The sequence below is a fragment of the Acinetobacter sp. AHP123 genome (genome assembly GCF_023757925.1).
In the GTDB taxonomy this organism is placed as follows: Bacteria; Pseudomonadota; Gammaproteobacteria; order Pseudomonadales; family Moraxellaceae; genus Acinetobacter; species Acinetobacter oleivorans.
In genome coordinates this window covers 3,401,309-3,458,979 of the sequence record NZ_CP092454.1, presented here as the reverse complement: position 1 = coordinate 3,458,979, position 57,671 = coordinate 3,401,309, and the positions used below count along the sequence as shown (strand labels likewise).

The 57,671-nt window shown below is 36.5% G+C and carries 57 protein-coding genes and 1 tRNA gene (2 of these 58 running past the window's edge); 20 read left to right on the top strand and 38 right to left on the bottom strand.

What is annotated here, in order from left to right; all coding sequences use genetic code 11:
* The 6 genes in view from MJX77_RS16455 to MJX77_RS16430 are tightly spaced (at most 14 nt apart) and all read right to left on the bottom strand, a layout consistent with a single transcriptional unit that may run on beyond the window.
* A protein-coding gene (locus MJX77_RS16455; RefSeq protein ID WP_078225416.1) for a methionine ABC transporter ATP-binding protein crosses the window boundary here: on the bottom strand, positions 1-407 show its 5' end (the start). It extends 670 nt beyond the left edge of the window; the window shows 407 of its 1,077 coding nt (coding positions 1-407); it begins with the start codon at positions 405-407; its stop codon lies off the left edge, out of view.
* Positions 408-412: 5 nt separating this feature from the next.
* Positions 413-1,246, bottom strand: coding sequence for a MetQ/NlpA family ABC transporter substrate-binding protein (locus MJX77_RS16450; RefSeq protein ID WP_151822572.1), 834 nt, complete (start codon positions 1,244-1,246; stop codon positions 413-415).
* 13 nt (positions 1,247-1,259) lie between these two features.
* Positions 1,260-2,090, bottom strand: a complete 831-nt coding sequence (locus MJX77_RS16445; protein WP_005304526.1) for a MetQ/NlpA family ABC transporter substrate-binding protein — start codon at positions 2,088-2,090, stop codon at positions 1,260-1,262.
* A 14-nt stretch (positions 2,091-2,104) separates the two neighbouring features.
* On the bottom strand, positions 2,105-3,517 hold the full coding sequence (locus tag MJX77_RS16440) for an LLM class flavin-dependent oxidoreductase (RefSeq protein WP_252059696.1): 1,413 nt from the start codon (positions 3,515-3,517) through the stop codon (positions 2,105-2,107).
* Positions 3,517-4,740, bottom strand: coding sequence for an SfnB family sulfur acquisition oxidoreductase (locus MJX77_RS16435; RefSeq protein ID WP_252059694.1), 1,224 nt, complete (start codon positions 4,738-4,740; stop codon positions 3,517-3,519). The genes MJX77_RS16440 and MJX77_RS16435 overlap by 1 nt, the downstream gene beginning before the upstream one ends.
* A gap of 12 nt (positions 4,741-4,752) precedes the next feature.
* The gene (locus MJX77_RS16430) at positions 4,753-5,988 is read right to left on the bottom strand and encodes an SfnB family sulfur acquisition oxidoreductase (protein WP_199987320.1); all 1,236 of its coding nucleotides are present in this window, start codon (positions 5,986-5,988) and stop codon (positions 4,753-4,755) included.
* 344 nt (positions 5,989-6,332) lie between these two features.
* Here MJX77_RS16430 and MJX77_RS16425 point away from each other — a divergent pair, with 344 nt between their 5' ends.
* From MJX77_RS16425 to MJX77_RS16405, 5 genes are all read left to right on the top strand, one after another.
* Positions 6,333-7,097, top strand: a complete 765-nt coding sequence (locus MJX77_RS16425; protein ID WP_049836482.1) for a glutathione S-transferase family protein — start codon at positions 6,333-6,335, stop codon at positions 7,095-7,097.
* A gap of 537 nt (positions 7,098-7,634) precedes the next feature.
* Positions 7,635-8,528: an amino acid ABC transporter substrate-binding protein gene (locus MJX77_RS16420; protein ID WP_005304540.1), complete on the top strand. Its 894-nt coding sequence runs from the start codon at positions 7,635-7,637 to the stop codon at positions 8,526-8,528.
* 92 nt (positions 8,529-8,620) lie between these two features.
* Positions 8,621-9,463 (top strand): amino acid ABC transporter permease, encoded by an 843-nt coding sequence (locus MJX77_RS16415; RefSeq protein WP_252059692.1) that lies wholly within the window; start codon positions 8,621-8,623, stop codon positions 9,461-9,463.
* Between the two features lie 2 nt (positions 9,464-9,465).
* Entirely contained in the window at positions 9,466-10,143 is a 678-nt protein-coding gene (locus MJX77_RS16410; protein ID WP_005304545.1) for an amino acid ABC transporter permease, read from the top strand.
* A 13-nt stretch (positions 10,144-10,156) separates the two neighbouring features.
* The gene (locus MJX77_RS16405) at positions 10,157-10,900 is read left to right on the top strand and encodes an amino acid ABC transporter ATP-binding protein (RefSeq protein ID WP_004792844.1); all 744 of its coding nucleotides are present in this window, start codon (positions 10,157-10,159) and stop codon (positions 10,898-10,900) included.
* Between the two features lie 52 nt (positions 10,901-10,952).
* Here MJX77_RS16405 and MJX77_RS16400 read toward each other — a convergent pair whose 3' ends face one another.
* Positions 10,953-12,266, bottom strand: a complete 1,314-nt coding sequence (locus tag MJX77_RS16400; RefSeq protein WP_252059690.1) for a DcaP family trimeric outer membrane transporter — start codon at positions 12,264-12,266, stop codon at positions 10,953-10,955.
* A gap of 345 nt (positions 12,267-12,611) precedes the next feature.
* On the opposite strand from MJX77_RS16400, the gene MJX77_RS16395 reads away from it, so the two are divergent.
* Positions 12,612-13,082 (top strand): Lrp/AsnC family transcriptional regulator, encoded by a 471-nt coding sequence (locus MJX77_RS16395; RefSeq protein ID WP_004642558.1) that lies wholly within the window; start codon positions 12,612-12,614, stop codon positions 13,080-13,082.
* A gap of 43 nt (positions 13,083-13,125) precedes the next feature.
* Here MJX77_RS16395 and MJX77_RS16390 read toward each other — a convergent pair whose 3' ends face one another.
* The 3 genes from MJX77_RS16390 to MJX77_RS16380 form a co-directional block, all read right to left on the bottom strand.
* Positions 13,126-13,875, bottom strand: a complete 750-nt coding sequence (locus tag MJX77_RS16390) for a YebC/PmpR family DNA-binding transcriptional regulator (protein WP_005304550.1) — start codon at positions 13,873-13,875, stop codon at positions 13,126-13,128.
* 161 nt (positions 13,876-14,036) lie between these two features.
* Complete coding sequence (locus MJX77_RS16385) at positions 14,037-14,582, bottom strand: 1-acyl-sn-glycerol-3-phosphate acyltransferase (protein WP_151767964.1); 546 nt, start codon at positions 14,580-14,582, stop codon at positions 14,037-14,039.
* A 173-nt stretch (positions 14,583-14,755) separates the two neighbouring features.
* Positions 14,756-15,328: a TetR/AcrR family transcriptional regulator gene (locus tag MJX77_RS16380; protein WP_252059688.1), complete on the bottom strand. Its 573-nt coding sequence runs from the start codon at positions 15,326-15,328 to the stop codon at positions 14,756-14,758.
* Positions 15,329-15,605: 277 nt separating this feature from the next.
* Here MJX77_RS16380 and MJX77_RS16375 point away from each other — a divergent pair, with 277 nt between their 5' ends.
* Positions 15,606-16,469: a heme oxygenase-like domain-containing protein gene (locus MJX77_RS16375; RefSeq protein ID WP_252059686.1), complete on the top strand. Its 864-nt coding sequence runs from the start codon at positions 15,606-15,608 to the stop codon at positions 16,467-16,469.
* Between the two features lie 182 nt (positions 16,470-16,651).
* Here the strand turns inward: MJX77_RS16375 and MJX77_RS16370 are convergent.
* Positions 16,652-16,728 (bottom strand) — tRNA-Ile (locus MJX77_RS16370).
* 1,184 nt (positions 16,729-17,912) lie between these two features.
* Positions 17,913-18,797 (bottom strand): LysR family transcriptional regulator, encoded by an 885-nt coding sequence (locus tag MJX77_RS16365; protein WP_252059684.1) that lies wholly within the window; start codon positions 18,795-18,797, stop codon positions 17,913-17,915.
* An 89-nt stretch (positions 18,798-18,886) separates the two neighbouring features.
* Between MJX77_RS16365 and MJX77_RS16360 the strand changes: the two genes are divergently transcribed.
* Positions 18,887-19,324: a PACE efflux transporter gene (locus MJX77_RS16360; protein WP_151987916.1), complete on the top strand. Its 438-nt coding sequence runs from the start codon at positions 18,887-18,889 to the stop codon at positions 19,322-19,324.
* Between the two features lie 62 nt (positions 19,325-19,386).
* Here MJX77_RS16360 and MJX77_RS16355 read toward each other — a convergent pair whose 3' ends face one another.
* The 3 genes from MJX77_RS16355 to MJX77_RS16345 form a co-directional block, all read right to left on the bottom strand.
* Entirely contained in the window at positions 19,387-20,802 is a 1,416-nt protein-coding gene (locus tag MJX77_RS16355) for a purine-cytosine permease family protein (RefSeq protein WP_151768705.1), read from the bottom strand.
* Positions 20,803-21,047: 245 nt separating this feature from the next.
* Positions 21,048-21,512 carry a hypothetical protein gene (locus tag MJX77_RS16350; protein WP_005304574.1) on the bottom strand — a complete coding sequence of 155 codons (465 nt, stop codon included), beginning with the start codon at positions 21,510-21,512 and terminating at the stop codon, positions 21,048-21,050.
* Between the two features lie 243 nt (positions 21,513-21,755).
* Positions 21,756-22,685 (bottom strand): DMT family transporter, encoded by a 930-nt coding sequence (locus MJX77_RS16345; RefSeq protein WP_252059682.1) that lies wholly within the window; start codon positions 22,683-22,685, stop codon positions 21,756-21,758.
* A gap of 94 nt (positions 22,686-22,779) precedes the next feature.
* Here MJX77_RS16345 and MJX77_RS16340 point away from each other — a divergent pair, with 94 nt between their 5' ends.
* Positions 22,780-23,631, top strand: a complete 852-nt coding sequence (locus MJX77_RS16340; RefSeq protein ID WP_252059681.1) for a LysR family transcriptional regulator — start codon at positions 22,780-22,782, stop codon at positions 23,629-23,631.
* A 63-nt stretch (positions 23,632-23,694) separates the two neighbouring features.
* Here MJX77_RS16340 and MJX77_RS16335 read toward each other — a convergent pair whose 3' ends face one another.
* The 7 genes from MJX77_RS16335 to MJX77_RS16305 form a co-directional block, all read right to left on the bottom strand.
* Positions 23,695-24,321, bottom strand: a complete 627-nt coding sequence (locus MJX77_RS16335; RefSeq protein WP_252059679.1) for a sterol desaturase family protein — start codon at positions 24,319-24,321, stop codon at positions 23,695-23,697.
* A 99-nt stretch (positions 24,322-24,420) separates the two neighbouring features.
* Complete coding sequence (locus MJX77_RS16330; protein ID WP_192454209.1) at positions 24,421-25,419, bottom strand: AraC family transcriptional regulator; 999 nt, start codon at positions 25,417-25,419, stop codon at positions 24,421-24,423.
* Between the two features lie 88 nt (positions 25,420-25,507).
* Positions 25,508-25,687, bottom strand: a complete 180-nt coding sequence (locus MJX77_RS16325) for a hypothetical protein (protein WP_035331443.1) — start codon at positions 25,685-25,687, stop codon at positions 25,508-25,510.
* Between the two features lie 553 nt (positions 25,688-26,240).
* Positions 26,241-27,260 carry a fimbrial protein gene (locus MJX77_RS16320; protein WP_252059677.1) on the bottom strand — a complete coding sequence of 340 codons (1,020 nt, stop codon included), beginning with the start codon at positions 27,258-27,260 and terminating at the stop codon, positions 26,241-26,243.
* Positions 27,257-29,797 carry a fimbria/pilus outer membrane usher protein gene (locus MJX77_RS16315; RefSeq protein ID WP_502806536.1) on the bottom strand — a complete coding sequence of 847 codons (2,541 nt, stop codon included), beginning with the start codon at positions 29,795-29,797 and terminating at the stop codon, positions 27,257-27,259. Before MJX77_RS16315 ends, MJX77_RS16320 begins: the two co-directional genes overlap by 4 nt.
* A 56-nt stretch (positions 29,798-29,853) precedes the next feature.
* Complete coding sequence (locus MJX77_RS16310) at positions 29,854-30,597, bottom strand: fimbrial biogenesis chaperone (RefSeq protein WP_198308426.1); 744 nt, start codon at positions 30,595-30,597, stop codon at positions 29,854-29,856.
* A gap of 73 nt (positions 30,598-30,670) precedes the next feature.
* A complete protein-coding gene (locus tag MJX77_RS16305) occupies positions 30,671-31,207 on the bottom strand; it encodes a fimbrial protein (protein WP_502806535.1) in 537 nt (178 codons plus the stop codon).
* Between the two features lie 445 nt (positions 31,208-31,652).
* On the opposite strand from MJX77_RS16305, the gene MJX77_RS16300 reads away from it, so the two are divergent.
* Together MJX77_RS16300 and MJX77_RS16295 are read left to right on the top strand one after the other, a co-directional pair.
* On the top strand, positions 31,653-32,003 hold the full coding sequence (locus tag MJX77_RS16300; RefSeq protein ID WP_252059675.1) for a hypothetical protein: 351 nt from the start codon (positions 31,653-31,655) through the stop codon (positions 32,001-32,003).
* A 63-nt stretch (positions 32,004-32,066) separates the two neighbouring features.
* Positions 32,067-32,279, top strand: a complete 213-nt coding sequence (locus MJX77_RS16295; RefSeq protein ID WP_199965286.1) for a hypothetical protein — start codon at positions 32,067-32,069, stop codon at positions 32,277-32,279.
* A 47-nt stretch (positions 32,280-32,326) separates the two neighbouring features.
* Here MJX77_RS16295 and bioB read toward each other — a convergent pair whose 3' ends face one another.
* Positions 32,327-33,316, bottom strand: coding sequence for a biotin synthase BioB (bioB, locus tag MJX77_RS16290; RefSeq protein WP_004792815.1), 990 nt, complete (start codon positions 33,314-33,316; stop codon positions 32,327-32,329).
* A gap of 87 nt (positions 33,317-33,403) precedes the next feature.
* Complete coding sequence (queG, locus tag MJX77_RS16285; protein WP_252061351.1) at positions 33,404-34,504, bottom strand: tRNA epoxyqueuosine(34) reductase QueG; 1,101 nt, start codon at positions 34,502-34,504, stop codon at positions 33,404-33,406.
* 26 nt (positions 34,505-34,530) lie between these two features.
* Between queG and MJX77_RS16280 the strand changes: the two genes are divergently transcribed.
* Entirely contained in the window at positions 34,531-35,991 is a 1,461-nt protein-coding gene (locus tag MJX77_RS16280; protein WP_252059673.1) for an NAD(P)H-hydrate dehydratase, read from the top strand.
* 4 nt (positions 35,992-35,995) lie between these two features.
* On the opposite strand, the gene ruvC is transcribed toward MJX77_RS16280, so the two are convergent.
* A complete protein-coding gene (gene ruvC / locus MJX77_RS16275; protein WP_002121356.1) occupies positions 35,996-36,541 on the bottom strand; it encodes a crossover junction endodeoxyribonuclease RuvC in 546 nt (181 codons plus the stop codon).
* Between the two features lie 227 nt (positions 36,542-36,768).
* Here ruvC and MJX77_RS16270 point away from each other — a divergent pair, with 227 nt between their 5' ends.
* Both MJX77_RS16270 and MJX77_RS16265 read left to right on the top strand, forming a co-directional pair.
* Positions 36,769-37,362, top strand: a complete 594-nt coding sequence (locus tag MJX77_RS16270; protein ID WP_252059671.1) for a helix-turn-helix domain-containing protein — start codon at positions 36,769-36,771, stop codon at positions 37,360-37,362.
* Positions 37,359-37,904: a GNAT family N-acetyltransferase gene (locus MJX77_RS16265; RefSeq protein ID WP_252059669.1), complete on the top strand. Its 546-nt coding sequence runs from the start codon at positions 37,359-37,361 to the stop codon at positions 37,902-37,904. The genes MJX77_RS16270 and MJX77_RS16265 overlap by 4 nt, the downstream gene beginning before the upstream one ends.
* A gap of 77 nt (positions 37,905-37,981) precedes the next feature.
* Here MJX77_RS16265 and blaOXA read toward each other — a convergent pair whose 3' ends face one another.
* Positions 37,982-38,803, bottom strand: coding sequence for an OXA-213 family carbapenem-hydrolyzing class D beta-lactamase (blaOXA, locus tag MJX77_RS16260; protein WP_252059667.1), 822 nt, complete (start codon positions 38,801-38,803; stop codon positions 37,982-37,984).
* A gap of 497 nt (positions 38,804-39,300) precedes the next feature.
* On the opposite strand from blaOXA, the gene MJX77_RS16255 reads away from it, so the two are divergent.
* A complete protein-coding gene (locus MJX77_RS16255) occupies positions 39,301-39,864 on the top strand; it encodes an FxsA family protein (RefSeq protein ID WP_252059665.1) in 564 nt (187 codons plus the stop codon).
* A gap of 65 nt (positions 39,865-39,929) precedes the next feature.
* On the opposite strand, the gene MJX77_RS16250 is transcribed toward MJX77_RS16255, so the two are convergent.
* A complete protein-coding gene (locus MJX77_RS16250; protein WP_252059663.1) occupies positions 39,930-40,124 on the bottom strand; it encodes a hypothetical protein in 195 nt (64 codons plus the stop codon).
* A gap of 258 nt (positions 40,125-40,382) precedes the next feature.
* Here MJX77_RS16250 and MJX77_RS16245 point away from each other — a divergent pair, with 258 nt between their 5' ends.
* Positions 40,383-40,631 (top strand): hypothetical protein, encoded by a 249-nt coding sequence (locus MJX77_RS16245; protein WP_005304620.1) that lies wholly within the window; start codon positions 40,383-40,385, stop codon positions 40,629-40,631.
* Between the two features lie 124 nt (positions 40,632-40,755).
* Here the strand turns inward: MJX77_RS16245 and metK are convergent, their stop codons facing one another.
* Positions 40,756-41,922, bottom strand: a complete 1,167-nt coding sequence (metK, locus tag MJX77_RS16240) for a methionine adenosyltransferase (protein WP_004792802.1) — start codon at positions 41,920-41,922, stop codon at positions 40,756-40,758.
* Positions 41,923-42,460: 538 nt separating this feature from the next.
* Here metK and tkt point away from each other — a divergent pair.
* Positions 42,461-44,449: a transketolase gene (tkt, locus tag MJX77_RS16235; protein WP_151768096.1), complete on the top strand. Its 1,989-nt coding sequence runs from the start codon at positions 42,461-42,463 to the stop codon at positions 44,447-44,449.
* Positions 44,450-44,509: 60 nt separating this feature from the next.
* Here the strand turns inward: tkt and MJX77_RS16230 are convergent, their stop codons facing one another.
* A complete protein-coding gene (locus MJX77_RS16230) occupies positions 44,510-44,917 on the bottom strand; it encodes an OsmC family protein (RefSeq protein ID WP_252059661.1) in 408 nt (135 codons plus the stop codon).
* Between the two features lie 216 nt (positions 44,918-45,133).
* On the opposite strand from MJX77_RS16230, the gene MJX77_RS16225 reads away from it, so the two are divergent.
* A complete protein-coding gene (locus MJX77_RS16225; RefSeq protein WP_005304638.1) occupies positions 45,134-45,724 on the top strand; it encodes a YceI family protein in 591 nt (196 codons plus the stop codon).
* Positions 45,725-45,769: 45 nt separating this feature from the next.
* On the opposite strand, the gene MJX77_RS16220 is transcribed toward MJX77_RS16225, so the two are convergent.
* Positions 45,770-46,360: a lecithin retinol acyltransferase family protein gene (locus MJX77_RS16220; protein WP_013198108.1), complete on the bottom strand. Its 591-nt coding sequence runs from the start codon at positions 46,358-46,360 to the stop codon at positions 45,770-45,772.
* A gap of 193 nt (positions 46,361-46,553) precedes the next feature.
* Here MJX77_RS16220 and MJX77_RS16215 point away from each other — a divergent pair, with 193 nt between their 5' ends.
* Positions 46,554-47,300, top strand: a complete 747-nt coding sequence (locus tag MJX77_RS16215; protein WP_252059660.1) for a phosphodiester glycosidase family protein — start codon at positions 46,554-46,556, stop codon at positions 47,298-47,300.
* Between the two features lie 35 nt (positions 47,301-47,335).
* Here MJX77_RS16215 and MJX77_RS16210 read toward each other — a convergent pair whose 3' ends face one another.
* From MJX77_RS16210 to putA, 4 genes are all read right to left on the bottom strand, one after another.
* The gene (locus MJX77_RS16210) at positions 47,336-47,566 is read right to left on the bottom strand and encodes a hypothetical protein (RefSeq protein ID WP_003651412.1); all 231 of its coding nucleotides are present in this window, start codon (positions 47,564-47,566) and stop codon (positions 47,336-47,338) included.
* 248 nt (positions 47,567-47,814) lie between these two features.
* Positions 47,815-48,900 carry a tRNA (uridine(54)-C5)-methyltransferase TrmA gene (gene trmA / locus MJX77_RS16205; RefSeq protein WP_151987947.1) on the bottom strand — a complete coding sequence of 362 codons (1,086 nt, stop codon included), beginning with the start codon at positions 48,898-48,900 and terminating at the stop codon, positions 47,815-47,817.
* A 106-nt stretch (positions 48,901-49,006) separates the two neighbouring features.
* Positions 49,007-49,480, bottom strand: coding sequence for a GrpB family protein (locus MJX77_RS16200; RefSeq protein ID WP_252059658.1), 474 nt, complete (start codon positions 49,478-49,480; stop codon positions 49,007-49,009).
* 106 nt (positions 49,481-49,586) lie between these two features.
* Positions 49,587-53,339 (bottom strand): trifunctional transcriptional regulator/proline dehydrogenase/L-glutamate gamma-semialdehyde dehydrogenase, encoded by a 3,753-nt coding sequence (gene putA, locus MJX77_RS16195; RefSeq protein ID WP_252059656.1) that lies wholly within the window; start codon positions 53,337-53,339, stop codon positions 49,587-49,589.
* Positions 53,340-53,463: 124 nt separating this feature from the next.
* On the opposite strand from putA, the gene MJX77_RS16190 reads away from it, so the two are divergent.
* Positions 53,464-53,952 (top strand): Lrp/AsnC ligand binding domain-containing protein, encoded by a 489-nt coding sequence (locus tag MJX77_RS16190; RefSeq protein WP_005304655.1) that lies wholly within the window; start codon positions 53,464-53,466, stop codon positions 53,950-53,952.
* 33 nt (positions 53,953-53,985) lie between these two features.
* On the opposite strand, the gene putP is transcribed toward MJX77_RS16190, so the two are convergent.
* The 4 genes from putP to MJX77_RS16170 all read right to left on the bottom strand — a co-directional run.
* Positions 53,986-55,476 carry a sodium/proline symporter PutP gene (gene putP / locus MJX77_RS16185; protein WP_252059654.1) on the bottom strand — a complete coding sequence of 497 codons (1,491 nt, stop codon included), beginning with the start codon at positions 55,474-55,476 and terminating at the stop codon, positions 53,986-53,988.
* 400 nt (positions 55,477-55,876) lie between these two features.
* Positions 55,877-56,584, bottom strand: a complete 708-nt coding sequence (locus MJX77_RS16180; RefSeq protein ID WP_252059652.1) for an SIR2 family NAD-dependent protein deacylase — start codon at positions 56,582-56,584, stop codon at positions 55,877-55,879.
* A gap of 88 nt (positions 56,585-56,672) precedes the next feature.
* Positions 56,673-57,047, bottom strand: coding sequence for a glycine cleavage system protein GcvH (gene gcvH, locus MJX77_RS16175; RefSeq protein WP_005069578.1), 375 nt, complete (start codon positions 57,045-57,047; stop codon positions 56,673-56,675).
* Positions 57,048-57,083: 36 nt separating this feature from the next.
* Positions 57,084-57,671, bottom strand: the 3' portion of a protein-coding gene (locus MJX77_RS16170) for an AraC family transcriptional regulator (protein ID WP_004792780.1). It continues 438 nt past the right edge of the window; 588 of the gene's 1,026 nt are visible here — the last part of the coding sequence; its start codon lies off the right edge, out of view; it ends in the stop codon at positions 57,084-57,086.

Here is a 57,671-nt window from a genome sequence, read left to right as displayed (position 1 = left end):
ACACGTTGATCGATATCTGCTTTGTTGTAATTGGAAACTTTTAAGGGCAATGCCACATTTTCCCAGACCGTTTTTGCAGACATCAAATTGAAATGTTGAAAAATCATTCCAATTCGTTGGCGAGTTTGAATAAGCTCGGCATGACTCAATTCAGCAATGTTTTGTTGATGAATATGAATACTGCCTGTATTTACTTGTTCTAAGCCATTTAACGTGCGGAGTAGGGATGATTTTCCTGCACCACTTTTACCAATAATGCCTAAAATCTTACCTTGAGGAATATCAAGGTTAATCTCTTTTAAAGCATGCAGTTTTTGACCCTGCGATTGGTAAAACTTATTTAAACCACGAATTTTGATATGGGGTAGAGAAAAATCAACTTGTGATCCAAAACTCACCATTGTCATTCTCCTTATTTCCAGCCTTGAAACCACATACCTTGGCCAAAGTCTTTATCCAGAATATCTTGTGCTTGTTTTGAGTTCTGGAATGCTTTAACAAAGGTTGCAAGTTTTTGGTTTTTATCTTGGTAATCGCGACGGGTCACAAATAAAATTGCATATTTTTTATCGATTGGATCTAAAAATAATGCGCTATGTGGGTCGGTTACCTTTGCCATTTTTAAGTAGTGAGGGAAGCCGAAAATTAAATCGACATCGTTATATGCATGTGCTGTCTGCGGACCTTCAACCTCAACAAAGCTCAGCTGTTTGGGATTAGCAATAATGTCTTGAGTGGTTGAAAGTTCATTATTAATGTCTTTAAGCTGAATTAAACCTGCACGGTGCAATAAAATTAAAGCGCGAGCTAAATTGACGGGATCGTTTGGAATAGCAACACGTGCATTTGAAGGTAAGTCTTTAAGTGATTTATATTTTTTTGAATATAAACCCACATGACTTCCTGAGCCCACGGCAAATGCATGTAAGTCATAACCCGTTTCTTTTACAGCATTACGTAGAAATACGCTTTGCTGGAAAAAGTTTGCATCAATATCGCCGTTTTGTACGGCAACATTTGGTGCTCGCCAGTCAGAAAATTCAACGAGTTTGACATGAACGCCTTGCTTTTCTACTTCATTGGCAACGCTTTGTAATAACTCAGCATAAGGTGGACTAATGCCAATCGTTAAAACATCATCGGCTTGTTTATTTTTAATATAACGGTAACCGACGAGGCCCAGAACTACGATAATTATCGTAATTCCGAGTAACCAAGGCTTATGCTGTTTGAACTGAATCGCCATAATCTTTCCGTTATTACTTCCAGCCAGGGAACCAAAGTTTTGGCCCAATCTCAGCATCTAATACAGCTTTAACTTTTGGCGAGTTTTGATAGATCTCAACAAATTTCTTCAATTTGTCGCCCTTGTCCTGATAGTCGTCACGTACTACAAACAAAATTGCATAACGTTTATTGGTATTGTCATCAAGTAAAAGTGCACTATCAGGGTCAGCTGTTTTTGCTAAGCGCAAGTAGTGTGGGTAGCCAAAAGCTAAGTCAACATCATCAATTGCACGAGCAGTTTGCGGTCCTTCAACCTCAATGAATTGCAAGTTTTTAGGGTTTGAAACAACATCTTTAAGTGCAGATAAATGGTTGTTTGAATCTTTAAGCGTAATTAATTTAGCTTGCTGTAAAAGTAGAAGCGCACGACCTTGATTCACTGGATCATTTGGAATGACTACACGTGCGTTTTGTGGCAATTCATCAAGGCTTTTATATTTCTTTGAATAAAGTCCCACGTGTGATGCTGCACCTACTGCAAATGCCTTTAATTTAAAGCCAGTTTCTTTAATTGCATTGTCTAAGAACGGTTGGTGCTGGAAAAAGTTCGCATCAATATCCCCATGATTTAAGGTAATGTTTGGTGTGTTCCAGTCAGAAAACTCAACCAGTTTCACATTTAAACCTTGTTGCTTTGCTTCATCGGCAGCAGCTTGTAAAGTTTTTGCAAATGGTGGACTAATACCAATCACAAGTTCATTTGAGCCACTTTGACGGTGTTTATTCCAAAAGAATAAAGCAACAAAAAGGACTACAACGACTAAGCCTACGCCTAGCCATTTTTTAGAGGCTGTTTGAGCCATGTCTATCTCCAAATTTAAGCGGTTATTTCTTCAATTGTTGTTAGGTTTTTGCTGTTGTTATAGGGACTACATCGGAACGCTTGAACAGGGTGTTGTTTTGGTAATTGATCACCCCGATTAAAGATTTTGTTCCGTAGTGAACCCGTTTTATATGCAGTTTTATAGCGACCACGGTGTTGTAGCTCAGGAATGACCAAGCGAATAAAGTCATGGTGAGACTCAGGTGCAACAGTACGTGTCAAATTAAAGCCATCAATATCTGTCTCATCTAAAAGATGAATTAAGTATTCAGCAACTTCTTCGCCACTACCCACGATGAGGGGATAACGACCACCTAAAACATGCTGAGCTTTTAAGTCATTTTTCGTGATTTGTTGCTCTTTAAATTTTTCTGTAATCGAAACAATACTGTTACTTTTTTGGTAGGGAATAGCTTCATCGTCGGCAAATTTACTTAAATCGATGCCAGTTGAACTCGCATAATGCGCGAGGCCTGCTTCAGGACTTGCATACTGACGATATTCATTAAGTTTCTGTACAGCGAGATCATGTGTTTCAGCAACAACAACGGTTATACCGACAAAGACTTTAATGTCATCAGCTGAACGACCTTGCTGTTCGGCAAGAGCACGAATCTTTTTCACTTGTTCGCGTATTTTTTCGGGTTTGTCGCCTCCAATAAATACACATTCAGCATGGCGAGTCGCAAACTGCATGCCTTTTGGTGAAGCACCTGCTTGAAATAGTGTCGGGGTGCGTTGCACAGAAGGAGACACCTGAAACACACCTTCACTTTGGTAATATTTTCCCTGGTGGTGAATGGTGTGAACTTTAGATGGATCTGTAAAAACACGCTGTACTTTATCTTTTTTAACGGCGTCGTTTTCCCATGAACCTTCCCAATATTTGTAGCAAAGTTCTAAAAATTCTTCAGCTTGTTCATAGCGGGCATCGTGGTCTTTTAAACCCTTTTGACCAATCAAGCGTTCGGCACTATCTAGATAACCCGTAACGATATTCCAGCCAATACGACCTTGAGTTAAATGGTCGAGACTCGCAAAGCGGCGTGCAAATTGATACGGATGCTCATAGCTTAAGTTCACAGTGACCCCAAAACTTAAGTTTTGAGTGACTGCTGCCATAGCAGAAATGAGTGTAGATGGATCATGGCTCGGAAGTTGAATGGACTCTTTTAAAGTCAGATCAATACCGTTTTGATAGACGTCATACACACCTGTAATATCTGCAATAAACAAACCATCAAATAAACCACTTTCTAGAGTTTTGGCTTGTTCTGTCCAATAGCTCAGTTCATTAAAGCGGTGTGATTCATCACGTGGATGTGTCCATAAACCATGATTAATATGCCCAACACAGTTCATATCAAAAGCATTTAATAAAATTTCTTTCGCCTTAAAGTCTGTCATTACAATGTCCCTCGACGAGGCGGTAGAACACCGTTAAGTACATAGTTCCCAATAAAGTAATATTTCCATCGTGCAGCATCATGCAACGTATGCACACGTGCATTGCGCCAGAAACGGTCTAGACCATCTTGTGACTGACTACCACGGCTTCCTGCAAGTTCTATCAGCTTAGACGATGCTTTTAGTGCTGTATCGCTACTATGAGCACGCACTTTGGCCACATCAATTGAAGCTTTGGCAATGCTTTCAGGTGTGGTTTCAATTTTTGCGGCATCAATTGATTGCGCAGCTTGCTTTAATAACACTTCACTTGCCCGTACATCTACGGCAATGCGTCCTAATTCATAAATCGTTAAAGGATCTTGGTTTGCCGTTTCTACATTTGAATCAATCCATGGGCGGGCTTGATGCACTCTTTGCAAGCTTTCTTCAAAGGCTCCACGTGCAATGCCTACCTCAATTGACGCATGCATAATTTGAGCAAAAGGGCCCACTAAGGTTGGTTGTAAAAATGCAGTATCAAAAGGAACAACATCATCTGCATCTACAAAAACCTGATCAAATTTAACTGTACCGCTGCCTGTGGTTTTCTGTCCAAAACCAGACCAGTCATCAACAAGTTTCAATCCTTGTGAACCACTTTTTACAAAGGCTAGATATTCTCGACCCGCATCATCTAAAACTAAGGTTGGAATACGATGAGCAAATAAACTTCCTGTGCAGTAAAACTTTTCACCCTGAATCAAATACCCATTTTCATGCGGACGGATATTGGTTTGTTTATGAGTTGAAGTTTTAGTTTTAAACTCGGCAAGTGCATTACCAAAGCGAGTGCCATTTAACACTTCGCCATACAAACGTTGCTTTTGAGCTTCTGTGCCTGTATTGCGCAATACTTCTAAAGCGTAAAAATGATTTTGTGGAATTTGTCCGATTGAACCATCTGCACCGCTTAAAAGTGCAATCACTTTAGCAACAGTATGACTTGAAACTTCGGCACCACCATATTGCTTTGGCACTGTAATTGCCCAAAGACCAGATTGGCTCAATGCATCGATTTCGGTATACGGTAAAATCCGCTTAGAGTCTCGCTCAACTGCGGTTTTTTTAAATTGCTCAGCAAACTGTTTTGCAATTTCTAAAGCTTCAGCATCATTTTGAATAATGTGCGCTTGGCCAGATGCCGAGGTTTGTTTAGTTTGAACCGATTGATATGAAGTCATGACAATTTCTCCTTAAATCCAGGCATGGCGGGCAGGGAAATGACCATTAAGGTAATAATTGCCAATGGCATGTAATTTCCAACGAACGGGGTCGTGTAAGGTATGTACACGGGCATTTCGCCAATGTTGATCTAAATTGTGTTGGCTTAAACTTGAACGGCTACCGCCTAGTTCCAGCAATTTTTCAGAGATTTGTAGAGCAGCATCATTGGCATAGACTTTTGCTTCTGCAACCAAGATCGAAGCTTTTGCTACCTGTTCGTCAGTCACAGTTTGAAGTTGGTCGAGTTCATCTAAATATTCAGCAGCTTCATCAAGCAGTAAAATTGCAGCATCGAGCAAAATATTTAACTTACCTACTTCTTGCAGGGTGTAATGTTCAAAGCTGGCTTTTTCAACATTTGCATCAATAATTGGGCGTGCTTTATGAATAGTCGATAAAGTATCGTCAAATGCAGCTTCTGCAATCCCCACATCAATGGCAACTTGTAATAACTGAGAATAAGCACCGCGATAAGTAGGGGTTTTAGTTAATAAGCGTTCATCAAAAATGAGTTCTGGATTAACTTCAACTTGATTTAATTTAACTGTACCACTCGCTGTAGTACGCTGACCAAATCCATTCCAGTCATTAATGACTTCAATACCTTGAGTCTCTCGATTCACAATGACTAAAACCACATGACCTTCAGGATGGACCGCTTTAATTGCGAGCCAATGCGCAAAACTTGTACCTGTTGAATAAAACTTTTCGCCGTTTAAAATATATTTGCCATTTTCAATGGTAAGTGTGGTTTTTAATGTTTTTGAGTCATGTGTATTACGTTCTGGTCCACCGTTAGCAAGACGTTTGCCTGCCAATATTTCTGAAAAGATAAATTGTTTTTGTTGTTCTGTGCCCATAATTTCGATCAGGTTTAAAAGGCTAATCTGATTTTGTGGAATCTGACCAACGTTCGCATCACCTTTACTTAAAATACGGAAAACTTGAGCGAGTGTTTTATTGGAAACAAAAGCTCCGCCATATTTTTTCGAAATTCGAATTCCGCCTAAGCCTTTTTGGCTAAAGCTTTCGATTTGCTCATGCGGTAGTAAGCGTTGTTGATCACGTGTATTACGACCCTCTAAAGCATAATCAGCCACTTGATAAGCAGCATTAATGGCTTGTTGATCATTTTGAATGATTTGGACGTATGCCGTCGTTTTAGATAGAGAATTAGACATAATGACACCTTGTATTGCTGTCATTACCTTACAAAAGAAATATTTTTCCACTAAACGAGGACTTATGCTCAGCTTATGAAATAAAGTGCAAAGCATTTTTTTTGATTTTTAATGGAGAAATATAGATATTAAAAGTGTTTATAAATCAATAGATTATCGTTTTTATGTGAAAAATTGATAATAAAACTAGTTTTAATATGAAAAAGAGCAATAAGTACGGTAAAAAAAGATATAAAAAAATAGACCTAACTGTCAGCAAAAAATGAGCACAATATCCATTGTTTTAAATAAAAATAGCTTCTAAAGTATCTACTTACCATCGACCATTTTTGTACAAATAGTCAAATAAAAATAAACGTGGAGATTTTATGCGGGTTTTGTATCAGTTTCCTTTGTCCCATTATTGTGAAAAAGCTCGCTGGTTGTTAGACCATAAAGAACTTGATTATGTGGCTCATAACTTAATTCCAGGGTTTCATCGTGCTTTTGCACAACTCAAAACAGGCCAAAATTTATTGCCAATTTTGAAAGATGACCATCAATGGATTGCTGAATCAACCAAGATTGCACTTTATCTGGATGATACCTACCCAGAACACGCGCTTTTGCGTCGTGATGAGCAACTTAGACAACAAACTCTTAAAATTGATAGTTTAGCTGATGAGCTTGGTATACATGTGCGCCGTTGGGCTCTAGCTCATACGTTGGCGCAAGGAGACCATGCTTTAGAAATTATGATGGGTGAACAAGGCTATTTACGTCAGTTTGAAAAAATATCGAAACCTTTTCTCAAAACACTCGTAAAGAAGAATTATAAACTTGAAGAGGAGTTGGTGGGGCAGTCCAAAGAGCAGATGGACGAACTCATAAATGAATTAAATCGCTATCTAATAGAAAATCAAGCACGCTACATGGTGGGTGATCGCTTAAGCCTTGCTGATATTTCTGTGTGTTCGATGCTTGCACCATTGTTAGAGGTGAAGGGTACGCCATGGGAGCGTGAAGAAGCAGAAGAAGTTTCTGAGGAATGGAGCAACTATCAAAAATATTTGCTTGATTTACCTCTAGGCCAATATGTTTTAAGAATATATCAGACCGAAAGAAACGCACGTGTAGATTGGCGAGGAATTTAAACTTTATAAAATGCCCTGATTTTCTCAGGGCGTTTTTGTAATATTTCTAAGTTCAGTCATTAACTTAAATATTACTATCAATTTTCTAAATGATTTTTATTAAACCATTTGCATATATTATTTTGCTCCTGCAACTTCTTTATTTAGCTCATTATTCGAACTTATTCTAAATACTTAATAATTTTAATTTTTATAATTTTTTGCAAAATACAATTTTTCTAAAAACAGTTTTTAGCTGAAGTTAAGCCACTTTATTGTGCATGTGTTTACATTGTAATCAATAATTGCCACATTTAAGTGTAAATAGATGAGCTTAATAATAGACAGAAGATTAAAACATAGATTAAAGTAGAAACATGTTAGCAGTTTTAAAGGTATTAACTCTGCAAAACAGACTGAATAAAATAAGTGAAGCAAATGGATGTGTCCTACTTGGAAAAGTTGGCGCGATAATTGCAATTTAATAATAAATCACTCTATTGCTCTATATGAATGATTCTATAGATAAATAGAGAGAATGATCATCAAGGAGTTCTTATGAAACGTTCTGCAACCTCTCTCATTATTTCAACATTTATGCTTTGTACGGTTGGTGCTACTTCTCAAATTCAGGCAGCAGATACATTAGCTAAAATTAAAAGCAGCGGAAAAATCGTTATTGGCCACCGAGAATCTTCTGACCCAATTTCATATGTTGTTGCAGGTAAACCAGTAGGTTATGCAGTCGATATCTGTAACCAGTTTGCAAATGACATTAAAAAAGAGTTGAAAATGCCTGGGCTAAAAGTTGAATACAAGGCAGTAACTTCATCAACACGTATTCCTGAACTTTTAGCAGGTAATATCGATATGGAATGTGGTACGACCACAAACTCTAAGCAACGCCAAGAACAAGTGGGTTTCTCAACTAACTATTATGCAACAGAAGTACGTATGGCAGTTAAAGCCAACTCTGGCATTAAGAGTTTGGCAGATTTAAACGGCAAGGCAGTTGTAACAACTCAAGGCACAACATCTGATAAATACATTAAGATGAATGAAAAGGGTCAGTCAATTAATGTCCAAAATATTTATGGTAAAGATCATGCAGACTCTTTTGCCATGATGGCATCTGGCCGTGCTGCTGCATTTGTTATGGATGATAATATTTTAGCTGGTTTGGTTGCCAAGTCTTCTACACCTAAGGCATTTGCAATTGTAGGGCCGGTACTTTCATCTGAACCTTACGGTATTATGCTTGCTAAAGATGATCCAAAATTTAAAGCGATTGCAGACCGTACTGTAAATAATTTATGGAAAACTGGTCAAATGGACGCTTTATATAAGAAGTGGTTCTTATCGCCAATTCCACCAAAAAATACAAATTTGAACATGCCACAAAGTTCATCTTATAAAAAACTAAAAGCTCACCCAACAGATGCAGGGATCTAACAAGATCTTTTTGTCCTAAATTTACTTAAGCAAGTGAGACTCACTTGCTTAAGCGGTCTATTTTCCTAAAGATATTCATTTAAGGGGCAAACATGTCAGTCGGCTCGCTAAACTGGACTATATTCTGTGCGGAGTCTAATGAATATGGTGTCGATAAAGCCGCATGGGCAGAATCAGTCTGTAGAGCAATTGGTAGTACAAACTACAATGCTCATGCTGAAGCGCCCACATGGTTACAAATGTTAGGTTCAGGCGTCTTTACTATGGTTTGGACAGCTGTTATAGCCTTTCTTATCGCATTTTTATTAGGTTCTCTCCTAGGGGTAATTCGTACATTACCTAACAAACCTCTCGCATTTATTGGCAATTGTTACGTTGAAATTTTCCGTAATATTCCACTTATTGTGCAGCTATTCTTCTGGGCATTTGTTTTTCCGGAATTTTTACCAGACAGCTTAAGTGCAGGCAGTGGGGACGTTGTTGCAGGTGGATGGTGGAAAAATATTTTAAATCAGCAACCTGCAGTTATTGGTGTTTTTGCATTAGGTCTCTACACCGCTGCGCGTGTATCTGAACACATACGTGCCGGTATTAATACTGTTTCTCGTGGGCAAAAGTTTGCAGCTTCTGCAATGGGTTTTACCACTGCACAAAGCTATCGTTATGTCATTTTACCTGTTGCATATCGTACAGTGTGGCCAACGATTACTTCTGAAGCAATGAACGTTTTCAAGAACTCGGCAGTTTTATATGCTTTGAGTGTTTTGAACTTCTTCGCTTATACAAAAACCATGCGGGAAGAAACTTCTCAGGACATCATTATTCTTATTCTCTCTACACCTGTTTATTTAATTATTACTTATAGTATTAAATTTATCATGGCATGGATTGAGAAACGAATGGCTGTGCCTGGCTTAGGCTCAGGAGGGAAGTAATTATGGATTTTTCTTTATTACATAACCCTGACGTGATCGCGGCACTCAAAGAAGGTTTCATTTTTACCCTGACCGTGACTGTATTGGCGATGATGGGCGGTATCCTAATCGGAACTCCATTGGCAATGATGCGTTTATCAAACAATGCCATCGCAAGTAATTTCGCAAAATTTTATGTCGATCTGTTTCGTGGTATTCCACTGATTCAGGTGATCTTTATTTTCTACTTCTTGTTACCGAAAATATTTGAGTTTCAATCTGATACGTATTGGGGGCCATTGTTTTCAAGTGTTGTGACTTTTGCTATTTTTGAAGCTGCATTTTTCTCGGAAATTGTACGTTCCGGAATTCAGTCTATTTCAAGAGGTCAGGTCAATGCAGGCTACGCGCTAGGTTTTACCTATGGTCAATCAATGCGCTATGTGGTTTTACCTCAAGCCTTTCGTAACATGCTCCCAGTATTGTTAACTCAAACAATTATTTTATTTCAGGATATCTCATTAGTTTATGTGATTAGTGCACCAGACTTTTTAGGTCGTGCAGATACATTGGCTAATACATATGGTCCTGAAACGAAAGCAACATTCTATTTAATCGTCGCTGTAGTTTACTTCTGTAGTTCGTTTGTGCTGTCGCAATTAGTCAAACGCTTACAGCAAAAAATTGCCATCATTCGCTAATTGGAGATTTTAAATGCCAATGATAGACATCCAACATATCTCTAAATGGTATGGTGATTTTCAGGTTTTAACAGATTGCACGACGAGTATTGAAAAAGGTGATGTCGTTGTTGTTTGCGGACCGTCTGGTTCAGGAAAATCAACACTCATTAAAACAGTAAATGCGTTAGAACCATTTCAACAAGGCGATATTATTGTTGATGGAGTTTCTCTGAAAGATCCAAAAACGGATCTTGCTAAATTCCGTTCACGAGTGGGAATGGTGTTCCAGCATTTTGAACTTTTCCCGCACATGACTGTTTTGGAAAATCTAACCATTGCTCAAGTTAAAGTGTTAAAGCGTTCAGTTGCCGATGCTCGTGAAAAAGGTCTGAAATATTTAGAGCGTGTAGGTTTACTTGCGCATAAAGATAAGTTTCCGGGCCAATTGTCTGGTGGTCAGCAGCAACGTGTAGCGATTGCTCGTGGCTTATCCATGGACCCAATCTGTATGTTGTTTGATGAACCAACTTCTGCACTTGATCCAGAAATGGTCGGGGAAGTACTTGAAGTGATGGTGCAACTTGCGCATGAGGGCATGACCATGATGTGCGTTACACATGAAATGGGTTTTGCTAAAAGAGTATCTAACCGTCTAATTTTTATGGATGAAGGCAAGATTTTAGAAGACTGTCCAACGCATGAATTCTTTGATAATTTAGATGCTCGCCACGAGCGTGCTAAGCTCTTCTTAGAAAAAATTCAAGCCATGCATTAATACCATTAATAAAAAAAGAGCCTTTTAAAAGGCTCTTTTTTACATCCAAATTTTAGAAACTATATTTTGCTAATAAATTGACGCGAGAGTAATCACCCTTATCGCCTGCGAAAGTTTCTCGTTGGCCATATGTATATTCTGCACCTAAATCAATATTTTTAACCGGATTCCAGATTAAATTGACCAAGGCATTATAAATTTCTTTGTTATAGCTAGTGCTGGTTAAATTGCTATTTGCATAGACGCTATCATCTTTGTATTGAATGCCGCCTATTGCAAAAGTAGAGCGGAGGATAGGGCTCCATTTCCGTTGATAGCCAATAACGGCACTATCAAATTCACCTAAATTAATATCCTGAGTTGTTGTGTCATAGGCATAAGCTGAGTTGCTATAAAGTAAATAGCGGCCATCTCCTTTAACATGATAGTAATTAGCAACCAAGCTATCTTGAGGCGTTAAATCATATTTACCCCCAACCCCTACACCCCAACCAAATTTTTCTTCAGAAGTATTATCTTTTGGAGCTACGCGGTTTTCATGGGCAAGACCATGTAACTGTAATAGGCCTTTATTATCTGTAGTCTTGAAATCATATCGTGCTGTTAAAGCGGGAAAGCGGCTTCCACCGGCAGCATTACCAGCTTTTTCAACATCACCACCTTCTAAGGCAACTAATATTTTCTGTTGTGCATTAATTGGCTGTGTGTACCTAACCTGTACTGTACGTGTAGTACCTGTACCAATAGCGCCATTAAAATCTACTGTTTCTGGTGATGTATCAGTGTTTACAAAAGGTGAGGTTGTTTGACCAGCTAACCATTTTCCTAAAGACATATAGGCATGGCGAACACGGAAGGTACCATTACCATTATCGCCATTTCCGCCCATGAAATCGGCTTCAATTTTTCCGGTTAAATCTCCGTACTGAGTAGGTCGAGTAATGTCTAGACCAATTCTTGAAGTTGCAGCAGATACATTTAGTGAGTCTTGTTTCGGATCATCTTTATTTAATGGATAGTTAGCGCCATTTGAAATGCTGCCATTTGAACCTTTAAAGTCATAGGTTGCATCTGCGCGGACACTACCATAAAGCTTAACTTGGGTTTGCCCATCGGCCATCGCCATCCAACCTGGTTTTGATATAGGAGGTGTAGGTGTAGCTGGTACGACGGGAATTGTTGCAGGAGCACTAACCGACAAAGCTGTTTTTTGTTGATCAGATAGTTTCTGGACGAGTTGTTTTAACTCCTTTACTTCATCACGTAAGGCGTTAACTTCAGCATCTGTAGCGGCATGCACAGGCATTGTCACGGTAATTACACCTAAAGAACTCATTGCTAGCACTAGTATTTTGATCTTATTCACAGGAACTCCCCGACATGGATAAAAAATTTTCCTGAAAATACATAACAATAATAATGCCAACTTTAAGAATTTAGAAAAATAGTCAAATTTCTATAATTATCATTGGTTTACGTTTAAATAATGGGGCGAGTAAAATCTTATATTGAAAAAAATAAATGAGAGCATGAAATTGACTTTCTAAAATGTGCCATATGCTCCATTATTTGCACGGTTAAAATGCACGTCTGCAATAAAATGTGTAAAAAAATTAAACGTTTTAGCTATTTTTAAACCTTTGTATTTTAAATGCAGGTGAGTTGTATAGGGTATACTGTCGTCACTGTAAAATTCTGGCTGGAGATAACAATGGAGTTAGATCGTTTTGATAAACAAATTCTAGAAATTTTGTCTCATGAAGACTTAAATTTGAATGAACTTTCAGAACGGATCAATCTGTCAGTCAGTTCTGTGCATCGCCGGATTAAGCATCTGATTGAAGCCAATGTTATGGGGCAGCTCAAAAGGGAAATTAATTTTAGTAAACTTGGATTTACCTTACACATCTTATTGCAAGTTTCGTTGAGTAAGCATGACACCGAAACATTTGATAAGTTTCTTTCTGAAATAGAAGCAATTCCAGAAGTGACCAATGCATTTCTTGTGACAGGGCAAAGTGCCGATTTTATTTTAGAACTTGTAGCACGTAACATGGATGACTACAGTGAAATTTTATTAAGACGTATTGGAAAAATTGATAATGTTGTCGCGCTGCATTCGAGCTTTGTGATTAAAAAATATAATGTTTTTAACTGTTATAACTTACTCAATAAACTTTAAAAAAACGCACCATTAGGTGCGTTTTTTAAGTCAATTATTTGAATTAGGCATCAAGCTGAGCCAAAACCTCATCTGTGAATTCAACGTTTGTATAAACGTTTTGTACATCATCAAGATCTTCAAACATATCAATCATTTTTAGAATTTGTTTTGCTTGGTCGACATCAGTAATTTCAGCTTTAGTTGATGGACTCATCACAACTTCTGCGTTGTCAGATTTTAAACCAGCAGCAGTTAGAGCATCTTGAACTTCACCAAAAGTTTCTGGTGAAGTGATTACCAAAATTTCATCTTCTGAAACTTCAATATCTTCAGCACCAGCTTCTAAAGCAATTTCCATGATTTTGTCTTCTAAAGAAACATCTTCAAAAGTAATTTCACCACGTTTAGTAAATAGATAAGCGACAGAACCCGCAGTTCCTAGGTTGCCATTTGTTTTACTAAAACAGTGACGTACATCTGGTACTGTACGGTTTAAGTTATCTGTCATTGTCTCAACAAGAACAGCAACACCGCCAACACCATAACCTTCGTAAGTTACTTCTTTTAAATCATCATTATCTTCACCACCGGCACCGCGTTGGATTGCACGGTTGATGGTGTCACGTGTCATATTAACTGAAAGAGCTTTTTCAACTACTGCACGCAAACGAGGGTTACTAGCAGCATCTCCACCACCAAGTTTGGCAGCAGTCACAATTTCACGAATATATTTAGTAAAAACTTTACCGCGACTTGCATCTTGTTTCGCTTTACGATGCTTAATATTGGCCCATTTAGAATGACCCGCCATGGACGTGAACTCCAAAAAAAGAAAATGCAAAAGTGCTGGAATATTAGCATAGGCTTGGTTTTGTTGAAAACCGTTGCCCTGCGTTTTGTTAGCCAATTGAATAAGAATAATAACCTTAAGGCCTAATGAGTGAGATCAGGCCGAATCAAATCCAATTTGATCTAGTTAATTTTGACATCTATGTCAAATTGCGCATATAGCTCTTTAATCGTTTCCAAATCTTTTTGTAAGTCTGTTGGGTAAATTTTGCCTAGAATCCCGCCTTGTTTGCTTCGAGCGTTGGCATACATAAGCACAATTGGAACATTCGCTGCTTTTGCTATATGCCAAAAACCTGTACGGATAGGTTTACGTTCTGAGCCATCTTTCGCACGAGTAGCTTCAGGGGCAATCACCAAGTTAAAAGTTTCATGAGTTTGAAATTGTTCAACCATTTGAGAAACAATATCTTTACTCGCTTTGCGGTCAACGGGAATGCCACCAAGTTTTTCTAAAAATGGTTTAAGAGGACCCTTAAAAAGTTCTTTCTTTATTAAAGTATGAATCTTAATGTCTAAAATTTGGAAGAGAGCAATAGAGAGCACTGCATCTAGATTTGAGGTATGTTCAAATCCAATAATAACTTGTTTTTTTTCAAGAATTTTGGGATCTACATTATAGGTCCAACCAGCAGCTTTAAAGATAGAGTTAGCTAGAAATTTTTTCATAGATCAGTGCAAGGTGATAAATTTGCAGGATTCTAATATGAGTTTGTAAAAAAGCCTAGAAAAATTATGAAAGCTAAAGTAGCCAATTAAAAATGAAGATTATCTAAGCTTGAAGATTTAAAAAGTTCTTTTTTATTTTTCTTTAAACATAATAAACTTAGATAATTTTAAAATTAAGAAACCTGTTGAGGTATTTCTTCATTAATTAAAAACTCAATATACTGCCAAATTTTTTCAGCGTTAATTAGTTTTTTATCTGTTGTTCCATCAATAATCATCCCATCAATAATAGAAATAATAATATGAGTAAGGGGAGTAGGGTTTTCTATACCTAATTGAGTGAGCTGGTTTTGTAGTAAATGAGTTAACCACTTTGTATACTCATAAAATGGTTCACGAATTGAAGTATATTGTTTAGATACTTCAATAAATGCTTTTTTAAATAAGCAACCATTAAATGTTTCGCTATTGATCCATTCAATATACCAATTAAAAATAATACGAATTTTCTCAAGCGGGTTAGCATCTTGACGTAAATTTAATTGTTCATTAATTGAATTTTGAATATTTAAGTTTCTATGTTGCAAACACTCCATAATTAAATTTTCTTTTGAAGGAAAATATTTATAAAAGGTCATCTTTGCAACATTAGATTCAGCAATAATACGGTCAACACCAGTTGCATTGTAGCCAATCTGATTAAATAAATTTAAAGCAGTATTTATAATATCTTCTTTTTTTGACATTACTATTCCATATAGTTAGAACTAATTATAACTTAATCGAAAAATTAAAATTTTAATATCAATGATCATAATAAAAAAAGGGATTGGATTCAAGTTGATATTGTGATAATGATTATCATTAGCATGAGTTTTTTTTAATTTTCTATTTGATTTCGTACGATTTTAATTCTAATATGGATTGATAAAGGAACATATTTAAATATTAATTTAAGTCATTGTTTTCATAATAAAATATGTAAAAATCGATCAGGCTTCAATAAGTTTAATGAGAGTAGATATGCCTAAGAAATTTGAGAATTTTAATAATCCTAGAAAGAAAGCACTCGCAGGGATGAAGCAAAGCATTTCTACTGAACTATGGGAAAAAAATTCAGACTTTTTGACCCAATTAAGAGAAAAAATTGCTAAACATGCGGTGTCACATCATCCTGCAATTGATATTTTAAATAACGGAGAAATTAATAAAGAAAATTTAAAAAAAATACACTTAGAATACCGCCATGCAATTGTACAAACTTTTACTGATGCACTGCTCATGGCCCAATTTCAAACTAAACAACTAGAGCCAAGATTGCATGCCGGTGCGAAAATGTTTCCCCGTTTTCTTTTAAGCCTAAATATTTTTGATGAATTTGGATTTCGTCCAGGTTTAGACAAAGATGGTTATTATCAGGGAAATCCTGAATATGCCCACTATCCTTTGTTTGAAGACGTATTAAATGATTTTGGTATTACAGAACAAGATCGTCTGACTTATCAGCCGACTGAAATTGCAGATCAAGTTAGAGTGTTTTTAGAAAATGCTTATGATGACTATAAAGCTGTTTCAGCCTTATTAGCAGTCGCAGAAGAAGAGGTGATTCTTTATAGCCCACCGTTACGTAAAGCGACTAAAGCTGTAGGTTTAGAGGTAGAAGGTGGTGGTTATTATCATGTACATGGTATTTCTGAAGATGAAAGTGCCGAAGCCGCAGATGATGATCATGAAGAAGACTTATGGTATGTCTTAATGCAAGCTTGTACGGAAGAAGATTATAACTATATCGAAAAGTTATGCTTAGAGTATTGTGATTTATGGGAAAAATTTTGGGATGCTCAATTAGAACATACAGAGCTTATGTGGAAGAAGATCTTAGCTTAATAGAAGAAATAGAAGTATTGAGTTTAGAAAAAACGTATTTTAAAGCAGTTAAAATTTTAAGATAAAATAAAATTTACATTTTGATAATTAAATTTTGAATATTGTTTATAACGGTAAAACGAATTCTATTTAGATAAGCATTAAAAAACCCCATAAACTTTTTAGTTTATGGGGTTTGTATTTGGTGGGCCCACCGTGACTTGAACACGGGACCAACGGATTATGAGTCCGCTGCTCTAACCAACTGAGCTATAGGCCCTATAAGTCAGAAAAGCTTTAAATCTCAAGGCCTTTCAGTGCGTGCAATACTAATCAATTTTTTAATCAAACACAAGTCATTTTCTAAACTAGGCGCATACAAGAAGCAAAAAAATATTGCGTTATTTTGGTTAAATATTACGAGCGAGAGTGATTCTAGCGTATGAGTACTTCATGAGTAAAGTGAACTTAGTTATTTATCGATCAATTAGAACTTATGCCTGTCAGAAGTTTATAGTGATTGGGTTTTAGTTAATTATCAGTTCGAATAGTTAATTCTTTTAAAACATCTTTTGTTTGAAAAATAATCAAACTTCAGGTTGATTGAGTATTGCTTAAAATATGACCAAAATTGGTTTTTCAAAAAAATTTACAAACATAATTTATACATTTATGTCTTACACAGAATTTATAAATATTTGTTCAATAACGACTATAGAATATTTTAAATAAACTTAATTTAAGAAATATTTATCTACGCTAAATTTTTAGAAAACGTACAACTTTATAAAATCCTATTTATAGAATGATGTACTCTTATCATAGTCAATTCTATATCACTTTAATGAGGGTTATTCTTTGCAGTCTAATAGTTACTGTAATAAATCTAGTGAAAGTGATTAATTTTTTGAGTAAGGTTAATCCAAAATTCTAATTAATTTTCAAAAAACTAGTAATATAAAGATAATATTTATGAAATTAATTTTGTTTAGGGCATGGGGAAAAAACCATAAGCTTTAACGAGGAAATACAAAAAATAAGGGAGCAAATTGTGCCTCCTTAAAATTAAGACCTTTATCTGATTTTATTAAAAAATTAGAACTTTTTAGTAGAAGAGTTGGAAATTTTTTAATTGAAATTTCTTTCTTTTTTCTCATGTGTTTCCTATACAAAACTTAAAGTGTGACTACTTTCACGCTCGATACAAATGATTGTATTTTATTGAATTTATTCTTGACTAAAATGCTAGGTTTTAATAAAGTACAAATGTATTTTCCCAAAATAAAAAACTATTGCTTAGTCCTGAAATACAGTAAGAAGCCTGCTTTTTTAAGTAGGCTTCTTGCTTTTTGTAATATAGAGAAAATAGGAAAGACCAATAATCTGAATTTTAAAAGTAAGTATATAATTAGAAATAAAACTATAGAAAGATCATGTGTGCTCAGAGAGCTACAGTATAAGAAATTATAAGTTTTCTTGAATAATCTGAATGAGTTCTCGAGCCGCTTTAGATAAGGGGCGGTCTTGAAGCCAAATTAAGTAAATGGATAAAGGTAAATGATTTTTAGTATTTTTAAAATCTAAAAGAACTAAATGACCTTGTGCAATTTTTTCTTGTACTAATGATAACGGGAAATTTCCCCAACCGAGTCCTGCTTCAACCATATTAATTGCTGTTTGTAGACTATTCGTTTTCCAGTACATAGCACCAATAATTGACCGGGAATCTATCATTTCATGGTCGCTACTCGCCACTACAATTTGTCTAATATTGATTAACTCTTCAATAGAAAAATGCTTTGTTTTTTCTTGTAGAAGAGGATGACTAGACGAGATAGTGGCAACGACTGTTTCAGTCATTACTAATTGCAGATTTTCACGCATTTTTATATTGAGGTCTGAACCAGCTAAGCAAAGACTAATTTCTTCCCTATAAAGTAAATTAAGGATGTCATCTTGAGGCGCAGTAATAACCTCTATATTTAGTAAGGGGAATTTATCAGCTAACTTCTTTATTGAAGAAAATAATAGTTTTGTATTTACGTCTGAGACCACACCAATACGTAATTTACTCTCTAGTCCTAAAGAAAGTTCATGGGCATGAGTACTAAATAGTCTAAGTTGTTCAGAAATAATTCGTGCTTGAGGTTCCAAAGCTAATGCGGTAGGTGTAGGAATGACCTTGCGATGAGTACGTTCAAATAAGGTGTAACCCAATTCTGCTTCTAGATTAGCAACCGCCATACTGACTGCTGAGGGTACTCGATTTAGTTTACGGGCAGCCGCAGAGAAAGATCCCGTATCTAGTACAGTAATAAAGAGTTCAATATTTTCGCTGTTAAAATTCATTTTGATATCAGTAGAACTGAAAGCTATTAACTTTATATATGATTTTGACTGAAATTAAAATATAAAGAATTAATTAGAGTTTGCCTATTATGCAAGGTGTAAAGCGTCGAATTGTCTATGTTTCTGCTTATGAAGTCATCGGAATGATTATTTCATCAGTAGGTTTAGCGATTTTGGCAGGTGATAGTGTTGAACATACAGGACCACTCTCTGTCATGATTACGACCATCGCTGTAACTTGGAATTTTATCTACAATATTTTATATGAGAAGTGGGAGGCTAGGCAGAGCAGTAATGTTCGTACAGTTAAACGTAGAGTTGGACATGCTATTGGTTTCCAGCTTACCTTAGTCCTATTTTTGATTCCTCTTATTGCATGGTGGATGGATATTTCTCTGATTGCTGCTTTTTGGTTAGATGTGGCCTTTATTATCATTATTCCTATCTATACTTTTATATTTAATTGGAGCTTTGATAAGTTATTTGGATTGCCTGTTTCGGCACAGGCTAAGGCATTACAAGAATAGTCGTCAAATCAGATCAATAAGCTATCAAGGTGTGTGACGTTGATAGCTTATCTCTAGTTTAATTATTTGATTTGATCAATGACTAACTGCTTTGAAAACTTAAGTTGAGCTTTCTTGGCGAAAATATAATAAATCACTGCTGTAGAAATCAGTCCTACCAGCCATGATAAGTCGATCCCTCCTAACATTGCAGCAATTTGTCCCGTATAAAATTTACTATCAATAAAGGGTAGTTGGATCAAAATACCGAGAAAGTAGCAGGTGATACCAATTCGATTCCAACGGCCATACTTGCCATTTGGATCATAGAGCGCATCTACATCACATTCTTCTTTAGAGATAAAGTAGTAATCAACCAGATTAATAGCACTCCATGGAATAAAGAAGGTAAGTAAAAACAAAATAAATGCTTTAAAAGCGCTTAAAAAAGTATGTTCACCTATAATTGCAATAAATGTTGAAATCACAACCATAGCTAGGACAATGAGTAATCTTGTTATTTTTGAAATTTGATTTGTCGATTTGAAACTATTCCAAACCGTAGCAATGCACATAAAACTACCGTAAGCATTTAAGGTTGTCAGAGTAACTTTGCCAAAAGCGATACTAAAATATAAAAAGGTCACGACGAGGGCAATTGGGTTCATACCCACAACATATTGAACTTCATTTCCGACAAAATTACCGTTTGCTACCTGAGCAATCAAAACACCTAGGCTCATAGAAATTTGCGAACCCAATAGAGAACCTAAGCCAACGGCCCAAAATACACGAGATGAAGATGTTTTAGTTGGAAGATAACGGGAGTAGTCTGCAACATAAGGCCCAAAAGAAATTTGCCAAGAAGCAGAAAGTGAAACTGCTAATAAAAATGAAGACCAACTAAAATGACGTACTGCTAAGAGTTCAGATAAATCAGAAAGTGCTAAAATTTGAGTCAAAATAATCACAAAAGCGATCAAACCAATAATACTGGCTACTTTGCCTACCAAATGAATTAAACGATATCCAATCGTTGCAAATATAATGATTAAACATGCGTAAATTAAGATACCAGTTGTATTGCTGACATGTGCGAGATGTGCAATTGCTTTACCAGCCAATACCTCTCCAGTTGCAGTAAAGCCAATATACATGAGGCAAACAAGTATGATTGGAATACAAGCACCATATACCCCAAATTGCACACGGCTTGAAATCATTTGAGGTAAGCCAAGTTTAGGACCTTGGGCAGCATGTAGTGCCATAACGGCAGCACCAAAACATTGTCCCACGAATAAACCAATAATAGACCAAAATACATCCCCGCCTAATACAACTGCTAGCGCACCCGTCACAATGGCTGTGATTTGTAAATTAGCACCAAACCAGAGGGTGAATTGAGCAAATACTCCGCCATGTCTTTCATTTTCTGGAATAAAGTCAATACTTCGGTTTTCAATAAAACTACTATTTGGTTTCTCAGCCGATGAGTCCATTTCACTCTCCTTGTCCTTTAAGAGTCCACTCTATTTTTATTAAGTCAGTATTTGTACAAACAAATACAAACATGTATATACAAGTAATTTAAAAAATAATCAAACAATTTCTGAGGCTGTAAAAGCTAAAAGTGGTTTAAATAATTCATAGATAAATAGAAAATGTATTTGATTAATTTTATTTTTTAAAAAGTTAAATAATGGAAAAATAATATATAAAAAAGCCCTCTATAGAGGGCTCAACTTTATGCGTTTGCATCTAAAACGATTTGGAAATAAGTAGGAAGTTCAGAAAATTGCACGAGTTGGGTTTTATCTTCTTGTTTAAAATAATACTGATAATTTGGAGTTTCTAAATGGTTATCTAGATATTGTGTTGCATCAGTAAACTGTGCTTTTGCAATGGGCTTATCTTTCTTGCATTTAATAATAACAGGGTTTACGGAGTTTAATTTTACAGGAACACCATTTTCAAATTTAGCAGTTTCAATCAACAAAGAAATTTTGAAATCACCAAAATTTACACAAAAGTGGCCTCCATTTTCTGTCTTAACTTCTCGGTCAGAGAAAAGATCTTTAAATAAACTCTTCAGGGATTCCCGGTGTTTATCTAAAGCAAGTTGAAATTCATGATCTCGTTGCTCGATCTTTTCTTGTTCTTCTTGTAGCAATTTGGCTTGCTTTTCAATAGTTGTAAAATCCAGCTTCATTTTAATATCTCCTTTGGTTGTTTTAAAACTATATATGGCAATCTTTTATTAAGTTTTAAAGAAACATACAGTATTTGTTACAACGGAATAATTAAGATGAGCTTTTGTATAAAACTTTATAAATGTAAAAAATATTTTCGAAAATATAGGAACTTAAAGAGATTGTCGGGAGGTGATTTTGTATTTTATATTTGAAAATGCTGCTACATATTAATAGTAGATTTTAATGTAGCAGCATATTTCTTATTTTGTACAATGTTTTGCCATAAGTGGAGTACTTTTAATTTTTAAAAAACCTCCGCTACTCATTACACCAAGCATCACTAAAGCGGTTCCTACTAACTGCCAGATATTAAGGGTTTGCCCAGCAAGCAAAGCAATGATCATACTGAACACTGGTACAAAGTTAAAAAATACCGAAGCGCGGCCAGCACCTAATTTTTGTATGCCATTAAACCAGAATAAATAAGCAATCATAGTAGAGCAGATAACAACATATCCCATGGCTAAATGTGCATTTAGGGGTGCAGATGCAATGGCTGAAAGAGGATTTTCAAATATCACACTCAACAAACCAAGTGTTATTGCTCCAAACATCATAGAAAAAGTCGTTGTTTCTAGCGGAGTAGCATTTTTTACATAACGACGAGATAGTACATTTGCGAAACAAAATCCAAATGCACCCAATAATATAAATAGATCTCCAATGTCTATTTTGAGGTGAAGTAAAGTTGTTATATGGCCCTGACTAATCACAAGTAACACGCCACTTAAACCGAATAAAACGCCTAAAAATTTACTAGTGTTAAGTTTTTCACCATCTAGCATGATTGTCATTAATAGAGTCATTAAGGGGGTAGTTGCCATAATTAAAGCACCGTTCACGGCAGATGTCGTTTTTAAGCCATAAAAACAGCCTATGTTGAAGCCTGCAATTCCAATTACTCCAATCACAAGATAGATAACTAAATTTTGGCTTAAGGCTGCCCATCTTAATTGGCCTGTTATTGAAAAGATCAGAAGTAAGCCTAGGCTTGCAATTGAAAACCGTTCAGATGCAGCAGATAGCGGAGGCATATGTTGAATGATATAAGACATTGCATTAAATGCTGATCCCCAAAAAAACATTGTTAAGACAACACCAGCATAGGCATAAGCCACCGTTCTGTTCATGGACAGGCTCCCATCAAGAAAGGTTTTATTCTGGGCAATTACATAAAGGTGTACAATTCCATATTAATACACTTCTAATGTGAAAATTTGCACAATGATTGATTGGGAAAATTTACATTACTTTTCAGTTTTTACAGAAGAAAAGTCACTGTCAGCGGCTGCCCGAAAATTGGGAGTAGATCATGCAACTGTATCTAGAAGAATTGCCCAGCTAGAACAAAATTTAAAACTTAAATTAGTTGATCGTAGACCACGCACCTACATCCTAACTCCTGATGGTGAACGTCTTGCGCAAGTGGTAGCTCGTATGATGGAAGAGACTTTTTCTATTGAACGTTTAACTCAGGCTGGTCAGCAAGAAGTGATGGGAAGTGTTTCTATCAGTATGCCTCCTTTAACTGCGGCACATCTCATCATGCCTCATCTGGGCAGATTTTACCGACATTATCCTCAATTAAAATTGCGTGTGCTCGGTGATGTTCATTATGCTTCTTTACAGCATAGTGAGGCTGATATTGCGGTAAGATTTGGCCGTCCTAAAGATGAAAATTTAGTAGCTCGTAAAGTAGGTGAAATTCCTTTTGGAATATATGCAGGTCCAAATTATTTGGCTTCAACGGCTCCTGAAAATTATGAATGGATTAGTGTAGAAGTAGGGGGAGTACATGGTCAAAAACAGCAAAAACTAAAAGAAAGATTAAATCATAAAGAACCGATTATGGTGACCAACCATCCTGAGTTGCAGTGGAGAGCTGCATGTGGAGAAGTGGGGTTAGCGGTCTTACCGGATTTTTTAGGCGCTCTTAGCAATTTAGTTAGATTACAAGATGATTATCCGATGAGTGCTGAAATTTGGTTAGTTACACATGAAGATTTACGGCATAGTCCAGCAATAAGAGTAGTAATGGATTTTCTTGTATCTTGTTTTGAGCCTTTTAAAGTTTAAGCTGTTAACTCTCGATTTATATAAAAAGCTGCTGGAGTCCGCAGCTTTTTTACTTTGATATATTTAGGTCAAACTGACTTCTATTCCGTTGCGTAAATTAGATTGATCCTGGACAGAATTTGAATCAATTTTGGCATAGGATTTGGTGAGTATACGTCTAGCAGTAAAATTAATTGGTTTTTCTAAAAACTTTGGTAATTTAATACCAAGTGGATTGGTCTCAGTTTGAGAGACTTCGGTAGTGACTCTAGTTCCCATAATATAGTCAAACCAAGGTTTAGTAACGCACCAATTAGCATTTTGATTACTTGTCATGTGATGATCATAGTGCCAAGGAATACGTTTTTTTGCATATTCTGAATCTAAATGTGCTTTTGAATGTACACGCCAATAATTCCATAAACCATAATAGAGCCCAGCTGTAAAAAATGGAGCGACAGGTAAAAAAATTGTAGCAGCTCCAGCTAATCCAATTAATGCTGTTTTTTCATTATAAATTTCAGCATTTTTAAACATCGATTCAGCATAACCTTCATCTTGAAAACCATTTAAGCGAGCGCGCTTATGATGAGCGATGTGAGTGAAAAATGGGCTATTACGATATTGACTTGGATATTCGTGTAACCAGACTTTATGAAAGTACCATTCAAGACCATTAGCAACAAAAACACCTACAGGAAAACCAAGCATATTGGGAACTTCTTAATTACAATTTAAAATGATTATAAAAGAAGAATGTTTTATCCCTTTGACTTAGCAGGCAGCTAGATAAGTGTCATTAGAATCAATTTAACTATTTTGTTTACGCTGGCGATAAGCACTAGGAGTCTCACCAGTCCAACGTTTAAAAGCTCGCGTAAAAGCAGAGGGTTCAGAAAAACCAGTTAGATAAACTATTTGATCAATGGTTTCTTGTGTGTGAGCAAGTAAACGTCTGGCTAGTTTTTCCCGATGCTGATTTAAAATTTTCTCATAATTTATATTAATTGCTTGTAAATCTGCTCGAAGGGTACGGGGATTACGATTTAATTGTTCAGCAATAAATTTTTGATCAAAATGCCCAGATTCAAGTAATCCATTGCTAAGCAAACGCTCAATAGCATAAACGAGTTGATGCTTTTCTAAAGTCAGTAACTGTTGTTCTGCAAGCGTTTCATGAATTCTTAATAATTCTGGTTCAGCAGCTGGTGAAGCTTTATTTAAAAGTACGCTAGGAAAAATAATAGAACCTTCAATTTGCCCTAAAATCACGGAGCAATTCCATATTTCCTCATATATTTCTGCTGATGCACCTTCTTGATGAGGCAAGATAATTTGAGTAGGTCTGAACTCTTTATTTGTAATATATTTAAAAAAATTAAGAAAAATACCTATGGCACATTCAAGATAATGTCTTACGGGATGCTTAAAACCAGACAGTATTGCTTGATCTTCCTTAATTGTTAATTTTAGGTCAAATACATCTGTAAGTATGGCTTGATATCTTAGGGTACGCTGTAAACCTTCTCCAAAAGTTGAGCTACTCAAAAATAGATATTCAATTACTAATCCCCTAAATGGCGGCATTTGACTACCTACATGCAAGCCAATATCAGGGTCTTCACTTATTTCTTCAGCCGCTGTCCAAAACCTTTGTTGAGTCGAATTATCTCTACGAATATTTTTATCGGGAGGCTGATTGGGTAAATTTACACTTGCAAAAATAGATGCTGCATCTAAGCCCATCTTTTGCATAGTCTGATAAGTCATCCACAAAAAAATTCCAGCATCTGAAGAACTTTTTGACATACTTTGATTACAACCATCCCTATAGAATCTATGGTGCATTCAATCATGATTTTACTATTGATGCTATATCCTAGAAATTCATAGTATTTTAATTATCGGGAAAGAAACCAGCATCTTCACGTGCTTGCTTTAAAGCTAAGATAAAGCAGATTAATAAAAGGAATCCTATGAAAAAAAGAAAAAAATCGATGTTACTAATCGCAAAACCTATACTTGTAGCGCCTAGACTTAGTAATAAGATACATAATATTTTCCAAAAAATGAGCATGTTACGTTCTGATAAAAAGTCTAAAGATATTATTTGCAATTGAAGGGGAATTCTAAATTTTTTTATGTTTTTTTTATTATAAATTATGTAATTCAGTAAAATTTTAATTTTTATGGTTTTGATATAAAATTATGAAAATAAATAAATTTTTGTTTTACTCGGCTTGATGAGTGAATTTTAATTTTTCTTAAAATTAAGTTTTTATTAATTAATAGAATGATAATTCTTTAGAAACACTATAAAATAGTGCTCATGAATTAAATTTATTTTTTTAATTTATTTAAAACAATATGTTATGTTGGTTATTAGAATCTTTGTTAAAAAAAAGACTTGATCTTTAAGCTATTTTTTGAAATTATAGTCATGCAAATTGTGATCTATTTCCCACAATTTGTATTTCAGGTTAAGTGGTTATCACTAATGCTCATTTGCTATTTTTGCTTATGAGCATTTTTTTATGTGATTTTTTAATAGAACTACAAAGTTTAAAAATAGCCTTTGAGTTCCCTTGATAGCATTAAGCTTATTTGTTTAGTAATTTTATAGAGAATAGTTAATCATATTGAATCGTCACCGTCGCTGTGGCTTTAACCTCACCTGCAGTCACATTGGTGGCGGTCTGATAGTAACGGGCAGTTAAAGGAATATCATATTCAACAGTTTGGTTGGAGCTCACGCTACCTATATTGAGTTTGGTTGCTTTTTGAATCGGCTTATTTGCTCCACTCATATTCCATAGCAGTTCAACACCGACGCCGTTAGCTTTTATTGCATTCGCAGCACTGTTGTTAATCACCTGATTATTGGAGGTATCAGAATTATAATCAAAACTTAAGCTGATCGTATTGCTCGTAGCGATACCAGAGTTGTTTTCACCACCATTACATAAGATTGATAGATTAAAATTCTGTTCCCCTTGGGTTGATCCAATCGCTCTAAAGCCTGATTTCATCACGGTTGGAAGTTGAACTGGTGAATCTACACCATTTTGAATTTCACAAGATGAAGACGCAATAAGAATAGGGGCATTACTTAATACAGTAGTGGTTAAAAATGGGCGGTTCTGTTGCCCTGATACGTAATAGGTACTGTAACGGCCTGCAACTAGTGCACCAGAACCAGTTGTCATGGCAGTTTTAATAACTTCCATAACAAAATATCCAGGGGAAAGTGTATATGTTTGATTAGGTGTTAATGTACGTCTATAAGGATAATATCCTGAAAAATCTGAAGCATCGGCAGCTTCGCGATAAAGTCGAATACCAATACCTGGAATATTGGTGGCATAAACATTATTGCCTATTGGGCTAATTGGATAATTTAAGGGGAGAGCTGCAATAATTTGATCACTCGCACGATTACAAGTTGCAGTCGAATTATTAGGTGATACTGTAAAAGTATTCTTTTGTAAGATTGTTCCTATTGGATCGTTTGGTTTTACCACGATTTTACCTATCGTCATTGGAATATCGACGGTAGTAAATCCTTTACTTAAATTGCAATTTGCATTTGTATGGCTATAAGCAAATAGACTCACTGCCAGAAATCCAATTTTTTTTAAAATATTATTCATTTACAGACTGCCTTTGTCATAATAATTGGTTGGTTGTTATGCTTTATTTGATCCGCTATATCGTATTCAATCTCACATTTTTCAGTACTCGTATTTCCCCATTTCACATATAAACGATCATGGGTTAAGGGTGTTCGTAAATAAATGCGACTGCCTTGTGCGACAATGCCTATTACTTCGTTATTCTGGTTATATACCTGTGCGGCAAAAGGTAGATGTGAACCATCTAATGTTGTTGTACTAATAAAAAGTGCATAACCTTTTTTTGTTGAGAATTGGACTTTAGTGATTGAGCCTGCATAGGGTGCAATCCGTAAACTACTTTCAGCAAGTTCAACTTGGGTAGACATGCCTTGTGGGTCAAGACTAATGTCATTCATACGGTAAGGCGTAACATAGGGAATAACGGCATACCCGTTTTTGTTAATACTTAACCCAGGTGTATTACCGACTTGTGCTCCAGTAGCATTCGGCGCATAGACCAACACCATGGTTTGGGCTTGATCTGGCCCAAACAAAATTCCTTGAGAATGTGTAACAACATTACCACTCAAGCTAAGCATTTCTTGTTGGTATGAATCTGCATGACTGAATGAAGCACCAAGTGTTGTATAGTTTGTTTTATAGGTGCCATTAATATTTAGGTTGGTTTGATCATGGTCCAGATTAGAAATTGATGCGCCGTAGTTTAAGCGATTTCCTGTAAAGCCACTGAAGCTTAAAATCTGACTGTCATCACCAATAACACTATTAAAAGTCAGAGAGTTTTTCTTAAAATCTAATGGAAAAGAGAATGACGCAAGGTACTGTGTATCTTGTCCTGTGCGAGCGCCGTCTTCTTCAATCTCGCTGCTCATTGCAGATAAACTATAAGTTAAATCTTTAAATTGATTGCTATAACCTAATTGGAACTGTTTATTTGTCTTGGGTTGATTCCAATAATTTATCCATGAACCGACTAAGTAAAAATTTCCCCATTGCTTTGGAAGTACCTGATTTAAAGTAATCTGAAATTCACTTTTTTGTTTGCCTACGGAAAAGCTATCAATATTTTGCTTTTGTAAATCTTGAATTAAAATTGCATCACGCAATTTGAGGTAGTTTTCAGTTGAATAGCGATAAGTAGCTAATGTTAAATTAGTATCTGTTGGTGAAAATAACTTACTGTAGCTTAAACGATAGCTTTGCCCAGTCATTTTAGGTTGATGATCAAACTTAGTTTTTGACTGGGTAGCATCAAAAGAAATCGCACCAATAGGTGTTGAAAAAGCTGTACCTAGTAATAACGAGAGATATTGTTGCGTTGCTTGAACCGCACTGTAAGTTGTGAGGTAATTATTAATTCCCCGTTGATATTTACCTTGTATTAGCCAAGGATTTAGACCTAGATTTGAATCTCGAAACTGTCCTAATGTGAAAGAGTATCGACTCATTTGCGGGCGTAGCATTTCGACGACAGAAGCATAGGGAATAGCGAATTTCTGAATTACGCCATCAGATTCAATTACCGAAACTTGTAGCTCGCCCCCAAATCCTGTTGGGTAAAGATCATTAATTTCAAAGTCTCCGGGCGGTACTGTTGTTTGATAAATTAAGTTGCCTTGTTGCCTAACCTCGACTTTCGCATTGGTTTTTGCATAACCTCTCACTCTGGGAGCATAACCGAGCATACTGTTTGGAAGCATTCGGTCATCACTTGAAATATTTACACCGCGATATGGTAAAGAATCGATAAAATCACTATTAGTAAAATAATCGCCTAAAGTCACAACACCATGAATTTTCGGAAATGCTTTTTGTATATATGTATTTGTTGAAGTATAAGAAGAATTATCAGATTGAAAATCAGTATGGTCTTGCCATTTCCATTGTCCATTATGGCGAAATTGCCAACTCGCTAAATTTGCTCCAAGATTAGTCCCCATAAAAGCATATGTACTTTCATGTTGTTCGTTAACTATTCGATAAGCAGTCGCGTTATATGTCAAAAAAGTTGCATTAATACCTCGATCCCAAAGATGTGGATCGATATAGCCCTGTGCATTTTTTTCTAATGTGACTTGGGGGATAGAGATATCAATTCTTAAACGAGAGCTATCAAATAAATAAAAAGCATTATCTATCCAATGACCTAGTGCATCACAAGAAAGAGAGGATGTATGAGAATGTTGGCTAAGCACATCAGCTTTTACACCATATTCTAGTAACATGGCTTCTGTAAAACAGGTTTCGGCATTTACGTTAGGAGAGCTGGCATTAAAGCGCATGCGTCGTTTACCCAACCATTGACCATTAACATAGACATCTAAGCTATATTCACCAGCTAAGATGGGGTTTCCATATTTGAAACGACCAATATCAATTTTTTGTGCATTACCTATTAAAAAATTGCTATCAAATTCTGCTTTTGAGAAACCTGAAACATCAACATTATTTTGTGCATATGCTGCCAAAGGCATAAATAACGCAATACTTGAGGCCACATAACAAGTAAAAGGGCTTTTTAAACATATATAAGGTATAAACCATTTAGACATAGTTTTAGAGCCTATTCATGATAGGTATTTAGGTTTTTTTAAGTAATATAGTAAGGTTAGAACTTTATTGGATGCTCAACTCTTCCGCCGTAATCATTGATATATACAAAGCTCATATCTGCTACATTTTTATTTTTAAGTTTTATTTTATCTTCAGAAAAAGGGGCAACCATTAAACCTTGTTGTAACAAGTCTGCTTTATGGCCTTCAGTTCCTTGTAAAATGGAAGTGATAGTGAGGAAAAAGGGAGTCGGGTTCTTTATTACTAGATATTGATCATTTATTTTCCATTGAACTTTTTCACTTAGCTGTTCAATATTTTCTTTTAGATCTATAGGACGATAAAAGAATTTAATTCGCGAACGAACAGCGAGCTGTAAAAAATTATTAGAAATTGGGGTACTTTGGTCTTGTTGAGTTTTGCCTTCGGGTTTAGGAGGTATATCTAAAACATTAAGCCAGAAAATTGATTCTTGTTGCTGACTTAATTGAGACGAATTAGGTAGAGCTGTAATTCTTAAAGTTTGGCCCTTAGTTGCTTCTACTCGTGAAATCGGGGGAGTAATAATGAAAGGCACATTTGCTTCATCGGGAGTTGATTTTGCATTTCCATCATCAATCCAAGCTTGAACAAGAGACGGAGCTGTGCCGTTATTGCTTAGTTGTAATGTGATCTCACGTGCATTTGAAGGATAAACGACACGAGTTCCATGCAAAACAATTTCAGTATGACCTGTGGTAGTCAGTGCTACCTGTAGGCAAACTAATCCCCAAAAAAACTTACGACCACGAAAAAGCATGAGCCATATTCTCAATAATGAATAATAAATAGGAGATAGCTTCTATTTAGAAATAGAAGCTTCAGTTTTAATTTTATTGATAAATAATTGTGTATTTTACTTGCGACGTTACCGTACCAGCAGTAGAAGCACCTGTAGCATAATATTCAGCATAATAGTTAAGGTCAGCATCACCACCTGCTGAAACATTTACCCATTGCGAGTTGGTCTGCGTGCTATTCGTACTTGTAGCAAGTACTGGGATTACAGCGTTATTACTGCCTAGCAACTGGATATTCACGTTTGTTGCCGCACCCGAGGTTGCTTGGTTTAATAAACGACCAGTATTAAAGTCAACTGTAGCGCCCGGCTCGAAATAAGTGGCAACTTTACCAGCAGAAGTACAGTTCGTTAAATTAATTTGAAAAGGTGTGCGACCAGCCACATCACCTGCATTTTTTAAAGTTTGAGATGAAACTGTAGGTAGATTAATTGTTAGATTTTTATCTCCAGTATCAATAGTACAAGTATTATCTGTAACAAGACCATTAATAGTAATTGTGCCATCTGCTGCTTGTGCATTTGTTATATTTAAGAGAGAAACCGCTGCTATAAAAATAAACTTTTTCATAAAATCCCCAGAATAGCCTTTTAAAATAAAATCCATTACTTTTCAGCAAGTTTATTCTGCTTAAGTAAGGCGAAGGAAATATATCACTTTTCAACCAAAAAACAAGAAGAACATTATATTTATATGTATTTTGATCAATTGTTTTTATAGATAAATATTTTTGAAATATATTTTTTATCAGTTGGTAAAATACTTTATGATTCATATTTAAAATAAAATTAAAAAACTCGTAATATTTAAGTGTTTGTATTTTATTAAATTAATCTAACTTTAAAATATTTTTGAGTAAAAAAGTATATTTTATTTACATAACTGTTTGTTTTTAAATAATAAAATTATTTTTAAATTTATCTTGTGAATAAATTTATTTTTTAAGAATTTTTTAAGATTCAATTCCTACTGTTTTAGTTGTAATTCAATAAAAGATAATCTGGAGTTCCGTTCCATGAATAGTATGAAGTATAGCTATAAACCAAATTACTTTTTCTTTGCTCATAAACTAGTTTTGTTTTTAAAGGATTATCTGATTAAGCACCCAACGGAGCAGCAGACAACGTTTAATCTACAGACGATTTATGACATCTTTAGTCATGATCTTGCTTCAAGTACAACTAATCTTGAGGGTATCTTAAATATTGCAGATGGATACGTCTTTGAAACAGAAGATGGTTTACTTCCATTGATTAGTAAGCACTCTGTTAATCTCAAGAATCATGTACTTTCTTTGGAATTTTCACCACAAGCTTTGACAAGCTTATTGTCAGGTCGCTCTTTAGTTAATCCTAAAGCAGCTTAGATTTTCTTTTAAGGTAGAGTGAACTCATATAAAATTCATAAAATTTATTTTTAAGAGTTATTTATGAGTAAAGACTTTAAGGCCTTAACTTATATTGCGGATGATAATATAGCAGATACGGTGACTTGGCTCTTACACCATCAAGATGTTTTCGATTCTTTTAATTTTGATGTATTGAGCCAAGAGCTGTCTGTAACACATGCAGCAGGAAAAGACATTATTCGGGTAGGGACATTTCTTAATGCCACTTACGGAATTTTAGTTACTTCTGTATAAATAAAAAAGCCCTGAAAAATCAGGGCTTTTTGTTCTACTGCATTAAGTTATGCACTCATTGCATTTACTGATAAGTCAGCAACTGTAGGTTTTGGTTTTTCTGCGGTTAAGCCTAGTTTATTAAACAACGCTTGGTCTTTACCTTCACCAGCATTTGGTGTGGTGAGTAATTTATCACCAGAGAATAATGAGTTTGCACCTGCCATAAATGCTAATGCTTGATCTGAATCACTTAATGACTCACGACCAGCAGATAAACGAATATAGCTATGCGGCATAATAATGCGTGCAACGGCAATAGTGCGGATCCACTCAATTACATCAAGCTTTTCAACATCTGCTAAAGGTGTTCCTTCAATTGGAACAAGCATATTAATTGGTACTGATTCAGGATGAATTGGCAAAGTAGCTAGTTCATGCAATAAACCAACACGGTCATCACGACTTTCACCTAGACCTACAATACCGCCACTACAAACTTTCATACCAGCTTGGCGAACATAATCTAGGGTATTTAAACGATCATCAAAAGTACGTGTACTAATGATGTGAGAGTAGTACTCACGAGATGTATCTAGGTTGTGATTGTAATAATCTAAACCAGCAACTTGTAGACGTTCTGCTTGAGATTGGTTAAGCATGCCTAAAGTCATGCATGTTTCTAAACCTAACGCTTTTACTTCACGTACCATTTCTAAAACATAAGGCATATCGCGCTCATGTGGGTTACGCCAAGCAGCACCCATACAAAAACGAGACGAACCTGAATCTTTTGCAGCTTTTGCTTCGCTAATCACTTTTTCTACAGCGATACGTTTTTCTGCTTCTAATTTTGATTCGTAATGCGCGGATTGTGAGCAGTATTTGCAATCTTCAGGACATTTACCCGTTTTAATAGATAAAAGGGTACTGACCTGAATCGAATTGGCAGTGAAGTGCTCACGATGTACTTGCTGAGCCTTGAAAACTAAATCCAAAAAAGGTTGTTCATATAAAGCTTGGATTTCTTCACGATTCCAATCATTACGTAGAGTCATTGTCATATCCATGATGATGGCATTAATTCACTACACATAATCATACAGAATTCGTATTAAAGCTATAGGGCAAAAAACATCATTTTTTTAATTTGATAGCTGAAGTTGATTAAGTTGCTGTTCAATTGCCCAATCAATATGCACATTGACGATTTCGTCATGTAAATTTTTGCCTTTGTGTAGCTGATCTACAATTTCTTTTGAACAAGGAGCATTTCCTAAACCAATCGCAATATTACGTTTAAATGACTGATAACCTGTCCTACGGATAGGGCTACCTTCTGTATTTGCTAAAAAAGTGGCTTCATCCCACTGCCAGATATCCAGTAGACTAATATTGTCTAATCCATTTCTAGGATTGAAATCGCTAATGGACGCAGTTTTGGCAAAACTATTCCATGGACAAATTAATTGGCAGTCGTCACAACCAAAAATTCGATTACCAATACCCGCACGTAATTCTTCAGCAATAATTCCTTTGTATTCGATAGTTAAGTAAGCAATACATCGTCTTGCATCTAGCATATAAGGCTCGACAATTGCTTGCGTCGGGCAAATATCAATACAAGCGCTACAAGAACCACAATGTGCTGTTGCAGGTTCGTCGAACGGTAAATCGAGTGACGTAAATAGCTCACCTAATACAAAAAAAGAACCCGACTTTTTATGAATGAGCAACGTATGCTTACCTGTCCAACCCATTCCTGCACTTTCAGCTAATGATTTCTCAAAAATAGGAGCAGAATCTGCAAAAGGGCGAGATTCAAAATCGCCGACTTTTTCACGAATTCTTGTTGCTAAAGTTTTCAATCTGCCACGCATGACTTTATGGTAATCACGGCCACGTGCATAACGGGCGATAATCGCAGAATTTGGTTCGAAAGGTACATATCGAGGTTTTGGAGATTCCACAAGATAGTTCATACGCACGCAAATAATACTTTTTGTGCCAGGAACTAATAATGTAGGGTCGGCTCTTTTTTCTAGATTTTCTTCTAAATAGGTCATGTCTGCATGATAACCACGTTCTAGATATTCTAAAAAACGTGGCATTTGCTCTTGAGCATCTGGTTTTGCAATGACACAATCAGCAAAACCCAAGTCTAAGGCTTGAGCTTTGATCCATGCTTTTAATTCATGAGGATCAAGTTGTTGCACTGCAATGCGTGATGTGTCGGAAGATGTCATAAACCAAAATGCAAGAGGATAATAATATGCAGGCGGTAGTTTACCATAGCGATGATATTCGAGCATGGGAGCAGCGTTGGTTTGCTGCACAAAACTCCTCATTAGGTTTAATGCAACAAGCAGCTTGGTCAATCGCTCAGCAGTTCATCGAGCTTTTTAAAAATCGTACCATTAATAATATTGCTGTTTGGTGCGGGCAAGGCAATAACGCAGGTGATGGCTACTTTATAGCAGGTTATCTAAAACAAGCTGGATTTCACGTTGAAATATTTGCAGCTCAATTGGGTGAATCAACTGATTTACATTGTGCAGCGCAATTTGCTATAGAAAAGAAAGTTCAAATTCATTCAGATTTTGATATTAAAAGAACATTCGATTGCCATATTGATGCTCTATTTGGCATAGGCTTAAATCGTGAATTAAATACTAATTGGCAACAAGCTATTCAACAATTTAATGAACAATCTGGTTTAAAAGTTTCGATTGATATACCGAGTGGCTTACATGCAAATACAGGCTGTGCTTTACCTTTTGCAATACGAGCTGATCATACCTTTACTGTTTTAGGTCTTAAAGCTGGATTATTTACAGGTCAAGGTAAAGAATATGTGGGGCAAGTCCATTTAGTTAATTTAATTCCAATAGATGAAGACCTGAAACCATTAGCTTATTTGACATCTACAAATATTAAGTTTCCTAAACGTTTGGCTTTTGGTCATAAAGGAAGCTATGGTCATGTCTTAGTGGTTGGTGGACATGAGCAAATGGGTGGCGCTGTCATTATGGCTGCTGAGGCTGCTTTTCATGCAGGTGCAGGTAAAGTGACCGTGATTTGTCATCAAAAGCATCATCAAGCTATTTTGTCGCGGTCACCTAATATTATGCTCCGTGATATTAATGCTTTAGATGAAGAAAATATTAGAGAGATTTTATCTCAAGTTGATGCCGTATGTTTTGGGATGGGATTAGGTCGTGATGACTGGTCACAGCAAATTTATCAACAATGGTTTAATTTCTTAAATCAGGCTTCACACTTGGAAGTTGTATTAGATGCAGATGCTTTATGGTTTCTTGCCAAGCAGCCTGAAAAAATAGGTGTGCATGTTTATGCGACGCCTCATCCGGGAGAAGCTGCTACCTTACTTGGTTCCTCTACAGCGAAAATTGAAAATGACCGAATTGCTGCAATTTATGCCTTGCAACATAAATATGATGGTCAGTGGGTACTTAAAGGAGCGGGTAGCTTAATTTTAGAGGATAACTTGTATATTTGTACCGAAGGTAATGCCGGTATGGGAACTGGTGGAATGGGTGATGTATTAGCTGGAATGATTGCAAGTCTAAAAGCCCAGTTCCATAAGCCAATTGCATTACATGAGATTGTTACCCTTCATGCTCAGGCAGGTGATGAACTTGCAAAACAGGGCATGCGTGGTTTACAGGCTTACGAAATGAATCAGGCAATTACTCAAGTCGTGAATCAATAAAGCTTTAGCGTCTACGACTACTCGAGCGACTTCGTCCACGTGCCATACCACCTAAAGCATTTAAGACCGACAGTTTACTCATACTTCCCGATGCATGAGCATGGCAAATTGCGGCAGCAAGGGCATCGGCTGCATCGGATTGCGGTTTAATGGTTAAATTAAGTAATCGCATAACCATCATTTGTACTTGTTCTTTATCGGCAGCGCCATAACCCACTACAGATTGTTTGATTTGACGGGCAGTATATTCTGCAACTTGTAAATCTAAATTAACCAAAGCAGCTATGGCAGCACCACGGGCTTGTCCTAGTTTTAAGGCAGAGTCTGGGTTTTGAGCCATAAAAACTTGTTCAACCGCAGCTTCAGTAGGGCCGTGAAATTTCACAATTCGCTCAACGCCAGCGAAAATACGCTTTAAGCGCTCTGGCATTTCTTGAGTTTCTGTTCGGATTGTACCAGCATCGACAAAACGCAGTTTACTACCATCTTTTTCAATGATTCCATAACCTGTTAAGCGTGAACCTGGGTCAATTCCAATAATCAATGCCATGTGAAGACTTATATAATTAGTTTAGAGAGTATTGTTACATAGCCAAAACGGTTCTGCATGCGTAATTTAAAGAATGCTGCTGTAAATGGTTATTTTTCGGGTTTAACTGGTCTAATTTATAATTGTTTAAAAGTCTATAAATAATTATAAACCATAATGTGAAATAATTTGATGTAATTCTATTTTAATGGAATACTTATCTATAAATATGGAATTGAGTTTGCTCGATGGATGATATCAATATCAGGATTGCACATCGAATACGAGAGTTACGTTTAGCGCGTGGATATACATTAGAGACGCTTGCCACTCGATGCCAAGTTAGCCGTTCAGCTATTTCTTTAATTGAAAGAGGTGAAACGAGTCCTACAGCAGTTGTGCTTGAAAAACTAGCAAATGGACTTGAAGTACCTTTAACCCAAATTTTTATTAATGAAACAAGTAGTCCATCTCCTCAACCGTTTATTCACCGAAATGAACAAGCTGAATGGCGAGATCCAGAAACTGGCTATATTCGCCGTACCGTTTCGCCACCCAATTTAAGGCTACCATTTCAGATTGTTGAAATTGAGTTTCCGCCTCATTCTCGACTCACTTATGAAATTAGTGAAAGCTCTAAAGTGGTACAACAGCAACTTTGGGTAGTTGAAGGGCAAATTGATATTCAATTAGGAAAAAATTCTTATGCATTAGGCCAAGGCGATTGCTTGGCTATGCAACTAGATCAACCTGTTATATACAGCAACAATTCATCTCAAGTCGCTCGCTATATTTTAGTCGTCTCTAATCAACTTGTTTCTGCCGTTAAGGAATCTTTATGACCTATTTCCTCAATTCTAATTTTCGTTTAATTGATTGTAATGAAGCAGAATATTCTGGGGCTATATTAGAGATTCTGAATGAGGCAATCATTAATTCTACTGCTCTATATGATTATTTACCGCGCTCTGAAGAATCGATGAAAAACTGGTTTTCAGTTAAACGAGAAAATGGTTTTCCAGTAATTGGTATTATTGATGAAACAAACAAGTTATTAGGTTTTGCAAGCTGGGGAACTTTCAGGGCTTTTCCTGCATATAAATATACTGTTGAACATAGTATTTATATTCATCATGAGCATCGTGGTTGTGGGCTAAGCAAAATTTTAATGCAAGAGTTGATTAAGCGTGCTCAAGAGGCTGAGCTACATGTATTGATAGGCTGTATTGATGCGACCAATCAGGCAAGCATTGGTTTACATGAAAAAATGGGCTTTATCCACGCAGGTACTTTTAAACAAGTCGGGTTTAAGTTTGGACAATGGTTGGATGCTGCTTTTTATCAGTTAAATTTAAATACGCCGCAGCAGCCAGTTGATGGGTAAATCATAAAGCTCAAATCTCAAGTTTAAGAAAATAGCCCAGTTTGTGATGAAATAAAAACAGGGCTATAGAGCCTAAATTATAAAACACCGAGTTGTTCTAATCCTTTATAAGCAATTTCTTTTCGAATAGAACTGGGAATTCCTTTTTTCATTTCTAAATTGAGTGAGAATGCCACAATTTCTCCTTGTGGTTGAACGACCCAACCGGTTAACCAGCCAACTTGTGGTTCAACATCCCATCCCCAACCACTTTTAGCATAAATTTTACGTCCATTTTTTTCTTCTATGAACACCATTGATTGGACTTGTTCTTGTACATTTTTACTAAATGGAAGAGTTTTATTAGCTAATTCATAAGCAAATTGGGTTTCTTGCTCAGGTGTAATTTTAAGTGGGCCGACAAGCCAAAAATTATCTACTTTTGAACCGATGTCCGCATTACCAAAACCAATACGTTTTACCTCTTTAGACATAAGATCAAGTCCAATACGACGAGCTAGTTCTTGATAAACTGGAATAGCAGAAGCTTTCATTGCATCGCCTAGAGTCATGTCCTTTTCCCAATCAGGAAACAAACGCTTTTGCCCGTCCCATTTAAATACTTCAGTTGCCGTTGCTTTATGATGTTCAAGTCCAATTAAAGCATTTAGCATTTTAAATGTAGAAGCGGGAACATATTCGGTTGATGCTCTTTTAAGATCATTGCCATAAATTACTTCGGTCTGCCCCCGCTTAATCACTAAAACTCCCGTGGTGTGTGCCTGATCAAACAGAGATTTAATTTCTTCTGAATTTTTATTGGCGGAAATAGAATGTATTTGATGTTGTTTTACCGTGTTAGAAGAGCAGGCAGATAAAAATAGAGTAGCTGTTGCAACGACAAGGACTTTTTTATACATAATTTTGACTAAGTTTAATTTGAAGTGTTATTAATTAATTTAACTTGAATAGAACTGACTTTAGATAGGTAAAATGTAAGCTATTTAGCGAGATCTACATGTCGGTAGTATCTTTAAAGTTCTCTAAGGGTACAGCGGAAGTAAAGAAATACTCATAACTTTGCTAAGTAAATAAGACCTTCTTTGACTAAATACGTTCTTTTTCGAAGAACTTTTCGCTCAAATAAAGTAAAAAATTTAAAATCTGATTGAAGTGGCACTTGATAAACCTGATACAGCACTCATTAATAAGAAAGCATGTTTGTTTTTATCGAGTTAAAATCAAATGTACTCCAGTATTGCAGACTCTTATTTATCCGATAGTGTTGTTAATTTTTTAGAAATTAGACAAAACAATCAGAGTTAAGAGAAATGCTTAATCCTTATGTGAAACTTAGATAGGGTTAGGTCAAATAAAACTGCAATGAATTTTCTTTTTGAGATAGATAAAGTTTTACATGAATTTACTTCTTATTGTAGTTCTGGGCGCGATTGTTGAAATTGCCGTATGGATTGGCGTAGCACAGTTCATCAGTGGATGGTACGTGTTCTTTTGGTTCATTATTGCTTTCTTTATTGGTTTGGGGCTTATTCGCAGAAGTACTGCTGGTATTATGCCTCAATTACAACAAATGCAGATGACAGGCCAGCTAGGTAGTGACCCAACTGTAACTAAAAAACTTGCTTATGCTTTTGCAGGTTTCTTATTAATGTTACCAGGTCTTGTATCTGATGTTTTGGCTCTTTTAATTTTGATTCCTGGTGTTCAAACTGCATTTCGTAACATAGCGATGAGAACTCTTGCAAAACGCCAACAAGCCATGATGAATAAAATGATGGGTGGTATGGGCGGTAATGCTTCGGGACAAAACCCATTTGCTGATTTAATGCGCCAAATGCAAGATATGCAGAATCAGCAAGGTGGTGGTCAAGGCCAATACCATGACTCAAACATTATTGATGGCGAAGCGCGAGATGTTACGCCAAACCACAAAAAAATTGAGCATAAAAATAAAGATTAATAAGTAATTATGTTATGAAAAAGCTTAAACCTGATGGGTTTAAGCTTTTTTTATTTTTAAAATTATTATTGATTCTCAGAAACCGAAGTAGATGAATCACTATCGTCTATTTCTAATTTAGTTCCTTCTTGTGGTTTCGGCTGTGGTTGATATTTATTTGAAGGTAGAGCGGTTTGCTTGTTTTCAGATTGTTGATAACCTCGACTTCGGTTTGCTCTTTCGCGAAAGCCACCTTTATTAATCAGCTGTGTATGAGACATGCATTTGCCTAAAATGTGAGATTATTCGCTTATTTTAGCAAATTTGGCAAAATATCAAAATAAGAAAAATAGTGCCAAAAAAATAATATTTAACTTATCTTTTTGTATTTGAATAATATTTTTTAATTGACTCAATTGTTCATTCAGATTGAATTATCTTTTCATTTCACATAGGATAAATATAAAGGATGTATAAATTAAAAATGCAGCAAACCTATTAAAAAAACAACGGTTGAAATGAGGGAAGGAGGGTTACCTATGCTATATCAATACCATTGTGCGTGTTGCGACAAAGTTGTGGCATCAACTGATAAATCATGTCCATATTGTGGTTCGCAACATATTCGAAGCCCGTATGGTTTGTGGATGTTTTGTGTGATGGCTTGTCTAGCGGTTGTCGTTGTATTTAAAGTTGTCCATATTTATGTCCAGAACCATCAAGATACTCCGACGCAGTCAACATTACTTGATGTATTAAATCAGGATGATAAAACCACAAGACAATAAATTTTGATCAGAGCTACAAATGATATGGCATCAAGGATGGTTGCTAGAAGAGTAAACCCTGCATATTATGAAATTTGAACTGTAAAAAAGCCCGCTCATTGGCGGGCTTTTTTATGACTTTATATTAGAGGCCAGCAGCATCTTTAAGAGCTTCAACTTTATCAGTTTTTTCCCATGTAAATGCAGTATCTGATCCTTCACGACCAAAGTGGCCATAAGCCGCAGTTTGTTTATACATTGGCTGAATAAGATCCAGCATACGAGTAATACCAAACGGTCTTAAATCGAAATGATCACGTACAAGTTGAATAATCAACTCATCAGAAACTTTTGCTGTACCAAATGTATTAATTGAAATTGAAGTAGGTTCTGCTACACCAATTGCGTAACTCACCTGAATTTCACATTTGTCAGCAAGACCAGCTGCTACAATATTTTTTGCAACATAACGGCCTGCATATGCAGCAGAACGGTCAACTTTAGATGGATCTTTACCAGAGAAAGCACCACCGCCGTGACGAGCCATACCACCGTATGTATCAACAATAATTTTACGACCTGTTAAACCACAGTCACCTACAGGGCCGCCAATAACGAACATACCTGTTGGGTTAATGTGGAATTTAGTCGCAGCGTGGAACATTTCCGCAGGAATGATCGGCTTGATAATTTCTTCAATAACAGCTTCTTTAAGCTGGCTTTGAGTAATTTCAGGATCATGTTGAGTAGACAAAACAACTGCATCTAGACGTACAGGCTTGCCATTTTCATATGCAAAAGTAACTTGGCTTTTTGCATCCGGGCGTAACCATGGAAGTGTGCCTGAGCGACGAAGTTCAGCCTGACGTTCCATTAAACGGTGAGCATAAGAAATCGGAGCAGGCATTAAAACATCTGTTTCACGGCTTGCATAACCGAACATTAAACCTTGGTCACCGGCACCTTGATCTTCAGGTTTTTGACGGTCTACACCTTGTGCAATCTCTGGTGATTGTTTACCAATCATATTGATTACAGCACATGTTGATCCATCAAAGCCAAGATCAGAGTGGTGGTATCCAATACCGTTAACAGTATTACGAACAACAGCTTCAACATCAATATTAGCAGTCGTTGTTACTTCACCAGCAAGTACAACAGCGCCTGTTTTTACCAGTGTTTCACATGCAACACGTGCGTATGGGTCTTCTTTTAAGATTGCATCCAAAATAGCGTCGCTAATTTGGTCGGCCATTTTATCGGGATGACCTTCGCTTACAGATTCCGAGGTAAAAACAGCGTACTCGCGCATGAAAGTCCTATCTTGGTTATTTCAAAAGACATAATATGTTACATCGACTTGAGCTTAAGGACCAGTTCATACTGACCAAAAAGCATGAATTTGTTTCATTTATACTGTGTTTTAATTGATAAGTGTATTAGTAAAATTGATATAAAGAATGTTTATTTAAAGTATTGGTATTTTAATAACAAGTTATTAGAGTACTTTTTAGACATATGAATTAACAAAAAGATTATGTCTTCTAAGTAAGATTTTAAAGAAAAGAAACATGATCGACCTAGATAGAGATTTCAAAATATTTTATCTATATATCAAAGTCTAATAGAACGGTCTGTTCGTATAGGAGAGCAGTATTTAAGAAAATGAGTACTGTTTTGTATAACTTAAAGGTCCAAATGATTTTTGTGTAACCAAGAAACGGTTAAAAATAAAGAAATATACTATGTTGGGGTTTACCCTCAGCCTTTTTTTTAAGACAATATAGCGGCATTGAATTGTTATTCATCTTCTTCTTTTCATCAATCTATTAAAATTGGATTCTGATCTTATGACGACCCCTTTAAACGAACGTCGTATTGCAAATGCAATTCGTGTATTGGCAATGGATGCTGTGCAACAGGCAAACTCAGGGCATCCTGGTGCTCCAATGGGGATGGCAGATATTGCTGACGTCGTCTGGCGCGAGTTTTTAAATCACAACCCAACTAACCCACAATGGGCAAACCGCGACCGTTTCGTTTTATCAAACGGCCATGGTTCAATGTTGCAATATGCTTTGCTTCATTTAACAGGTTATGATCTTTCAATTGAAGATTTAAAACAGTTCCGTCAATTACATTCAAAAACTCCTGGTCACCCTGAATATGGTTATGCACCAGGTATTGAAACTACGACTGGTCCTTTAGGCCAAGGTATTGCAAACGCTGTTGGTTTTGCATTGGCAGAAAAGACTTTAGCTGCTCAGTTCAATAAAGATGATTTAAAAGTAGTTGATCACTTTACTTATTGTTTCTTGGGCGATGGCTGTTTAATGGAAGGTATTTCTCACGAAGTATGTTCTTTAGCAGGTACTTTACAGCTTGGTAAATTGATTGCTTATTATGATGACAATGGCATTTCAATTGATGGTGAAGTAGAAGGCTGGTTCAGCGATGATACAGAAGAGCGTTTTAAAGCGTATGGTTGGCAAGTTCTTCGTGTAGATGGGCATGATGCTGATGCGATTCGTCAAGCAACAATCGAAGCAAAAGCTGAAACTCAAAAACCAACAATCATTATGTGTAAAACGATTATTGGTTTAGGTTCACCAAATAAACAAGGTAAAGAAGACTGTCATGGTGCGCCATTAGGTAAAGATGAGATTACTTTAACTCGTGAAGCATTAGGCTGGAAAGAAGAAGCATTCGTTATTCCTGCTGATGTATATGCTGCATGGGACGCGAAAGCAAAAGGTACTGAATCTGAAGCAGCTTGGAATGCGGTATTTGCACAGTATCAAGCAAAATATCCAACTGAAGCAGCTGAGTTACTTCGTCGTATTAGCGGTGATTTACCAGCTGAATTTGCAGCACAAGCAGATGCATTCATTCGTGAAACAAATGCGAAAGGCGAAACCATCGCAACACGTAAAGCGAGCCAGAACACACTACAAGCATTTGGTCCTTTATTGCCTGAGTTACTAGGTGGTTCTGCTGACTTAGCTGGTTCTAACTTAACGCTTTGGAAAGGTTGCCAAGGCATTCAAGAGAACCCAGCTGGTAACTACGTATATTATGGCGTACGTGAGTTCGGTATGACTGCAATTGCGAATGGCGTTGCATTGCATGGTGGTTTTGTTCCTTACGTTGCAACATTCTTAATGTTTATGGAATATGCGCGTAATGCAGTACGTATGTCTGCATTGATGAAGCAACGTGTAATTCATGTTTATACACATGACTCAATTGGTCTAGGTGAAGATGGTCCAACTCACCAACCAATCGAACAAATTGCTTCTTTACGTGGTACACCGAACCTAAATACATGGCGTCCTGCTGATACTGTAGAAACTGCTACTGCATGGAAATCTGCTCTAGAGCGTAAAGATGGCCCTACAGCACTTATTTTCTCTCGTCAAAACTTACCATTCCAAGCACGTTCTGAAGAACAAATTCAAAATGTTGCGAAAGGTGGTTATGTTCTTGCTCAAGAAAAAGGCGAATTGAAAGCAATCATTATTGCAACTGGTTCTGAAATTTCTTTAGCAATGGAAGCTTATGCTCAACTTGACGGTGTGCGTGTAGTTTCTATGCCATGTGCAGAAGAGTTTATGAAACAAGACGCTGCATATCGTGAAGCTGTATTACCAACTCATATCCGTGCACGTGTTGCAGTTGAAGCAGCTCATGTTGACTACTGGTGGAAGTTTGTTGGTCTTGATGGCAAAGTAATTGGGATGACTACTTATGGTGAGTCTGCACCAGCAAAAGATTTGTTCCAATTCTTTGGTATTACAACTGAAGCTGTTGTTGCAGCGGTAAAAGAATTAACTGCTTAAATATTAATAAAGTAGTGTAAAAAAGCGCTCCTCATGGAGCGCTTTTTTTATATTTGAAAATTAAATGCTAAGTTCGGTTTGAATATTAATTTGAGACGTCAGTAATTTATGGATAGGGCAGTTTTCAGCAACTTTTAATAAGCGCTTGTGTTGGTCTTCCGTGAATTCACCTTTGAGTGTGATTTTGCGTTCAATATTATTTTGGCCTTTCTCTGGTTCACCATTTGGGTTTAATGCTAAGTCCACTTGAACATGATCAATCTTAATACCTTTAAGATTTGCATACATCTCTAATGTGATGGTAGTGCAAGCACCTAAAGCAGACAGTAAGATTTGAACTGGGTTGGGTGCAGTATCTTGTCCACCTTTATCAGTAGGTTCATCAGCAAACCATTGATGACCTGAAGGATCGGTAAGAGTTATTCGATATGGAGTGGAAGTACTTTGTGCTTGAGCAGTGTTAGCCATGTTTTACCTTATTATTAATCAAAAATCGAAGTAAAAACGAATTAATTTCAGAGTGTAGACACGGTACGATAGTACCTATACTTTATAATATTGTTTTTAAATAATAACTGTAACGCTTTTATTGTTGCATGGATGAAACATATCGTTTTATAAAGAATAGTGAATTAAATTACTTGATGTATACACTAGCGACTATATCAATAAAGGATACGAAAAATGCATCTTAAAACATTAAGCTTCGGTTTGGCAGTAGCATTAGCTAGTTCAGTTACTTTAGCTGCACCAGTCGACTACAAAATTGATCCAACACATACAGCTACTGTTTTCTCGTGGAATCACTTTGGTTTCTCTACTCCAAGCGCTAACTTCTCGGATATCCAAGGTGTAATTAAAGTTGATAATGCTAAACCAGCAAACTCATCTGTTAATGTAACTATTCCTTTAAGCAGCGTAAATACAAACGTTCCTGCTTTGGATAAAGAGTTCCAAGAAGAAGCTTGGTTTAATGCGGCTAAATATCCAAACATTACTTTTAAAAGTACTAAAGTTGAAACCAAAGACAAAAAGCACTTTAAAATTACTGGTGACTTAACTGTTAAAGGTGTAACGAAGCCTGTTGTACTTGACGCTGTTTTAAATAAGCAAGGCGAACACCCAATGGCAAAAGTTCCAGCGATTGGTTTCAATGCTACAACTTCATTCAAACGCTCTGACTTTGGTCTAGGTAACTACGTTCCAAATGTTGGTGACAAAATCACTGTAAACATTACGACTGAAGCAACTGTTGCTAATGCAGCTAAAAAATAAGCTATAAGTTTTCTCAAAAGCCCTCAAATATGAGGGCTTTTTTATTTAGATTGGTTCTTTTTTATCTGGATCTATAAATACTAAAGGGACTGAAGGATCAATATTCCTTTTTTCAGATTTTTCTCTTAAGAATTGGTAAGTAGGGACCTTCATTTTTGCTTGATCACGCAATTTCTTCTTAATATAAAGAACAAGAGCAAAACATGTTGTTGCAACAGTGAGCATCATACCATTCATATAGCTCATGATTGAACTTACATAACCGATGGTCGTTAATCGGTGCATCATACGTTCAACTTGAGTACTACTTTCAATTCCGGTAATTGCCCAGCTACATAAATGTTCGCAGTTGTTAATAATGAGATGATAGTGGTTTTCATGCATACGTGAACGCATCCGACGCACGACTGCTTTTCCTTTATAGCGTGGCGTGTCATAAGAGCGAACGTGAATTTTTTTGCCATGCGAGAAAGCATCTATTGAGGTGATCTCAATCGGACGTTTTTTGATGAAATGTGCTAAGCCAGAATAATGGATAACTCGACCTCTCCCAGCATATATACCATGGTGGCTATAGCCGAGATGCTTTACGATGAGATGAGCCCCTAGAGGGTAGCGTTTATTCGATTGCTGCATGCTTACGCTGATCCAATAAAGTGTAAATGGCTTTTATTGAAAAGCTGCCAACCATTATAACCAATATCAGCAATGCAGAGTGTATTGATTACGTCGAATGAATGAGTTTGGCACATACCCAATCTATTTGTCTTTATTGTATATAATTTAAAGTTTTCATATTAAGGAAAAATGTCATGCTTGGTGGTACTAAATGAAATGGTTGGTGTGGTGCTTAACGATATATGGTCTTTTGATTCAGTCTGTCTATGCCATAGAACATCAGCAAGTTAAAACGGCGGAGGGCGATCAATATGATGTGATTGCAATTAGCAATTTAAAACAGTTGCGTCTTTTTCTTAAGAATTCCACTAATCAACAGTATTACAAAAGCTTTAATAATATTCAGAAAAATTTAAAACAATGTGAGCGTCTTTCTTTTGCAATGAATGCAGGAATGTTTCATCCGGGATTTTCTCCAGTAGGGCTGTATGTTGAGCAAGCTAAAGTAATTCAGCCATTAAATGAAAATAAAGGATTGGGAAATTTCTTTTTACAGCCGAATGGTGTGCTAGGTTGGAATAAAAAACAGGCCTTTATTTTAACAACGCAACAATATAGTCGACGCGATTTCAATGTTGAGTATGCGACACAATCTGGCCCGATGTTAGTTATTGATGGGAAGATCAACTCCCTTTTTTTACCAGACTCTCAGTCGAATAAAATTCGTAATGGTGTTGGTATTCGAAATAATAAGCTCTACTTTGTAATATCGAAGAATAGCGTGAGTTTCTACAGATTTGCTCAGTTCTTTCAAAGAAATCTTAAGGTAGAGCAAGCTTTATATCTCGATGGTTCTATTTCTAGTTTATATATTCAAAAAAACAAGCGTAATGATCAATTATTTGAAATGGGACCAATAGTTGGTTCGGTTGATCAGACAGATTGTCAAATAAAGTGAAATATAAAAAAGCCAGTACAAGACTGGCTTTTTTATTAGTGAATAGATGGTTTTTGAGTGAGTTCATTTAACTCTTTTCGGCTATAACCACGGGAAATAAGAACTTTTTTTATTCCCTTAATGACATCTTCATCTGTTGCTAGTGCGAGAGCACTTAGAAGTTGTTCATTTGTTTTACATGAGCAGTCATTTTCAACACAAGCAGTTTGGTTTTTATGCTCGTTATGCTGTTGATCTGCTAAGAACAGCTTTTGCCAAAAACTCATAGAGCCTTCATATACAACCTAACATAGCTCGAAATATAGCCAATTTAAAATAAAATACAAGTCTCTATAAGTGATAAATCCACCAATTGAACTCTAGAATTTTCGATAGGAATGCTCGAGTTAAACGAAATTATGACGAATAGATGACTTGATATTTTTTGAAAATTTAAATACTTAACTAATAAATTGTTAAAAAATAAGGAGGTACAAAATCTCCTTATTTAAAACTTTACAATGAAAGATTTTGTTTAAATCTTCTCAAGTAATACACCTGACTCAACATGATGTGTATAAGGGAATTGATCGAACAATGCAAACTTAGTAATACGGTGAGTTAAACCTAATGTTTTTAAGTTTTCATGCAATGTATCTGGGTTGCATGAAATGTAAATAATACGTTCAAAACCCTGTAATAATTTCAAAGTTTCATCATCAATCCCTGCACGTGGGGGATCAACAAATACGGTATCAAAGTCATAGCTCTGAATATCAATATTTGCTTCTTGTAGACGGCGGAATTCGCGCTCACCTTGATAAGCTTGAGTGAATTCTTCAGCTGAAAGACGGGCTACTTGAATATTATCGATCTGATTTTGTTCGATGTTCCATTGAGCAGCATAAACAGAGGATTTTGCAAGTTCTGTTGCCAAAACGCGTTCAAACTTTAAAGAAAGTGGAAGAGTAAAGTTACCGTTACCACAGTAAAGCTCTAATAAATGTTTTTTCGATCCTTCTGCCGCATCACATGCCCATTGCAGCATTTTTTTGCAAACCTGTGCATTTGGCTGAGTAAAGCTACTTTCAATTTGTTTGTATTTAAATGAACGGTTTAAAAGTTCAAATTCTTCAACGACGAAATCATCGCCAATAATAATTTTCTGGCCACGACTGCGGCCCATAATTTTAATGTCTAATTTCTCAGCAAGCGCTTTAGCTGCCTGTTCCCATTCTTGATCTAGTTTACGGTGATAAATTAAGGTAACTAACATTTCTCCGCTAAGTGTAGCGAGGAAATCAGCTTCGAATATACGGTTAGAAAGTTTGGGTTCCGCTTTGAGTTCTTCCAAAAGTTTTGGCATTAAATCATTAATGCTTTGGTCCGCAATAGGAAACTCATCAATGCGTACAACTGTTTTTTGCTTGTCATCATCGTTACGTTCAAACATGGCATAGAACATGTCATTTTCTGTATGCCAGATACGAAACTCAGCACGCATGCGGAAATGTTGTTCAGGTGACTCAAACACTTCTAATGTAGGTGGAGTAAATTCAGAAAATTGGGCAGTAATGCGGTCAATTTTAGTTTGAAGTTGTTGATGATAAGAAGAGGTCATAGACAAAGAAAATTTAGACAGAATCAAATAGTGAATGGTATCAAAAAAAACGGGGTTACAGGAGCCAATTTTAGCTAGATATCAATAAGCAAGACTAACGTTAAAATTAAGGATGTTTCAAAACGCGATTAATAAAATCTGCTTTTATTGTTCTATATTGATCATGGTCTAAATGGCTACACTTTAATTTTAATTGGTTATATTCGTTGACTAGAGCTGGAGAATCCATAAGCTTATTTCTAAATGTTAAGAAAAATGTGAATACTGAATCTGTTACTACAATTTGAAATGCCACATCATCGTTATTGAGTGATTCGAGCATACAAAGCTCATCTGTCCTTAGTGTGTTTTGCTTCTCTATAAAATTAAGTGTTTTTAATTGTTCTATTGCGAATTCAAATTGATCAGGTTCAACTTCAACATAAATATCTAGATCACCTTTTGAAATAGCATTCGGTATTGCAGATGAACCAATGTGCTCAATTTTGGCAAAGGGTAGAAGTGTGGAAATATTTTTTTTATACGAATTAAAAAGTTGAGCGCATCTTTGTTGATATTGTTCTAGTTCTAAAAAGACCATTATGAAAATCCCAATTTGATAAAATTTATATATTTAAGAATAGATTACTTTATTAAATAAAAAAGCCCAAATACTTAGATTTGGGCTTTTTTAGAAAAATTATCGATTAATCAGTCATTGTCATTAAGCTTGCGTTACCACCAGCTGCAGCTGTATTCACACTAATCGCACGCTCAATCACTAAACGTTCAAGTGGAATATTTTCATTCGGCTCAACGTGCGTAATACCAACAATTGCACCAGAACGCTTAGCAACTTCTTGCTGTAATGAGAAGATTTCTTCACGGTTACCATGGTGTAAAACTGCATCAAAATCATCTGATGTAATATTTTTAACCGTAGTAATTGCTGCAAGCACATCTTTTGGCAAAGTTTGTTTGTATTTTGCCAATAATGGACTATTAGGCATTACTGCTGCTTGGCTACCCACTGCAAAAATTGCGAGCAACTGATGCAATTGATTTTGTTCAGTGTCTGCAATTGAAAGCACACGATGGCGCGGCAAAATAATATATTGGTTACTTTCCCCAGTAGGGCCTTGTAACTCATAGAATTTACCCACACCAAATGGTTCAATCTCACGATTTGCTTGCGGTAAATGCTGTTTCGCCCAATTTTGTAAGCTCTGATAAACCTCACGGTTAAAACCTTCAAAAGCAGTTTGTTCATTCTTCATGGCAAATGGTGTTGCCAGTACTTTGTTTGAACAATGCTGCATTAAGCGGTACATATAGAGCGGACCACCAGCTTTTGGACCTGTACCAGATAGACCTTCACCACCGAATGGTTGTACACCAACTACAGCACCAACAATATTACGGTTGATATAGAGGTTACCAACTTCAGCATGCTGAATGACGGTTTGGATGGTTTCATCAATACGGGTATGTAGACCCATTGTTAAACCATAACCTTTGGCATTAATACGTGAGATGAGTTGTTCGAGTTCACCATACTTATAGGTAATGATGTGTAAAACTGGACCAAAGACTTCACGTTGCAAATCATCAAGATTAGGTAACTCAATTGCTGTTGGTACAACAAAAGTTCCTTTATCTAATTCATTCTGGCTTGTTGCACCAAACATCAACTGATGTACAGGGTAGCCTTTAGATTTCATTTTTTGGATGTGCTGGTCAATCGTCTGCTTTGCTTCTTCATCAATAACAGGACCAATGTCAGTTTTTAAAATTGCAGGGTTACCTACGATCAACTGTTGCATTGCACCTTTAAGCATTTTAATAACGCTTGCAGCACTGTCTTCTTGCACACATAAAATACGTAAAGCCGAGCAACGTTGACCCGCGCTATCAAAAGCAGAACTTACAACATCAAGTACGACTTGTTCAGTTAACGCTGATGAATCCACAATCATGGCGTTTTGACCGCCAGTCTCTGCAATGAGAGGAATAGATTGACCATTATCAGATAAACGTTTCGCAACAGTTTTCTGTAAAATTTTGGCAACTTCAGTCGAGCCAGTAAACATGATGCCATCGATACGACTATCTTGGCTAAGCTGAGCACCCACTGTTTCACCACGACCAGGAAGTAACTGTACAGCACCATGTGGAATACCAGCTTCCCATAAAATCTGAACGGCTTGAGCTGCGATTAATGGAGTCTGTTCAGCAGGCTTGGCAATAACGCAGTTACCACTCACTAATGCGGCAGCAATTTGGCCAGAGAAAATTGCAAGAGGGAAGTTCCATGGGCTAATACAAAGTACTGTACCTAAAGGTTCAATCACTGTATTTGTAGGAAGATTCTCGACTTGAGTTGCGTAGTAACGTAAGAAATCTACAGCTTCACGAACTTCTGCGATTGCATTGGCATAGGTTTTACCGCTTTCACGGCAAAGCAAAACCATCAATTCTTGAATGCGACTTTCCATGAGGTCTGCTGCACGTTTTAAGTATTGAGCACGTTGTTCTTTAGGCGTATTTGACCATTCAGATTGAGTTTGTTCAGCCGCATTCAATGCAATTTCAACATGCTTAAGATCAGCTTCTTGCACGTGCCCAACAATTTCATCATTTTGTGCTGGGTTTGTAATTGCAACAGAATGACCTTGCTCTAATGAATCGTTATTTGCCAATAATGGATGACTTTGCCAAATACGATTACGGAGCTGTTGAGCTGTGCTATCTAAAGCTTCAAGTGGAGTATCATTTGCTAAATCATAGCCTTTAGAGTTTTTACGGAGTGATCCGTACATATCTAAAGGTAATGGAATTGATGGGTGTTTTAAACCAACTGAACCTTCAAGCTTAGCAGCATGACGAATATCATAAATTGGAGACTGGATAAGATCTTCAACTTTAAGTGTTTTATCGGCAATACGGTTAACGAATGAAGTATTCGCGCCATTTTCAAGTAAACGACGAACTAAATAAGCTAACAACGTTTCATGGTTACCAACAGGAGCATAAATACGGCATGGCACGCCTAATTTATTTTGCTCGCGTGGACCAACAACTTGTTCATAAAGCGGTTCACCCATGCCATGTAAGCATTGGAATTCATATTGACCCGCATAATATTTGCTCGGATCAGCTAACTGATAGATCGTTGCCAATGTTTGAGCATTATGAGTTGCAAATTGAGGATAGATGAATTCTGGCGCAGCAAGTAATTTTTTAGCACAAGCGATATAAGATAAATCTGTATGTACTTTACGCGTGAAGACAGGGTAGTCATCCATACCTTCGATTTGTGCTTTCTTAATTTCGCTATCCCAGTACGCACCTTTCACAAGACGGATCATGAGGCGCTTTTGGCTGCGTTTAGCAAGGTCAATAATATAATCAACTACGAAGAAACAGCGTTTTTGATAAGCCTGAATAACGAAGCCAATGCCTTTCCAGTTTGCAAGTTCTGGCTCGAAACAAAGACGTTCAAGTAACTCAAGTGAAATTTCTAAACGTTCTGATTCTTCTGCGTCAATATTTAAACCAATATTGTAATTTTTAGCTAAAAGAGCGAGTTCAAATACTTTGCCGTAAAGTTCTTGATGAACACGTTCAATTTGCGCACGTTGATAGCGAGGGTGTAAAGCAGAAAGTTTGATTGAAATACCCGGGCCATCATAAACACCTTTACCATTCGATGCTTTACCAATTGCATGAATGGCTTGCGTATAATCGTTAAAGTAACGTTCAGCATCATGTTCGGTTAATGCTGCTTCACCCAACATGTCGTACGAATAGCGAAAACCTTTGTCTTCAAGTACTTTCGCATGGTCTACAGCTTCTTCAATGGTTTCACCAGTTACAAACTGCTCACCCATCATACGCATTGCAACGTCAACAGCTTTGCGAATAATGCCACGCCCACTGCGTGCCAAAAGGCCAGTAAGTACACTTGAAAGACTAGTTTGCTTTGGAGTTTCCATAAGCTTACCAGTTAACATGAGGCCCCATGCCGCAGCATTTACAAACATTAAGCTGCTTTGGCCAACGTGTTCTTTCCAGTTACCTTGATTGATCTTATCTCGAATAAGCAAATCACGTGTTGCTGAGTCTGGAATACGAAGCAAAGCTTCAGCAAGACACATGAGTGCCACGCCTTCTTGTGAAGAAAGAGAGAATTCTTGTAATAACCCTTGAACAATACCTGCTTTACCCGAAGAGGTTTTACGTTCACGTAAATTATTAGCAAGATTAAAAGCAAGGTCATAAATTTTATGATCTAAATCATCAGATACCGCGGCAGCTTGTAATAGCTCTTCTACAGCTTCTGGTTCAGCACGTCGCCAAGCTGTATTGATGCGTTGTTCAAACTCACTTTTATCGTTGAATTCGGTGATATAGCCTTGGTGAGATTTATCCATTTGATGAAAAGTATCCATTGTGTTCATATCTGTTTCCGCCAACCGACTCTCGTACAAAGATCTTGAGTAGAGAGGTTTAGATAATTTATCATTACAGAAGAAACACCGAATAACTCACTATATTTAGCCCATTTTTTAGAGGAAAATTCAGATGAATGGCCCAATATTAAGCCTTGATCGCACTGATTTAAAAATTTTGGATATTCTTCAAACAGATGGGCGTATTTCTAACAGTAAATTAGCTGAACTTGTGAATTTATCTCCAACTGCTGTGATGGCCCGAGTTCAAAAGCTGACGAAAGATGATTTCATTTTGGGTTATGAAGCGAAATTAAATCCAGTCAAATTAAATGCAAATTTTTTGGTGTTTGTTGAAGTATTACTAGATAAAACCACACCTAATGTTTTAGATGAGTTTATTGATGCTGTGGTTCACTATCCGGAAATTGTTGAATGTCATATGGTGAGTGGAGGATTTGATTTTTTAATTAAATTACGAAGTGGCAGCATGGAAGAATTTAGACGTATTGCGGGGCAGGTGCTATGGCAGTTACCAGGCGTGAAAGAAACTCGGAGTTATCCAGTAATGCAGGTAGTCAAAGATACTTCAAAAATTAAAATTAAAACCAAAAATAAATAAAGGGGCTAAAGCCCCTTTATTTATTTCAATGATTTATACGCTTTCTTTGTAGAGTTTATCTGCTTCTTCAAAGCGTCCAGTTACAGTCGTATTTGGCGCTTTAGTTAAAAGACTTACTACAATGATGCTGATAAATGCAAGGATAAAGCCCGGAATGATTTCGTAAACACCTGTGCTTGCGAAAAGATTTTTCCAACCAATAACCACAACTGCACCAACGATCATACCAGCTAATGCACCTTGTAAATTCATACGTTTCCAGAACAATGACAAGATGATAAGCGGACCAAACGCTGCGCCGAAACCAGCCCACGCATAAGCAACAAGACCAAGCACTTTACTGTCTGGGTTACCAGCAAGAGCAATCGCAAGAACAGCAATGGCAAGGACCATGACACGGCCCACCCATACAAGCTCTTTCTGAGATGCATTTTTACGAAGGAAGCCTTTATACAAATCTTCAGTTAGGGCACTTGAACATACTAAAAGCTGACAGCTCAAGGTACTCATAACAGCAGCTAAAATTGCAGCCAAAATGATACCAACAAGCCATGGATTGAATAAAATTTTAGTCAATTCCATAAATACAGTTTCAGGGTTTTTGCTCACAACTGCTGCTAATTCAGGATGTTGCTCGAAATAAGCAATACCGAAGAAACCAGCACCGACAGCACCACCTAAACACAAGATCATCCAAGTCATACCAATACGGCGAGCAGCAGGAATAGATTTTACTGAGTCGGCTGCCATGAAACGTACAAGGATGTGCGGTTGACCAAAGTAACCAAGACCCCATGCCATGGAGGATAAAACTGCTACCACACCAAAATCTGAGATGAGATTAAATGCATGGGGGCGAGCAGTTTCAATAAGCGTTACAAACTGAGTTGTGTCGCCAATTGCAAGGTAAGTTACGATTGGTGTCAAAATCAGGGCAAAAATCATCAATCCAGCTTGGAATGTATCAGTCCAGCTAATTGCTAAGAATCCACCGATACAAACATAACTGATGGTTGCAATAGCACTGAGCCAAATAGCTGTGTTGTAAGACATACCGAATAGATTTTCAAATAAACGGGCACCCGCTACCATGCCTGAAGCACAGTAAATAGCGAAGAAAACCAAGATGATAACGGCAGAGAAAATACGAAGTACTTTTTTCTGGTCATCAAAACGGCTTGTAAAATAATCTGGCAAAGTTAATGCATTGTTTTGAATTTCAGTATGAACGCGTAATCGACCAGCAACCAGTAGCCAGTTAAGCCAAGCACCGATAATAAGACCAATTGCAATCCACGCTTCAGATAGACCAGAAAGATAAATTGCTCCTGGTAAACCCATGAGTAGCCAACCACTCATGTCTGATGCGCCTGCGGATAACGCAGTAACGAAACTGCCTAAACTACGACCACCGAGAATATAATCTGAGAAGTCGCTTGTAGCACGGTAGGCAAATAAGCCAATAAGTACCATTGCTACGATGTACACCATAAACATGATGAGGGTGGGATCAAAATAACTCATGATGGATGTGTGTCCTTATATCCATAATCCGTGATTGTAACCTAATCCAGGTCGCTGTTTTCTTGTACGGCATTCAAGAGGTTGAGATTCAACCACAAAAGATTTTTTTTGCTCTGTTATTTTTGTATTGTACTTTTGTATCTTTGTGTAAGTTAAAATAAGTGGGTTTTTTAAGAGAAAAATTATAATATTAATCATTAACTTATAATTTTTTAATATTTATTTTTTGAAGATTTTATGGAAAATAAAAATATTTTTAAAAAAAAAACTCTAAATTTAGTTACAACGGACTTTGGGGATAAAGTTTTATTGAGCAAAATTAGAACAATGTTAAAAAATTTTATCTAAAAAATAGTAATTTTTATTCAAATTAAAATTATTTAGTCCTTAAAAATAGCAATTAATTGGTTAAATTTTCAAAAAGTTCATGCATTCCTTGAGTCGCTGGCATCTTTAATAATTCGTATTGTTGAGGAACACGTCCATGATCTGCTTTTGGATCTATATAATAAGCTTTACATTGAGCTGCAATTTCATGCACTAAACCCGCAACCGGATATACGCTTAATGTAGAGCCGATTACAATAAAAATATCTGCACTTTGCACGACTGTAATGGCTTCTTCATAAGCAGGTACAGCTTCACCAAACCAAACAACATGTGGGCGAAGGGGATAACCATCTGGGCAAAGGTCATGTTCTAAATTTAGTTCCCAACCGTTAATGTCATAAAACTGAGTTGTGAATTGTGCACTTGGGCCAGAACTTTTTGCTAACCGAATGTTTCCATGCAAATGTAAAACTTTGGTAGTTCCAGCACGTTCATGTAAATCATCAATGTTTTGAGTAATAACTTGTACGTCAAAATAGTCTTGTAATTTTGCAATATATTGATGAGCTGAATTGGGTTGAGATTCTAAAATATTTTTACGTCGTTCATTGTAAAAGCGTTGAACTAGAGCAGGGTTCTTTTGCCATGCTTCAGGTGTGGCAACTTGTTGGATGTCGTAATTTTCCCATAGACCATTACTGTCACGAAAAGTGCTAATTCCACTTTCGGCACTCATGCCAGCGCCAGAGAATACAACAAGCTTTGTCATAGAGGTCACCGATTCGTAAAGCTGAATTTGAATAGATAAAAAAACCAGTTTAAGACTAAACTGGTTTTTATTAAATATGAAAAGCTTTAGCTATCTTTTATAAGCCAGCTTCATATTCTGCATTTGTTAAAAGTTTTTCAACATCTGCAATGTTGTCTGGTTTGATTTTATAAATCCAACCCTTACCATATGGATCGTCATTTACAAAATCAGGATCATCTTCAAGGTCAGTATTTACTTCTACTACAGTGCCTGAAACAGGAGCATGGATATCAGAAGCAGTTTTTACTGATTCAACCACACCAGCTTGTTCGCCAGCAGTAACTTTACTCCCAACTTCTGGAGTTTCAACGTAAACCAAATCGCCAAGTTCATCTTGTGCATGATCGGTAATCCCTGTAATAACAAGATCACCCTCAATCTTTACCCACTCATGTGTACGTGCATACTTCAGTTCCGAAGGATGATTCATGGTAACTCCTTAAGCTTGTGTCCAATAGTTTTAAAATTATAAGTATGGGTCTTTACGCCAGTTGCTCGGACTGCGGCCGCTCCAGCGTTTAAAAGCACGGCTAAAATTTGCAACGTCCGAATAGCCAAGTTCATCAGCAATTTGTTCAAGACTATAATCTGTACGTGAAAGTAACGATGTTGCATGTCGATAGCGTACTTCATCAACTAACGTTGAAAATGATGTTCCTTCCGCTGCTAATTGACGTTTGAGCGTTCGATCAGACATATGTAGACATTCAGCTACATTTTCGATGCTTAAATAATGTTGTTCAGAATTACTTAAAATATCACGAACTCGCATTGCTAAACGACGGCGTTCACCTAAAGCGGATAGTTCAGCTTCGCACTGATTAATAGCAACTTGACTTGCGATAGGGTCAGCATTAACCAATTTAATTCCTAAATATTTTTTATCAAAACTTGAAATTAAATGAGGTTGGTTAAAGCGAATTGTGCTGCTTAGCTTATTTCTATATTTGTCAAAACCTTCTGGTTCTGGGAAATCTAAATCTACATCACCAGCTAAATCTTCAATACCAGTAATCGCTTTAGCCATGCTCATGATACCAATGGTTAAACCTAA

Coding starts and splice junctions, on each gene's coding strand:
- MJX77_RS16450 (WP_151822572.1), bottom strand. CDS start 1,246: ATGGCGATTCAGTTCAAACAGCATAAGCCTTGGTTACTCGGAATTACG.
- MJX77_RS16445 (WP_005304526.1), bottom strand. CDS start 2,090: ATGGCTCAAACAGCCTCTAAAAAATGGCTAGGCGTAGGCTTAGTCGTT.
- MJX77_RS16440 (WP_252059696.1), bottom strand. CDS start 3,517: ATGACAGACTTTAAGGCGAAAGAAATTTTATTAAATGCTTTTGATATG.
- MJX77_RS16435 (WP_252059694.1), bottom strand. CDS start 4,740: ATGACTTCATATCAATCGGTTCAAACTAAACAAACCTCGGCATCTGGC.
- MJX77_RS16430 (WP_199987320.1), bottom strand. CDS start 5,988: ATGACAGCAATACAAGGTGTCATTATGTCTAATTCTCTATCTAAAACG.
- MJX77_RS16425 (WP_049836482.1), top strand. CDS start 6,333: ATGCGGGTTTTGTATCAGTTTCCTTTGTCCCATTATTGTGAAAAAGCT.
- MJX77_RS16420 (WP_005304540.1), top strand. CDS start 7,635: ATGAAACGTTCTGCAACCTCTCTCATTATTTCAACATTTATGCTTTGT.
- MJX77_RS16415 (WP_252059692.1), top strand. CDS start 8,621: ATGTCAGTCGGCTCGCTAAACTGGACTATATTCTGTGCGGAGTCTAAT.
- MJX77_RS16410 (WP_005304545.1), top strand. CDS start 9,466: ATGGATTTTTCTTTATTACATAACCCTGACGTGATCGCGGCACTCAAA.
- MJX77_RS16405 (WP_004792844.1), top strand. CDS start 10,157: ATGCCAATGATAGACATCCAACATATCTCTAAATGGTATGGTGATTTT.
- MJX77_RS16395 (WP_004642558.1), top strand. CDS start 12,612: ATGGAGTTAGATCGTTTTGATAAACAAATTCTAGAAATTTTGTCTCAT.
- MJX77_RS16390 (WP_005304550.1), bottom strand. CDS start 13,875: ATGGCGGGTCATTCTAAATGGGCCAATATTAAGCATCGTAAAGCGAAA.
- MJX77_RS16385 (WP_151767964.1), bottom strand. CDS start 14,582: ATGAAAAAATTTCTAGCTAACTCTATCTTTAAAGCTGCTGGTTGGACC.
- MJX77_RS16380 (WP_252059688.1), bottom strand. CDS start 15,328: ATGTCAAAAAAAGAAGATATTATAAATACTGCTTTAAATTTATTTAAT.
- MJX77_RS16375 (WP_252059686.1), top strand. CDS start 15,606: ATGCCTAAGAAATTTGAGAATTTTAATAATCCTAGAAAGAAAGCACTC.
- MJX77_RS16365 (WP_252059684.1), bottom strand. CDS start 18,797: ATGAATTTTAACAGCGAAAATATTGAACTCTTTATTACTGTACTAGAT.
- MJX77_RS16360 (WP_151987916.1), top strand. CDS start 18,887: ATGCAAGGTGTAAAGCGTCGAATTGTCTATGTTTCTGCTTATGAAGTC.
- MJX77_RS16355 (WP_151768705.1), bottom strand. CDS start 20,802: ATGGACTCATCGGCTGAGAAACCAAATAGTAGTTTTATTGAAAACCGA.
- MJX77_RS16350 (WP_005304574.1), bottom strand. CDS start 21,512: ATGAAGCTGGATTTTACAACTATTGAAAAGCAAGCCAAATTGCTACAA.
- MJX77_RS16345 (WP_252059682.1), bottom strand. CDS start 22,685: ATGAACAGAACGGTGGCTTATGCCTATGCTGGTGTTGTCTTAACAATG.
- MJX77_RS16340 (WP_252059681.1), top strand. CDS start 22,780: ATGATTGATTGGGAAAATTTACATTACTTTTCAGTTTTTACAGAAGAA.
- MJX77_RS16335 (WP_252059679.1), bottom strand. CDS start 24,321: ATGCTTGGTTTTCCTGTAGGTGTTTTTGTTGCTAATGGTCTTGAATGG.
- MJX77_RS16330 (WP_192454209.1), bottom strand. CDS start 25,419: ATGTCAAAAAGTTCTTCAGATGCTGGAATTTTTTTGTGGATGACTTAT.
- MJX77_RS16325 (WP_035331443.1), bottom strand. CDS start 25,687: ATGCTCATTTTTTGGAAAATATTATGTATCTTATTACTAAGTCTAGGC.
- MJX77_RS16320 (WP_252059677.1), bottom strand. CDS start 27,260: ATGAATAATATTTTAAAAAAAATTGGATTTCTGGCAGTGAGTCTATTT.
- MJX77_RS16315 (WP_502806536.1), bottom strand. CDS start 29,797: ATGTCTAAATGGTTTATACCTTATATATGTTTAAAAAGCCCTTTTACT.
- MJX77_RS16310 (WP_198308426.1), bottom strand. CDS start 30,597: ATGCTTTTTCGTGGTCGTAAGTTTTTTTGGGGATTAGTTTGCCTACAG.
- MJX77_RS16305 (WP_502806535.1), bottom strand. CDS start 31,207: ATGAAAAAGTTTATTTTTATAGCAGCGGTTTCTCTCTTAAATATAACA.
- MJX77_RS16300 (WP_252059675.1), top strand. CDS start 31,653: ATGAATAGTATGAAGTATAGCTATAAACCAAATTACTTTTTCTTTGCT.
- MJX77_RS16295 (WP_199965286.1), top strand. CDS start 32,067: ATGAGTAAAGACTTTAAGGCCTTAACTTATATTGCGGATGATAATATA.
- bioB (WP_004792815.1), bottom strand. CDS start 33,316: ATGACTCTACGTAATGATTGGAATCGTGAAGAAATCCAAGCTTTATAT.
- queG (WP_252061351.1), bottom strand. CDS start 34,504: ATGACATCTTCCGACACATCACGCATTGCAGTGCAACAACTTGATCCT.
- MJX77_RS16280 (WP_252059673.1), top strand. CDS start 34,531: ATGCAGGCGGTAGTTTACCATAGCGATGATATTCGAGCATGGGAGCAG.
- ruvC (WP_002121356.1), bottom strand. CDS start 36,541: ATGGCATTGATTATTGGAATTGACCCAGGTTCACGCTTAACAGGTTAT.
- MJX77_RS16270 (WP_252059671.1), top strand. CDS start 36,769: ATGGATGATATCAATATCAGGATTGCACATCGAATACGAGAGTTACGT.
- MJX77_RS16265 (WP_252059669.1), top strand. CDS start 37,359: ATGACCTATTTCCTCAATTCTAATTTTCGTTTAATTGATTGTAATGAA.
- blaOXA (WP_252059667.1), bottom strand. CDS start 38,803: ATGTATAAAAAAGTCCTTGTCGTTGCAACAGCTACTCTATTTTTATCT.
- MJX77_RS16255 (WP_252059665.1), top strand. CDS start 39,301: ATGAATTTACTTCTTATTGTAGTTCTGGGCGCGATTGTTGAAATTGCC.
- MJX77_RS16250 (WP_252059663.1), bottom strand. CDS start 40,124: ATGTCTCATACACAGCTGATTAATAAAGGTGGCTTTCGCGAAAGAGCA.
- MJX77_RS16245 (WP_005304620.1), top strand. CDS start 40,383: ATGCTATATCAATACCATTGTGCGTGTTGCGACAAAGTTGTGGCATCA.
- metK (WP_004792802.1), bottom strand. CDS start 41,922: ATGCGCGAGTACGCTGTTTTTACCTCGGAATCTGTAAGCGAAGGTCAT.
- tkt (WP_151768096.1), top strand. CDS start 42,461: ATGACGACCCCTTTAAACGAACGTCGTATTGCAAATGCAATTCGTGTA.
- MJX77_RS16230 (WP_252059661.1), bottom strand. CDS start 44,917: ATGGCTAACACTGCTCAAGCACAAAGTACTTCCACTCCATATCGAATA.
- MJX77_RS16225 (WP_005304638.1), top strand. CDS start 45,134: ATGCATCTTAAAACATTAAGCTTCGGTTTGGCAGTAGCATTAGCTAGT.
- MJX77_RS16220 (WP_013198108.1), bottom strand. CDS start 46,360: ATGCAGCAATCGAATAAACGCTACCCTCTAGGGGCTCATCTCATCGTA.
- MJX77_RS16215 (WP_252059660.1), top strand. CDS start 46,554: ATGAAATGGTTGGTGTGGTGCTTAACGATATATGGTCTTTTGATTCAG.
- MJX77_RS16210 (WP_003651412.1), bottom strand. CDS start 47,566: ATGAGTTTTTGGCAAAAGCTGTTCTTAGCAGATCAACAGCATAACGAG.
- trmA (WP_151987947.1), bottom strand. CDS start 48,900: ATGACCTCTTCTTATCATCAACAACTTCAAACTAAAATTGACCGCATT.
- MJX77_RS16200 (WP_252059658.1), bottom strand. CDS start 49,480: ATGGTCTTTTTAGAACTAGAACAATATCAACAAAGATGCGCTCAACTT.
- putA (WP_252059656.1), bottom strand. CDS start 53,339: ATGAACACAATGGATACTTTTCATCAAATGGATAAATCTCACCAAGGC.
- MJX77_RS16190 (WP_005304655.1), top strand. CDS start 53,464: ATGAATGGCCCAATATTAAGCCTTGATCGCACTGATTTAAAAATTTTG.
- putP (WP_252059654.1), bottom strand. CDS start 55,476: ATGAGTTATTTTGATCCCACCCTCATCATGTTTATGGTGTACATCGTA.
- gcvH (WP_005069578.1), bottom strand. CDS start 57,047: ATGAATCATCCTTCGGAACTGAAGTATGCACGTACACATGAGTGGGTA.